Genomic DNA, 57,294 nt, shown 5'->3' on the forward strand with positions numbered 1-57,294 from the left:
TCAAAGTTTCCCTTGTAACTTCAACCACTTGCGCTTTCGATCTCTCGTTAGCGGGAGGCGAATTCTACAGCGTTACACGCTGCTGTCAACACCTCATTTCCTGCTTCGATGATTTGAAGCTAGCATCGCCGAAAACCGTCCAACTCATTGATACTCAAGGAGTTTTCCGTTTCGTCAACGCCGGAAGTGGGGCGAATTATAGGCCGCTGGAATCCTGCGTCAAGCACTGATTTCATATTTTTGTCATATCGTCATATAAGTGCCGAAATGCAGAGGCCAGCCTTACGGCTGGCCTCTCGTCATCAGCGCACTGACCTGCGCCTTACAGGCTCGGGAAAGCGAACTGCGATGCTTCATGACTGGCGCGTTGCGGCCAGCGCTGAGTAATTGCTTTACGACGCGTATAAAAACGTACCCCGTCCGGCCCATATGCATGCAGGTCACCAAACAAGGAGCGCTTCCAGCCACCAAAGCTGTGATAGGCCACCGGCACAGGTAACGGCACGTTAACCCCCACCATCCCCACTTCGATCTCATCACAAAATAGACGAGCCGCCTCGCCATCACGGGTAAAGATGCAAGTTCCGTTACCGTACTCGTGATCATTGATCAACTGCATCGCAGCCTCCAGGCTATTCACCCGAACGATGCACAAGACCGGTCCAAAAATCTCCTCTTTATAGATACTCATTTCTGGCGTCACACGATCAAACAGGCAGCCGCCCAAAAAGAAGCCTTCCTCGTGATCCTTAACACTCAGTCCGCGCCCATCAACCACCAGCTCTGCACCAGCCGCTACACCCTGCGCCACATAGCCGCTGACCTTGTCACGCGCCGGGCCAGATACCAATGGCCCCATGTCCAAACCGCATGAAGTTCCCGCGCCAATTTTGAGCGCCTTGATCTGCGGAACCAGCTTGGCCACCAACGCATCCGCAACCTGATCGCCCACACACACAGCAACAGAAATCGCCATGCAGCGCTCGCCACACGAACCATAAGCCGCACCCATCAACGCACTCACCGCATTGTCCAGGTCAGCATCCGGCATCAGCACCGCATGGTTCTTCGCACCTCCCAGCGCTTGCACACGTTTGCCGCGCTTGGTCCCTTCGGCATAGATGTACTCAGCAATCGGCGTCGATCCTACAAAACTCAGGGCTTTGACTTCCGGCGCCTCGATCAGTGCATCCACAGCGGCCTTATCGCCATGAACCACGCTCAAGACCCCCTTGGGCAGCCCCGCCTCTTGCAGCAACTGTGCTATCAGCAGTGTTGAACTTGGATCACGTTCCGAGGGTTTCAAGATGAAACAGTTACCGCACACAATCGCCAACGGGTACATCCACAGCGGAACCATGGCTGGAAAGTTGAAAGGCGTAATCCCGGCAACCACACCTATCGGTTGAAAGTCTGACCACGCATCAATGTTCGGCCCTACGTTACGACTGTACTCACCCTTCAAGATTTCCGGAGCCGAGCACGCGTACTCAACGTTCTCAATCCCACGTTTCAACTCGCCCGCAGCATCCTCTAGCGTTTTGCCATGCTCTTCACTGATCAGCTGCGAAATGCGTGCTTCGTTCTGCTCCAGCAACTGCTTGAACCGGAACATCACTTGAGCGCGCTTGGCTGGAGGCGTATTACGCCAGGCCGGAAACGCCGCCTTGGCCGTGTCTATGGCTTTTTGAATGGTCTCGCGGTTGGCCAAAGGCACCTGGTGAATCACTTTGCCGGTCGAGGGGTTAAACACATCCGCCGTACGACCGGCATCACTCACCATCTCACCATTGATCAAATGTTGAATCGTGCTCATTGCAACTCCAAAAACATGCTTGCAGGCGTGAACGGTACACGCCTGTCCAAAAACGAAAATGTCTCTTCTATATAGAAGGGATCAGTCGACCTGATTCAACGCCTCACCCACTGCATCGAACAATCGATCCAATTCTTGGGGTTTGCTGTTAAACGTTGGCCCAAATTGAAGCGTGTCACCGCCAAAGCGCACGTAGAAACCCGCCTTCCACAGTTTCATTGCCGCATCGAAAGGCCGCACGATCGCATCGCCATCTCGCGGGGCAATCTGAATCGCACCGGCCAAACCATAATTGCGAATATCGATTACGTTTTTAACGCCTTTCAAACCATGCAACGCATTCTCAAAATACGGCGCTATTTCAGCCACGCTTTGTACCAGGCTTTCTTTTTGCAGCAGGTCCAGCGCGGCAATCCCCGCAGCGCACGCCACGGGGTGCGCCGAATAGGTATAACCGTGTGGGAACTCAACCGCATACTCAGGCGTAGGTTGATTCATGAATGTCTGATAAATCTCGGTTGTCGCAATAACGGCGCCCATCGGAATCGCACCGTTGGTGACCTGTTTGGCGATGCACATCAAGTCCGGTGTGACGCCGAAGCTGTCAGCGCCGAACATCGAGCCGGTACGACCAAATCCGGTAATCACCTCATCGAACACCAGCAAGATGTTGTGCTGATCGCAGATTTCACGCAGACGTTTCAGATAACCCTGCGGCGGCACCAGGACACCGGCCGAACCCGCCATCGGCTCGACAAACACAGCGGCGATGTTCGACGCGTCATGCAACTCGATCAACTTGAGCAGTTCATCAGCCAACGCAATTCCGCCCAACTGCGGCATACCGCGCGAGAATGCGTTGCTGGCCAATAGCGTGTGCGGTAAATGATCGACGTCCGCCATGGCCTGACCAAACATCTTACGGTTGCCGTTCACACCGCCCAGGCTCGTGCCGCCAATATTCACGCCGTGATAACCACGGGCACGGCCAATCATTTTGGTCTTGGTCGACTGGCCTTTCAGGCGCCAATAAGCACGCACCATTTTCACTGCGGTATCCGCACACTCGGAGCCCGAGTCCGTATAGAACACATGATTGAGCGTACCTGGCGTCAGCTCGGTGATTTTCTCGGCCAACTGAAACGACAGCGGGTGTCCATACTGAAAGGCCGGCGAGTAATCCAGCGTGCCCAATTGTTTGGCGACCGCTTCTTGGATCTCGGTGCGGGTATGTCCAGCCCCGCATGTCCACAGACCTGACAATGAATCGTAAATTTGCCGACCTTTGTCATCCGTCAGATAACTGCCTTTTGCGCCGATGATAAAACGCGGGTCGCGATGGAAGTTACGGTTTGCCGTGTAAGGCATCCAGTGAGCATCCAGCTTGAGCTGGCTAGCCACGTTTAACTCGGCGTTTTCAGGCATGTTCATCAGCAAAACCTCGCAAGACAGAAAGCAGCGTGGGATCGAAATCGTTGTTGCAGCTAAATTGCCACGCCTATAAAGTCGGTGAAATTCAACTTTTCTAACCTTTAGTTAGGCGTTTACTAAACTATGAGCAGCCGCCGCTCCGATGCTTTAGCGCAAGTCAGTGACTTTGATATACGCCTGCTACGCATCTTTCGCAGCGTTGTGGAGTGCGGCGGTTTTTCAGCGGCCGAAACCGTTCTTGGCATAGGCCGCTCAGCCATCAGCCAACAAATGAGCGACCTGGAGCAGCGCCTGGGTTTGCGCTTGTGCCAACGTGGGCGAGCAGGGTTTTCCCTGACAGAAGAAGGTCGCGAGGTGTATCAGTCGTCGCTGCAATTGCTCGGAGCCCTTGAAAGCTTTCGTACAGAGGTCAACGGCCTGCATCAACACCTGCGCGGCGAGTTGACGATCGGCCTGACTGACAACCTCGTTACCCTCCCCCACATGCGCATCACCCACGCACTGGCCCAACTCAAAGAGCGTGGCCCGGACGTACAAATCCAGATCCGCATGATTTCGCCGAATGAAGTCGAGCAAGGCGTGCTCGATGGACGCCTCCATGTAGGGGTGGTGCCTCAGGCCAGCGCACTCTCCGGGCTGGAATATCAGCCGCTCTACAGCGAGCGTTCGCTGCTTTATTGCGCCGTTGGCCATCCGTTGTTCTATGTGGATGACCATCAGCTACCCGATCAAAGGCTCAATGAACAAGACGCCATTGCGCCAACCTTTCGCCTACCGTCCGATATTCAAGCGCACTACCAGGCACTCAACTGCACCGCCAGCGCCTCGGACCGTGAAGGCATGGCGTTTCTGATTCTTACCGGGCGCTACATCGGCTACCTGCCAGACCACTACGCCAGTTTGTGGGTTCAACAAGGCCGCCTGCGCGCACTTAAACCCGCAGCACGCTTTTATGACTTGAGTCTGGCCTCGGTCACCCGCAAGGGTCGGCGCTCGCACCTGGTACTCGAAAGTTTCCTTGAGAGCCTTGAAGCGACACGCTAACGTTCGCCCACCTTGTGCCCCATCGCGATGGTCCTAAACCTGCCTCCAGCCCGGAACTGATATGCCCTCAACCCTGACCGGCCTTTGCGAGTATCGCGAAGAAATCCGTAAAAGCCGCTTTATCACCCTCGCCGCACCGATCACCAGCACCCAACAGGCACATACGTTTATTGATCAACACAGCGACCTCAACGCCTCCCACAACTGCTGGGCGTGGAAACTGGGCGATCAATACCGCAGCAGCGATGACGGAGAACCCGGCGGCACTGCCGGACGTCCGATTTTGTCCGCGATAGAGGCCCAGGACTGCGATCAAGTGGTGGTATTGGTGATTCGTTGGTACGGCGGTATCCAATTGGGGACTGGCGGGCTGGCCCGGGCCTACGGCGGCGGGGCAAACAAATGCCTGCAAAATGCCGACAAGTTTCCCTTGGTCACGCGGGTGGCACTGCGGTGCGCATGCAGCTTCAGCGAATGGGTGTTAGTCAAACTGCGTATCAGCGAGCTAAATGGCGTACTCAGCGAAGAAACCTTTACCGCTAACGGCGTTGATTTGCAGCTGGCCATAGCCGAAGAACACATTCAGCCACTGCAACAACAACTTGCCGACCTCAGTCGCGGCAGGATTGTGCTTGAACGTTATTCACTCAAAGCGAATGACTGATCGCCCTTATTCCCACACAAACAGTTGCCCACAGCCACTGTGCACCCGACTGTGGATAACCTGAGCACACACGTCTGAAAGCCACGGCCTGCGGGGCTTACAGAAATTTGTACGTTTTATGACCAATTCCACCCACCCCACTTAAAACTGTCCTACAAACAGTGCGTTAAGCGTGTTTATTGCCCTAAGACACTTATCCCGCAGCGCTTATAACCCTGCGCACGAGTTGCACACAGTTCCTGTGGAGCAACCTGTGGATAACCCGTGCAAACCCAACGCGAATGCGCTGCCTGTAAAGTCCGCCTCAGTCTGTACGTTTTTTAACCAACCCGTATGGGTGTGCATCCGCCCCGTGAAGGAGTAAAACCTTCAGCGGTGATCCCTTCCTTCCCCTATAAGGACGCAACTTATGACTGTAAAAAAAGCACTCATCATCGGCGCATCACGTGGGCTGGGCTTGGGCCTGGTGAAAGAACTTTTGAACGATGGCTGGCACGTCACGGCCACGGTTCGCAACCCGGACAATGCACAGCCCCTTAAAGCGCTCGGCGCGGTGCGTGTCGAAGAACTGGACATTGACGAGCAACAGGCCATCAAGGCGCTGAGCCAGAAACTGGACGATGAGGTTTTTGATCTGGTCTTTATAAACGCCGGTATCAAAGGCCCGGACGATCAACTCTCGGGGGACGCCAGCCTTGCCGACATCGGCCAACTGTTTCTGACTAACAGCGTGGCACCGATCAACGTGGCACAGGCTTTTGTCAGCAAAATCCAAAAATGCAGTGGCGTTCTGGCCTTTATGAGTTCCGGCATTGGCAGCATCAAGTCACCCGACGCACCAGAAATGGCGCTTTACAAAGCCAGCAAAGCCGCACTTAACTCGATGACCAACACATTTATCGGCCAACTGGGTGAAGACCGCCCTACCGTGCTGAACCTGCACCCTGGCTGGGTGAAAACTGATATGGGCGGTGAAGACGCAGAAATTGATGTGCCCACCAGCACCCGTGGCCTGGTCGAACAGGTAAACGCGTACGCGGGCAAAGGTGGCCATCACTTCATCGACTACAAAGGTCAAACCATTCCCTGGTAAGCAGGCTGGGCGGTAGGCGTCTACCGCCCTTCCGTTAAAGGCCCAACAACGACAGCATGATGAACGTCGCAAACAGCACAAAATGCGTCATGCCTTCAATTGCATTGGTCTCGCCGTCATTCAAGTTGATGGCACTGACCACCAGCGTGATCAACACCATCACCGTTTGCACCGGCGTCATCGCCATCTGAAATGGCTGACCGGTGTACAACGCCATCGCCTCCATCACTGGCACGGTCAAAATAACCGTCGACAAAGAAGCACCCAACGCCACGTTAACCACCGACTGCATCCGATTGGCCAATGCTGCGCGCAAAGCCGTCAGAATTTCCGGGGCCGCAGAGATCGCCGCCACCAGTATCGCCGTGATGACCGGCGGTGCCCCCGTCCCTTCCAAACCAAGGTCGAGGGTCTTGGACATCACTTCAGCCAGTGCGCCGATCACAATGATGCCGAACACCAACACCCCGACCGACAACGTCAAATGGGCGGGCGAGCCTTCAGGTGCGCGCTTGCGGCCTTTTTTCTCCGGGTAGCTGTAGCTGAAAAAGTAGCTGTGCGGCCCGACTTGCATGCGCAGGAACAAGGTGTAAAGCAGCACCATCGCGCCAATGGTGAACGCCGAGTAAATTTTCCAGTCTGCTTCGGGGATAAATTCGGGCACCACCATCGACACGCCCATGGCGGTCAAAATCATCACACTGTAGGTCCGCGCAGAGTCGTCGTTGTAGGACTGCTCACCGTGTTTGATGCCGCCCATCAACGCAGCCAAGCCGAGGATGCCGTTGATATCGAGCATCACAGCCGAATAGATCGTGTCCCGTACCAACGTCGGTGATGCTTCATTGCTCATCATGATCGCGAGGATTACGACCTCAACCAGTACGGCTGACAGCGTCAGAATCATCGTCCCATAGGGGTCACCAAACTTTTCGGCCAAGACTTCGGCGTGATGGGCCACGCGCATGGAGGCACAGACGATGGCCGCGATCAGCACAAAGCCTGCGATCAATGCCGTCATCTGCCCGCTGCTGAGCAACCAATGCTCCAGCGGGAAGGCCACACACGCCATAACAATCGCCAGCAGCAGGAGTTTTTCATCTTTTAATAAAGTCAGCATCGCGAGCCTTTTACCTGAGAACCAATACACGTCGTTGGGTTACAGACTGCCGCAGCCCGCTAACGTTTCGTTACATATTAGTTCACGACCCGTGTCACTCGATGGATTCAAACCTGTGCAGTCACCGCGCTGTGGCAAATAGCTTGGTCGGGTTTTACCAAATATGTCGCAGCTGACCTGTAGAATGCCGCCATCTGCACCTGATTTGATGAGAAAACCTGTTATGTACGACTGGCTCAACGCCCTGCCAAAAGCTGAACTGCATTTGCACCTTGAAGGCTCTCTGGAACCTGAACTGCTGTTCGCCCTGGCGGAACGCAACAAGATCGCCCTGCCGTGGAACGATGTTGAAACGTTGCGCAAAGCGTACGCGTTCAACAACCTGCAAGAATTCCTCGACCTGTATTACCGGGGCGCTGACGTCTTGCGTACCTCGCAAGACTTCTATGACCTGACGTGGGCGTACCTGTTGCGCTGCAAAGAGCAGAACGTGATTCATACCGAACCGTTCTTTGACCCCCAGACCCACACCGACCGTGGCGTGCCGTTCGAAGTCGTACTCAACGGCATCGCCGCAGCACTCAAAGACGGTGAGCAGCAACTGGGCATCAGCAGCGGTTTGATCCTCAGTTTCTTGCGCCACTTGAGCGAAGAAGAAGCCGAAAAAACCCTCACCCAAGCCCTGCCTTTTCGCGATGCTTTTATTGCGGTCGGCCTGGACAGCTCGGAAATGGGCCACCCGCCCAGCAAGTTTGTGCGCGTGTTTGACCGTGCCCGTGACGAAGGCTTCCTGACCGTTGCCCACGCGGGTGAAGAAGGCCCGCCCGAATACATCTGGCAAGCCCTCGATCTGTTGAAAATCGAGCGTATCGACCACGGCGTGCGAGCGATTGAAGACGAGCGCTTGATGGCGCGCATCATCGAGGAGCAAATCCCGTTGACCGTGTGCCCGTTGTCCAACACCAAGCTCTGCGTGTTTGATCACATGTCGCAACACAACATCCTCGAGATGCTGGAACGCGGTGTAAAGGTGACCGTGAACTCGGATGACCCGGCGTACTTCGGCGGTTACATGACCGAGAACTTCCACGCGCTGCACACCCATTTGGGCATGACCCAGGATCAGGCCAAGCGCCTGGCGCAAAACGGTCTGGATGCCCGTTTGGTCAAGCCGTAAACACGAGCGCCACGAACGCTGCGATCGTTTGAGCGAGCACCGCAAAACGATCGCAGCCTTGGGCCGTTGCTACAGGTCACGCGCCAACATTGCACAACGCTCACTGAGCATGTCACGCAACAATTTCACCGGTTTACTCAACTGCGCGCGGTGTGCACATAGCATATTTAACGGCGCCCGCTCGCCCTCAAGCTCTGGCATCAGCACCTTGAGCCTTCCCGCCCGCACATCTGCCGCCACGTCCAGCCAGGACTTATAAGCAATGCCCGCCCCGGCCAACGCCCATAAACGCACCACATCAGCATCATCGCTGAACCTGTCGCCGCTCACTGTCAGCCCCACCTCTCGCTTGCCATCATGAAACTGCCAATGGTCGTGCACCCGTGTGCCGAGCATGTACAACAGGCAATTGTGTTGCAGCAATTGTTCAAGCTGGCGCGGTTCGCCAGCGCGCGCGATATAGGCGGGCGAGGCACATAACACCCGGCGATTGTCCGGCGCGACCGGCAACGCAACCAAACTGGAGTCCTCAGGTTCGCCATAGCGCAAGACGATGTCCACCGGTTGGCGAAACAGATCAACAATCCGATCCCCAAGCAGCAGCCGCACCGTCAGCTTCGGATGCTCACGCTGAAACTCATCCAGCCACGCCAGCAATACATTGCGCCCGAAGTCCGACGGTGCTGACAGCTGCAACACGCCACTCACTTGATCCTGCCCGCGCGCCAAAAGCCGTCGCCCTTCATCCAGACTGCTTAGCGCCTTACGTGCATAGTCGAGAAAGCCCTGGCCTTCTGCGGTCAAACGCAAGCTACGCGTGGAGCGCGCCAGCAAGCGCGCGCCCAGCTGAGTTTCGATCCGTTTGAGTGCCGCACTCGCCACCGCAGGCGACATGTCCATTACTCGCGCAGCCGCAGACAAGCTGCCCAGGTCAGCAGCGCGCACAAACAATTGCAGATCGTCAAAACGCAGCATGGTGAATAAAACCGTCGATTATCAAAAAAATATTGAAAGAGCCTGCTGTTTTAGCCGGTTTTACTGCGCGGTGAAATAGCGAATCATCGCCTTCTCCAGTTTCCCTTCACAGGATGCGCCCCATGAAAGCTGTCGCTTACTACCATTCGCTGCCGATTCAAGACCCGCTGGCCCTGCAAGACATCGAGCTTCCCGAGCCGGTTGCTGGGCCACGCGACCTTTTAGTGGAGGTCAAAGCGATCTCGGTCAACCCTGTGGACACAAAGGTGCGTGAAAACGTACAGCCCGACGCTGGCACGGCCAAAGTCCTGGGCTGGGACGTGGCAGGCGTGGTCAAGGCCGTCGGCAGTGACGTGAGCCTGTTCAAGGTGGGTGACAAGGTGTTTTACGCAGGTTCCATAGCCCGTGCGGGGGCCAACAGTGAGCGTCATGTGGTCGACGAGCGCATTGTCGGGCATATGCCAAAGAGCCTCGGTTTCGCTGAAGCCGCGGCACTGCCACTGACCGCCATCACCGCATGGGAGTTATTGTTTGAGCGCCTCGCCATCTCCCAAGGCCAAACGGATCTGCAACAAAGTTTGTTGATTGTCGGCGCAGCAGGCGGCGTCGGCTCCATCCTGACGCAACTGGCCAGCCAGCTCACGGCGCTTAAGGTCATTGGCAGCGCCTCGCGCCCTGACACTCAAGCCTGGGTACGCGAGCTGGGCGCCGACGTTATCGTCGACCACAGCCAGCCGTTAAGCGCAGAGCTGAAACGCCAAGGCATCGACGCCGTCACCCACGTGGCCAGTCTGACCCAAACCGATCAGCATCTGGACCAACTGGTCGAAGCGCTGGCCCCACAAGGCAAGCTGGCGTTGATTGATGACCCCAAGGCCCTCGACATCACCAAGCTCAAACGCAAAAGCCTGTCGCTGCACTGGGAGTTCATGTACACCCGTTCGCTGTTCCAAACCCAGGACATGATCGAGCAGCACCACCTGCTGAACCGCGTCGCCGAGCTGATTGATGCTGGCACCCTGCGCACCACGGTCGGCGAGCACTTTGGCGCCATCAACGCGAGCAACCTGCGACGTGCCCATGCACTGCTGGAAAGCGGTAAAGCCAAGGGCAAAATCGTGCTCGAAGGGTTCTGATCAAACACGAGAAGGGACGAATGCGGCCATTTTTCAACCGTCAGTCAGAGACTTGATGCCCGTCATATTTCATCGCGTTTTCGGGCATACACTGGCCTCCTTTGCGAACCTGAGGAGGCCAGAAATGAAAATCCTGATAAAAGCGTTAGCAAGATCCCGCGACTGCCAATGGCAGGTACAAATCGACCAGCAAGCCGTTAACTTTCGCAGTGAATCCGAGGCCAGAGCCTTTGTGGATACACTGCGAACACGCCTGCAAGCCCCGCACAGATTGCCTGAGCGCATGGCGGGGTAGATCAGATCGACGTTTGAGCGGCAATCCGCGCGGTGTACAACCGCCGGGTTGCCACCGCAATCGACACCGCCAGCACACCGCACAAGCTGATGACCATCGCCATCGGCATGGCACTGCCATCATGCAGCAACCCCACCAACCAGGCGGCCGCTGCGGCCACGCTGAACTGCAAGCAACCCAGCATGGCCGAAGCACTGCCAGCACGTGCGCCCTGCCCGCTCATTGCACACGCCGAGGCATTAGGGATGATGCAGCCAAGGCTGGCGATGCAGATAAACAGCGGGATCAATAGCGGCCACAGCTGTTCGGTGTGCAAAGAACTGATCGCCAACAGCGTCAAGCCCGCCGCCAGATACACCCACACCATGCGCGACAGCAAAAAGGCCGGGCCGCGCTTGGCCAGCAAACGGGCGTTGATTTGCGCCACCAAAATAAAGCCTGCGGCGTTACTGCCAAACAGCCAGCCGTAGTGCTCGGCGGGCACGCCATACAACTTGATGAAAACAAACGGCGAGCCCGCGATATAAGCAAACATCCCGGCCATTGCGATCCCGCCGGTCAATGCATGCCCCAGAAACTCGCGATCTTTGAGCAACCGACCGTATTGACGCAGCGCACCCGACAGGGGTTGACGCGGCACGTTGGCCGGCAAGCTTTCCGGCAGGCCCAATGCCACCGCCAAGGCCGCCAGGGCGCTGAAGCCCGTCAATACGATGAAAATCGCTTGCCAGCCATACAGATTGACCAGCAAACCACCGAGCATCGGCGCCAGAATCGGTGCCAGTCCCATGACCAGCATCAGTTGCGAAAACACTTTCGCCGACCCCACCGCATCGCACTTGTCGCTGACAATCGCCCGCGACAGCACCATGCCCGCACACCCCCCAAGGGCTTGCACAAAGCGCGCCCCGATCAGCCATTCCAGCGATGGCGCAAACGCGCAGGCAAAGGAGGCCGCAGTGAACAGCCCCACCCCGACCAATAAAGGCAGGCGCCGACCGAAACGGTCCGCGATGGGGCCGTATACCAACTGGCCAATGGACAAACCCAGAAAATAAACGGCCAGCGTGAGCTGGATGTGTTTTTCATCGGTTGCGAATGCTTGCGCCATCGCCGGGAAGCCCGGCAAGTAAAAATCGATGGCCAAGGGGCCGAAGGCGCTCAAGGCGCCCAGAATCAGGATGGTTCTAAAATTCATCAGGTGTCCAGGTCAGGCTGCTGTCTGCGCGGCCCGATAGTCTAGCCGTGCCTGAACACCTTGAACATAAAGATAGCGAGCTAGCTAATAAAAACCTGACGCGCCAGCGGCAAAAGTTTATTCACGCATGGGTGCTACGCGCTTCAAACCCGGCCGTGGTGATGACGTCGATGATTTGCACGGCGGGCAGATGGCTATCAACTTTGACCGTATGGCTCGCCAGATCCACGTCCACTTTGGCGTCTTTGTCTAAGCTCTGCACCGCACGGGTCACTGCACCCACACAGCCGCCACAGGTCATACCGTCAACTTTAAATGTTTGCATGATGATTGCTCCTTGGTGAGAGGCTTTGAGTGTTGACCTTGCCATCGTGGCAAGGTCAAGCGTGTTGTTGCCAACCGATGCTGGCAATCTGTTTCGCGGTCGGCCAAGCTGCAAACCTTATGATTTAAAAACAGGATACGTAGCCATGCGCTGGTCCGCTTTGAGCCTAGTCAGCCTTTTGGGCCTTGCCAGCTTGCCGTTGTGGGCAAATGCGAGTGAGGACTACGGGGTGTTAATCATTTCCCGCGAACGTCTTGAGGTGCCCACCAACTGTGAGATTGGTCTCTATGTAAATGACCAATTGGCCGGACGCTTGTTCCAGGAACAAGCCACCTCTTTCAATTTCCCACCGGGCCAAATCAGCTTGCGGCTCAAGCTTTTGCCTGGGCAAGCCCCCGGCTGCTTGCCCGGCATGCTCGCGCCACCCTCACAAGCCATCACCTTGAAGGCAGGCGATGTCCGTAAATATCGCATTGCCCAGAAAGAACACGGGATGTACCTGCTACCCGCCAAGCTGGAGTATTAAGCGCGACTCAAAGGTCGGCCGTAACGATCAACAAGGGGCCTTGACCTTGCCACGGGGTCAAGGTCGATTCTATGGAGAGATAACTTCTTGAGGAGGATTGCTCGTGCCCACCCAATACGACCTGCCTATCGCTGGCATGACCTGCGCCAGTTGTGCTGGACGCGTGGAAAAAGCCCTGACCAAAGTGCCCGGCGTTACAGCGGTCAGCGTTAATTTGGCCACTGAACAAGCCCGCGTCGAAGCGCCCGCCGACAGCCTGCCCGCACTGGTTGAAGCCGTCACCCACGCCGGTTATAGCGTGCCCAGCCATAGCCTGGAACTGAGTATTGGCGGCATGACCTGCGCCAGTTGTGCGGGTCGTGTTGAAAAAGCACTGGCCAAGGTCGCCGGCGTCAAAAGCGTCAGCGTCAATCTGGCCAGTGAGCGGGCACATGTCGACCTGCTGGGCCACGTCGATCCCACCGTACTGATTGAGGCTGTTGGCCAAGCCGGCTACACCGCTCAATTGACCGAAAATGTGCAAGCCGTTGAAGACGATCAACACACACGTCTGCGCCGTGAGCGATGGTCCTTGGTGGCCGCCATTGTGTTGGCGTTGCCGCTCGTGTTGCCGATGCTGGTCGAGCCCTTTGGCCTGCACTGGATGCTGCCTGCGTGGGTGCAATTTTTGCTCGCCACCCCGGTGCAATTCATTCTGGGTACGCGCTTTTATGTCGCCGCCTGGAAAGCCGTCAAAGCCGGTGCGGGCAATATGGACCTGCTGGTCGCGCTGGGCACCAGTGCCGGTTATGGGTTGAGCCTGTACGAATGGGCCATCGCAGCGCCCGGCAGCATGCCGCACCTGTATTTCGAAGCGTCTGCAGTGGTCATCGCCTTGGTGCTATTGGGCAAATACCTCGAAAGTCGCGCCAAACGCCAAACCGCCAGCGCAATCCGCGCGCTTGAAGCGTTGCGCCCCGAACGCGCCCTGCGAGTGGTCGATGGTCAGGAACAGGACGTAGCCATCAGTGACTTGCGCCTCAACGATCTGGTGCTGGTCAAACCCGGCGAACGTTTCCCGGTAGACGGCGAAGTGGTCGAAGGTCAAAGCCACGCCGACGAAGCCCTGATCAGCGGTGAAAGCCTGCCCGTGCCCAAGCAGCCTGGGGATAACGTCACCGGCGGCGCCATCAACGGCGAAGGTCGCCTCGTGATCAAAACCCTGGCCCTGGGCACCGAAACCGTTCTGGCCCGCATCATTCGCCTGGTTGAAGACGCACAAGCCGGTAAAGCCCCGATCCAGAAGCTGGTGGATAAAGTCAGCCAGATTTTCGTCCCGGTGGTGTTGCTGATTGCCTTGGCCACCTTACTCGGCTGGTGGTTCTATGGCGCGCCGATTGAAACCGCGCTGATCAACGCCGTGGCCGTACTGGTGATCGCCTGCCCTTGCGCACTGGGCTTGGCCACACCGACAGCAATCATGGCCGGCACCGGCGTCGCGGCCCGCTACGGCATTTTGATTAAAGATGCCGAAGCGCTGGAGCGCGCCCACGAAGTCAGCGCCGTGGTGTTCGACAAAACCGGCACCCTGACCTCCGGCACCCCGCAAATCGCTCACTTCAGCGCGCTGGATGGTGATGAAGCACGGTTACTGCAAGCAGCAGGCGCCTTACAACGTGGTAGCGAACACCCCTTGGCCAAGGCCGTGCTGGACGCTTGCGCTGCGCGAAACCTGAGCGTGCCCGACGTCACCGACAGCCAGTCACTGACCGGGCGCGGCATTGCTGGCACGCTGCTGGATCGGCGGCTGGCGCTGGGCAATCGGCGCCTGCTGGAAGAAACCGGCCTCAACCCCGGCACCCTTGCCGACGCGGCCACCGCCTGGGAGGCCGAAGGCCGCACCTTGTCGTGGCTGATCGAGCAAAGCCCGCAGCCCCAAGTGCTGGGCCTGTTTGCCTTTGGTGACACGCTCAAAACCGGCGCGCTGAGCGCGGTGCAACAACTCACCGAACGCCACATCAGCAGCCACCTGCTGACGGGCGACAACAAAGGCAGTGCCCGGGTCGTGGCCGAGGCGCTGGGCATTAAAGACGTGCACGCCGAAGTGCTGCCCGCCGACAAAGCCGCAACCGTGGTCGAGCTGAAAAAGACCGGCGTGGTGGCGATGGTCGGCGACGGCATCAACGACGCCCCGGCGCTCGCCGCAGCCGATATCGGGATTGCAATGGGCGGCGGCACTGACGTGGCCATGCACGCAGCGGGCATCACGTTGATGCGCGGTGACCCGCGACTGGTGCCCGCCGCCCTGGAGATCAGCCGCAAAACCTACGCCAAAATCCGCCAAAACCTGTTTTGGGCGTTTATTTACAACGTGATCGGTATCCCGTTGGCCGCCTTTGGCTTCTTGAACCCAGTGTTGGCGGGCGCCGCAATGGCCTTCTCCAGCGTCAGCGTGGTCAGTAACGCACTGTTACTGAAGTTCTGGAAACCCAAGGACATTGAGTGAGGAGACAGTCGTCATGAATATCGGCCAAGCCGCCAAGCACAGTGGGTTGAGCGCCAAGATGATTCGTTATTACGAAGCCACCGGCCTGCTCAAGCCTGCCCACCGCAGTGACAGCGGCTACCGCCTGTACAGTGACGAGGACTTGCACACCCTGGCGTTTATCAAACGCTCGCGGGACCTGGGGTTTTCATTGGAAGAAGTCGGCAAACTGCTGGCCCTGTGGCAGGACCGCCAGCGGGCCAGTAGCGATGTAAAAGCCCTGGCGCGTCAGCACATCGACGAACTGAACCAAAAGATTGTCGAATTGAGCAGCTTGCGCGACACCCTGCAAGACCTGGTTGACACCTGCCAGGGAGATCACCGGCCCGACTGCCCGATCCTCAAAGGGTTGGAGTCGGGGAGTTGCTGCGCCTGAGTCGGCTGTTTCGTCAAAGGCTCATCATGAGCACTTTGGCGAACATCAGCACACTGACCGCCGCACATAGCACCGCAAAACCTTGTTGCAGCACCTGAGCTGACACCTTGGGTGCAATCATTCGCCCCGCGATCATCCCGACGAGTGTTGCCGCAATAAACAACACACCGTCGCCCGACAGGCTCACGCCCTGACGCATCAAGTTGCCCAACGTACCCAGCGACACCAGCGCCACCACCATCAGCGAAGTGGACACCACCGCGTGGATACGCACGTCACTGAACTTGCGAAAAGCCGGCACGATCAGAAAGCCGCCACCCACACTCAACAACCCGGTCAGCAAACCCGACGTAGCGCCGATCGACACCAGTGTCATGCTGCACCGCGCATTCCAGGTCAAACGCCCGGTGCTCGGGTTGAGCATGCAGTTTTTCTCCAGCACGCTTTCGCTCGCGTCCTCGTGCGCATCGGCTCGCGCCTGCCAAAACATGCGCCCCGACACAAACACCATCACCCCGCCAAACAGCAGTACCAGCACCTTGGCCGGTAACAGCTTGGCCAGATACAACCCCAGCGGCGAAGTGATTGAGCCGATCGTCGCCATCAACGCAGCCGCCTTGTAACGCACCAGGCCTTTGCGCAGCCCGTCCAGCGCACCCAACGCCGCTGCCGTGCCCACCGCCAACAAGGCAACAGGCGTCGCTTGCGCCAGGGTCCAGCCCAAACCCAGGGTCAACGCCGGAATCGCCAGAATGCCGCCCCCGGCACCGGTCAACCCCAGCACCACGCCCACCAACATACCTAACAGAATGATCAACATGGCCGGCTCAGTTATCCGCGCAGTCGGTGAACCACTCGCGCCCTTTGAGCATGCCTTGCCAATAAAACCACGGCAGGAAGGACGCCTTGAGGAACCACGCCGACGAGCGTGCCACGGTCGGGTCCAGCGCAAAGGTGGGCAGCAGTTTCCCGCCATAACCGAATTCGGCCAGAATCACTTTGCCTTTTTCGACCGTCAGCGGGCAGGATCCATAGCCGTCATAACGCTTGGGCAATGCCGCGCCTTTGCGCAAAGCGATCAGGTTTTCAGCCACCACCACGACCTGCTTACGTACTGCTGCGGCGGTTTTGGCATTGGGCGTACCGCACACATCCCCCAGCGCAAATATGTCGGCATGACGCGGGTGTTGCAGCGTGGCCGGGTCGGCCTCAAACCAGCCGCCACTGTCGGCCAACGGGCTGCGGCGAATCACATCCGGTGCTTGTTGCGGCGGGACGACATGCAGCATGTCGAAGGTTTTGGCATGACGCGTGACGTGGCCGTCAGCATCGGTCACCTCAAACCACGCGGTTTTGTTCGGGCCGTCGACCTTCACCAAGGTGGACTGGAAGGCCAGCTTGGCCTTGTAGGCTTCAACGTATTTCATCAGCGGCGGCACAAAGGTGGGCACACCAAACAGCACGGCGCCCGCCAGGTTGAACTCCACGTTCATGGCATCCAGCACCCCCTGCTTGCGCCAATGGTCACAGGCCAGGTACATCGCTTTTTGTGGCGCACCTGCACACTTGATCGGCATGGGCGGTTGGGTAAACAGCGCAGTTCCGCCGCGCAGGGTGCGCACCAGCTCCCAGGTATAAGGTGCCAGGTCGTAGCGATAGTTGGACGTCACACCGTGCTTGCCCAACGTGTCTTCCAGTCCTTCGATTTTTTCCCAGGCCAGCTCCAGCCCCGGGCAGACGATCAATTGTTGATACGCCAGTTCAGAGCCATCACTCAACAGCACCACCTTGCGCTCTGGGGCGAAAGCCGACAGCGACGCCTTGATCCATGTCGCGCCTTTGGGCATCACTTCGGCGGTGGCCCGCACGGTGTTTTTAACGTCATAGGCGCCACCGCCCACCAGCGTCCAGGCGGGCTGATAGTAATGCTCGGCACAGGGTTCGACCACCGCAATGCGCAGCGCTGAATCACGTTTGAGCAAACTGGCACTCACCGAGATACCCGCCGAGCCACCGCCAATCACTACCACGTCATACGCTGCGGCTTCGCGAGGCGGTTGGGTGGCCGCCTCATACAGTTTGGAAGACCGGTTGCCCGTGCGGCAGAAGGCCAGAATCGGTGTGGGCAGTTGCGCCAGCAATGCGCGCATCTGCTCGACATCCTGCGCGGTGGCGCCACGGGTGCTTATCGGCAGGTACACAAATCTTAAGCCCAGAGCTTGCGCCGCCTGCTGCAAGGCTGCGTGCTCAGGTTGTTGGGACCCACCTTCATGATCGGGCCGGTTGCACATCACACTGGCGAATCCCAGCGCGACTAATGAGTGGAGATCAGACTGACCGATTTGACCCGCCACCGAAAAGGACGCGTCGATTCGCTTGATGTTTTGCTCCATTGAGCACTCCAGGCACCGTAAAAATGAAAAGTTCAGGTCTCGCAGCGCATCACTTTTTCAGCGCTTGGCCGCAGTACAAACCCGACAGGGTTTGCATCACAGAGACCACTTCGAAACTGGCGAGCGAGTAAAAAATAAACTTGCCCATGCGCCGGGTATTGACCAACCCCTCATCACGCAAAACGCCCAGTTGTTGAGAAAGCGTAGGCTGTCGGATACCTGTCAGCGCTTCAAGCTCGCCCACGTTGCGCTCACCCTGGGTCAATTGGCACAGCAATAACAGGCGATCTTCGTTGGCCAGCACCTTGAGCAGCGTGCACGCTTTGGACGCAGAGTCGCGCAGTAGACCGATTTCTTCACCCGTAAGTTGAGCAGTCATGTGAGCCTCCGTGACATGATGCTCGACAGTTTACGACTCGATAATATATGTTTCAATATATTGATAACTGTATCAATTGATGTGAGGCCGCCATGCTCCCCGAAATCAAGGGCTTTTACGATCCCGCGACGTCCACCGTCAGCTACGTGGTGTACGAAACCAACGGTTGCGCCTGCGCGATCATCGACCCCGTACTCGATTACGACGCTAGCGCCGCACGTATCAGCACCCACAGCGCAGACCTGATCGCTGAGTTTGTGCAGGCACAGGGCCTGACCGTGCAATGGTTGCTGGAAACCCACGCCCACGCCGATCACCTGTCCGCCAGTGCCTACCTCAAGCAAAAACTGGGGGGCCAAATCGGCATCGGCGCGCCCATCACTCACGTACAACGGGTGTTCCGCGACATTTATAACCTTGAGCCTGAGTTCAGACAGGACGGTTCGCAATTCGACAAATTATTTAAAGCCGATGACGTGTTTTACATCGGCACCCTCGAAGTACGCGCGCTGCATGTGCCGGGGCACACACCGGCCGACATGGCCTACCAGATTGAAGGCAACTGCATTTTCGTCGGCGACACCTTGTTCATGCCCGATGTCGGCACCGCGCGTTGCGACTTTCCCGGTGGCGATGCGCGCCAGCTGTATCAATCCATCAAACGCCTGCTGGCGCTACCGACCGACACCCGCTTGTTCATGTGCCATGACTACCCGCCCGAAGGCCGTGACGTCGCGTGGTCAACCACGGTTGGCGAGCAACGCGCGAGCAATATCCATGTGAATGACAGCATCGACCTTGAAGGTTTTGTGACGATGCGCACCACCCGTGACGCCACGCTCTCAGTGCCGCAGCTGCTGATCCCGGCGATTCAGATCAACATCCGCGCGGGCAACCTGCCACCGGCCGATAACAGTGGCTTGTGCAGTTTGAAAGTGCCGCTGAACCGGTTTTGAACGGGCACAAAAAATCCGGCCTAAGCCGGATTCTTTATTCCGCGAATCACTGCATCCAGGGCGGAGGCGGCTCTTCGGTTTTGCCAGGGGGCGCATCATCGGCAGCACGTACCGCCTGACGACGTTCTTCGTCCAGACGTGCTGCTTCAATCTCACGAATAACGCCGCCGACATCTGCCAGCTCGTCCGGCTCGTCAAACTCGCCTGTCAACACGCTGCCAGGGTGCAAGGTGCCCGCTTCGTAAAGCGCCCACATTTCCTTGGCATATTTGGTGCTCTTCAATTCAGGCGCAAAACGCCCGAAGTAAGACGCCATGTTGCCCACATCACGTTCCAGCATGCTGAACGCGTGGTTGTTACCCGCTGCATCAACCGCTTGCGGCAGGTCAATAATGACCGGGCCCGTCGGTGTGAGCAGTACGTTGAACTCGGACAAATCACCGTGAACCAGACCGGTGCACAGCATCAGCACAATCTGCTGAATCAGAAACGCGTGGTATTCACGGGCCTGATCCGGCTCTAGCACCACGTCGTTCAGACGCGGCGCAGCGTCGCCGTATTCATCGGCCACCAGCTCCATCAACAGCACGCCCTCAAGGAAGTCGAACGGTTTGGGAACCCGCACACCCGCGCCCGCCAGACGGAACAGGGCGGCAACCTCGGCGTTCTGCCAGGCGTCTTCGGTTTCTTTGCGACCAAACTTCGAGCCTTTGGCCATCGCTCGGGCCTGACGGCTATTGCGAACCTTGCGACCCTCCTGATATTCGGCGGCCTGACGAAAACTTCGTTTATTAGCCTCCTTGTAAACCTTGGCGCATCGCAGCTCATTGCCGCAACGGACTACGTACACAGCTGCTTCTTTACCACTCATGAGTGGGCGCAGCACCTCGTCGACCAGACCGTCTTCGATCAGGGGTTCTAAGCGTTTTGGAGTCTTCATCAGCTTTTATTGAGGGTCCTTTATTACCAAACACGCGAATGTCACTCGTTATACGGCAATCCGCGCATCTCGGGGAGAGGGGCACCGTGTTCCAAGTCGCTTGCAAGCACTCCCTGTGCGCATAAATCTCGTCTGTCGCCTCGTGCGTCAAACGCTCTGGATGATAGACGAGCGCCAGATTTTGAACAGCGTCTAATCCTTGCGGCCTCAACCTTGGCGAAACAGCTCCCCCGGTGTAAAGCCAAACATTTTTTTGAACGCCGCGATAAACGCCGAAGTGGACTCATACCCGCAGGACAGAGCGGCACGAGTGACATGCCCACCCTCCTCCAACACCCGCAATGAGGCCAATAAGCGCGCCCGCTGACGCCAGCCGCGAAAGCTCAAACCTGTCTCACGCTGAAACAATCGCATCAGGGTTTTGTCTGACATGCCCAAACGGGCCGACCACAGCCCCACGCTGACTTCGGCATCGGGTGTTGCAATTAATTCATTGCACAACACCAGCAATCGCGCATGACGCGGTAACGGCAACGAAAAACCGACCTCAGGCAAGTTCGCCAACTGGTCCAGCAGCACCTGCACCAGCCGCTGCTCGGGGCTACCGCCTTCGGGGTAGTTCACCGGCAATGCACAAAAGCTTTTAATCAACTCGCGGGCCAGTGGCGTGACCTCCAGCACCCGGCACTGTTCGGGCGCCCAAAGACAATCCTCGCGGCGCACATACACGCTGCGCATTTCCGCGCGCATCGAGGTGAGCACCTCGTGCTCCAGCCCCGCCGGAATCCAGATGCCCCACTGCGGTGGCGCAAAGAAGCTGCCTTCGTCGGTATGCACGCCCAGCACGCCGCTAATGGCGTAGGAAAACTGCACCCAATCGTGCTGATGGCGTGGCGTCCACGAACCCGCCCCCAAACTCTCGGCACGCGCATAGAGCGGGCGCGGCAGCACAGCAAGCTCAGGTATCGCCCGCTGGGGGCCACGTTGTCCGTTTGGCGGCATGGATTGGCCTTATATCGCAAGACGACTATTAAGGCCGACGTTAGGCTATGTCATCAATTCTTACAATGTCCCGGTACCTGCCATGTCCGTGCTCAAACACTTAAAACGCGTATTCACCGACTGGTTTCTGTGCGGCATGTTGCTGGCGACATTGCTGGCGTATGTGTTTCCGCGTTTCGGCAGCACGGGTGGCGCCATGCACGCCGAATGGGTGATCAACATCGGTGTGTTTCTGGTGTTTTTCCTGCACGGGGTCAACCTGTCCAGCGAGCAAATCAGTCACGGCCTGAAAAACATGCGCCTGCACCTGATGGTGCAAGGCTTCACCTTCATCGTCTTCCCGCTGCTGTGGCTGCTGGCCGACACACTGCTGGGCACACGCATTGCGCCGTTGCTGATGCTCGGTTTCTTCTACTTGTGCGCCTTGCCATCGACCATTTCTTCTTCCGTGGCGCTCACCGGCAGTGCAGGCGGCAACGTCCCTGCGGCGATTCTGAATGCCAGCCTGTCGAGTGTGCTGGGGATATTTTTGACCCCGTTACTGGTGAGTTTCGTGGTGGGCAGCGGCTCGGGCGGGATTGATCTGGGTGCCACCCTGCTCGACCTGTGCGCCATGTTGCTGCTGCCCCTGGTGCTTGGCCAACTGGTGCGCCCGCTGTTGGGGGGCTTCTTCGCCCGTCACAAGCGATACACCAACATCGTCGACAAAGTGGTGATTCTGCTGCTGGTGTACGCCGCGTTCTGCAACTCGATGGTCTCGGGGATGTGGCAACAACAAGGGGCTGCGGTCATCCTTGGCGCCTTCATCGGCAGCGCGTTGTTGCTCGCAGCCATCCTGTGGATGACCACCCGTACCGCCCGCGCCCTGAAATTCAGCACGGCGGATGAAATTGCCGCGGTGTTCTGCGCCAGCAAAAAATCACTCGCCGCCGGTGCGCCGATGGCCGCGCTGATCTTCGGGGCCAACCCGGGGTTGGGGCTGATTTTGCTGCCGATCATGATCTACCACCCATTGCAGTTGATCGTGTGCTCGGTGATGGCAGAGAACTACGCAACGCGCACTCAACAAGAGGCACAACACCTCGTTCGCGCGGCGGCCCCCGCTCCGTTGTAGGCGCTGGCGAAGGGGGCGAGTGTTTGAACCTCTAAAGGCTCGCAGCCTTCGGGCCTGGGTTAACGTTCGATGATGGCGGTTACACCCTGCCCGCCCGCCGCACAGATCGAGATCAACCCGCGGCCACGGCCTGCGGCGTCGAGTAACTTGGCCAAGTTGGCCACGATGCGCCCGCCCGTCGCGGCAAACGGGTGCCCCGCCGCCAGCGAGCTGCCTTTGACGTTGAGCTTGCTGCGCTCAATGGCACCCAGCGGTGCGTCCAGGCCCAGCCGGGTTTTGCAATACTGGGGGTCTTCCCACGCCTTCAACGTGCACAGCACCTGCGCGGCAAACGCTTCGTGAATCTCGTAGTAGTCAAAGTCCTGCAAGCTCAAGCCATTACGCGCCAGCAGCCGTGGGACGGCATACACGGGGGCCATCAGCAAACCTTCGCCACCCTGCACGAAATCCACCGCTGCCGTTTCGCCGTCCCGCAGATAAGCCAAAATGGGCAACCCTTGGGCCTTGGCCCACGCTTCACTGCCCAGCAACACGACCGAGGCGCCGTCGGTCAGCGGCGTGGAGTTGCCCGCCGTCAGCGTGCCTTTGGCACTGCGCTCAAATACCGGCTTAAGGGCAGCCAATTTTTCCAGGGTCAAATCCGGGCGCAGGTTGTTGTCACGGGTCAGCCCCAGAAACGGCGTGACCAAATCATCTTCCCAGCCCTCGTGATACGCCGCCGCCAGCGCCTGATGACTGTGCAAGGCCAAGGCATCCTGCTCGGCGCGCGGGATGGCCCAGGTTTGCGCCATCAGCTCACAATGCTGGCCCATCGACAACCCGGTGCGCGGCTCGCCATTACGCGGGAACGCAGGCTTGAGAAACTGCGGGCGCAATTGCAACACCGTCTTGAGCTTGTCCAGCGGTGCCTGGGTGCGATTGAACTGCAACAGCCATTTGCGCAGGCCGTCATTCAACCCGATCGGCACATCGGACGTGGTGTCGACACCGCCTGCAACCCCGCACTCGATCTGCCCCAGCGCAATTTTGTTGGCCACCAGCAAGGCCGCCTCCAAGCCGGTGCCACACGCCTGTTGCAGGTCGTAGGCCGGGGTTTGCGCGCACAGCCGCGAGCCGAGCACGCACTCACGCGTGAGGCCCAAATCCCGCGAGTCCTTCAGCACGGCCCCGGCCACCACTTCGCCCAACCGTTGGCCGTGCAAGTTAAACCGTTCGATCAGCCCTTCCAGCGCGGCCGTCAACATCGCCTGATTACTGGCGTTCGCATACGGCCCGTTGGCGCGGGCAAACGGAATTCGATTACCGCCAATAATCGCCACACGGCGCAGAGTCATACGTTTTCCCCTTTGATTGAGTCGCCACTTGTCGTTACAAGCGTAGGCGTTATCACCCTTAACGAACGACCCTTGTCTTTTAGTGGTCAACCCTTTGAACCCCATGTGTCGGAGAGTGTTCCATGTCAGACCGTTATATCGACTTCGCCAACTCATTCCTCGGCCAGCGGCTGGTCAGTGCGGTAGGGCTTGCGTCACCGGTGCGACTGGAACGCTGGCAGGCTGGCCGCTTGCGTCCGGTCGAAGGCCCGTTACTGCTTGGCGGCGGACCGTTGGTCGGGCAAATCAATCACTTTGCCAGCAAGCTCACCGACGCGGTTTTCAGTTATGGCCCCGAACCGCTGGTGGCCACCCCGTGGATTCCAGGCCAGGGGCCCACCCTCAAGGCCGTGGTGTTTGATGCCAGCCACCTGCTGCACACCGATCAACTCAAGCAACTGCGCGAGTTTTTTCAGCCATTGCTGCGCAGCCTGCAACACAGCGCCCATCTCGTGATACTGGGCCGCGCGCCCGAAACCCTGAGCGACCCGTTTGCCGCCAGCGCCCAGCGCGCGCTCGAAGGCTTCAGCCGTTCATTGGCCAAGGAGTTGCGCAACGGCAGCACCCTGCAACTGGTGTATGTGGCCGAGGGCGCCGAGGACCAGCTCGAAGGTGCGCTGAGGTTCTTTCTGTCACCCAAAAGCGCGTTCATCAGTGGCCAAGTGTTACGCCTGACCCCGTGTGCAACCCACGTCACCGATTGGACGCGGCCGCTGGCCGGGCGCAAGGCATTGGTCACCGGGGCGGCGCGCGGCATCGGTGCCGCCATCGCCGAAACCCTGGCCCGCGATGGTGCCGAGGTCACGTTGCTCGACGTACCGCAGGCCAAAAATGACCTTGAAGCGCTGGCTGCGCGTTTGGGCGGGCGCAGCATCACGCTGGACATTTGCGCGCAAGACGCCGCCACACAGCTCATCGGGCAATTGCCGGAGGGTGTCGACATCGTGGTGCATAACGCCGGTATCACGCGGGACAAAACCTTGGCCAACATGACCCCCGAGTTTTGGGACGCGGTGTTGGCGGTCAACCTCAACGCCCCGCAAGTGCTGACCAAAGCCCTGCTGGACAGCGGCACCCTGCACGATGACGGCCGGGTGATTGTGCTGGCGTCCATCAGCGGCATTGCCGGTAATCGCGGGCAGACCAACTACGCCGCCAGCAAAGCCGGGCTGATCGGTTTGGCCCAAGCCTGGGCACCGTTGCTGAGCGAGCGCGGCATCAACATCAATGCGGTGGCACCGGGGTTTATCGAAACCCAAATGACCGCGCATATTCCGTTTGTGCTGCGTGAAGCAGGCCGACGCATGAGTTCACTGGGCCAGGGCGGCTTGGCGCAAGATGTCGCCGAAGCCGTGGCGTGGCTCAGCCAACCGGGGTCAGGCGCGATCAGCGGGCAGGCGCTGCGCGTGTGTGGCCAAAGCCTGTTGGGGGCATGAGCCATGAACGTTAAGTGGCTCGACCTCGACACTGCGCCGCACTTGCCCGCGCTCTATGCCCATGCCGCGACCAAACGCAGTATCACCGGTGACACGTTGCCCGAAACAGGATTGCGCTGCTGGGTGGCGGTTCAAGCCAAACCGCTGCAAGCGTTTCGCGCTGTCTGCGACGTGCCCGATAGCCCGCTTTTACCGCCAACGTACCCCCATGTGCTGGCCTTCGGGCTGCAAATGCAGTTGCTGAGCGACCCGCACTTTCCTTTCCCGCTGCTGGGGCTGATTCACCTGAGCAATCAGATTCGGGTGTTACGGCCTATGGGCGGCGTCACCCAATTGCGCATTGGCGTCTACGCCCACAACCTGCAAAAGCATGCCAAAGGCGCGACGTTCGACGTGGTCACACAGGTGGATGACCTGCTCGGCCCACTGTGGGAAGCGCAAAGCACCTTGCTGTGCAAAGGCGTGGAAATGCCGGGCGAGGTACCCGAGCATGCCGCCAGCGTGGCCAGTGGCATGAGCGAACTGACGCGCTGGTACGCGGCAAACGACATTGGGCGCCGCTACGCGAAAGTGTCCGGTGACTACAACCCGATTCACCTGAGCACTGCCAGCGCCAAGCTGTTCGGTTTGCCGAGTGCCATCGCCCACGGCTTGTGGCTCAAAGCCCGCACGCTGGCGGCACTGGGTTCGCACCTGCCCGCAGCGAATATTGAGATCACCGCCGACTTCAAAAAACCGGTGCGCTTGCCCAGCGAGGTGATTTTGCTGACCAGCGCGGCAGGGTCCAGTGGCGACTTCCAGCTCAATGGCCACGGGAACCTGGTGCACATGACAGGCCGCTGGCGACCGTTGGGATAACGCGTAATCGCGGCGGTAAACCCCGTAGGCTGCGACAGCGACTACTTGCACACACGCGCATTCAGTCGCAAGCTTTGCGCCTTCTGGAGAGCACACCTGCAATGAACCTCGACGAACTGACCCAACGCCTGCACCGTATCCGCGATAACAACGACTGGAAACCCTTTCACAGCCCGAAAAACCTGGCCATGGCGGCCAGCGTCGAAATGGCCGAGCTGGTGGAAATTTTTCAATGGCTGAGTGAAGACCAGTCGCGCCAGCTCCCGGCTGAAAAACTGGCGCACGCCGGTCAGGAAGTAGGCGATATCGTGTTGTATCTGTTGTTGCTGTGCAGCGAACTGGGCCTGGACATGAACGAAGTGGTGCGCAGTAAATTAGCCGACAGCGAAAGGCGTTTCAGCAAATGAGTGACCGTCACTTCGATCAACTGGCCACCCGCTTCGCCGAAAAAATCTACGGCGGCGCCAAAGGAGCCATTCGCCTGGCCGTGTTACAGGCCGACCTTGAAGAGTCGCTGCCAAAACGCCCGTTGCGCGTGCTGGATATTGGCGCGGGGCTTGGGCATATGTCGCTGTGGCTGGCCCAGCAAGGCCACGACGTGACCCTGGCCGAACCGGCCGCGCCCATGCTCGACGGCGCACGTGAGCGCTTCGCCGAAGCAGGCCAAAGCGCTACGTTCATTCAAGCCTCATGGCAAGAACTGCTGGGCCAACTGACTGAGCCTTACGACCTGGTGCTGTGCCATGCGGTCCTTGAATGGCTGGCCGAACCCCACGCGATCTTGCCCGTGCTGCATCAACTGACCGCCAAAGACGGCTGGCTGTCACTGGCGTTTTATAACCGCGATGCGCTGATCTATCGCAACTTGCTCAAGGGTCACTTTCGCAAGATGCGCAAGAACGACATGGCCGGCGAAAAACAAAGCCTCACCCCACAGCAGCCGCTCGACCCACGGAAGCTGGCGACGGCGATGCAAAGCTTATGGCAGGTCGAAACACACAGTGGCGTGCGCGTGTTTCACGACTACATGCCGGTCGAGTTCCAGGCGCGCGCCGAACTTGACGCGTTGGTTGAAATGGAACTGGCGCACCGTCGCCATCCCGCCTTCGCAGGTTTGGGCCGCTACCTGCATTGGGTGTGCCGCCCGGTTTAATCGCTCACGTTTGAGGGGAGCCTCATGTATCGCTGCGTTGGGTTAATTGTGTTGAGCCTGGGGCTGGGCGCCTGCCAAAGCCCCAACCCTTATACCGCCACCTCGCTGCCGATGCCGGCTGCACCGGCGCATGCCGCCAATGCAGTGGACTTAAGCGCCTACCCGCCACCGCCCCGCGATTACGGCCGCTACCAAAGCTGGGGCTGGCTCAAGGGTCGCCTGCCCGCAGGGACGGCGTGGGCCGACTCGGCACAGATCGCTGACGCGGTGAACAACGCGCTCGATCAACGCGGCTTGCGCCCGGCGCGGCCCAACCAGGCGCCTGACCTGTGGGTGAGCGCAGATTTACACACAGAAAAACGCTTGCGTCAGGTTCAGGACGACTATGGTTATGGGGCTGGATACGGCGGGGTCTATGGAGACCGTTATGGGCGCTATGGCAACCAATACGGTATGTACAACACCGTGCCCATCGTGCGGACCTACGAAGTGGAAGTCATGGTAGTGCAGCTCAGCCTGTATGACGGTAAAACCGGCGAACCCGTGTGGAGTTCCAGCGCTGAAACCAGCAGTAAGGGCAGCCTGAGCGAACGCGAAAAAGCGTTGCGCGAATCGTTGAACACAGCAACACAGGCCTATCCTCCTCATTAAGACTTGTTGAAGTGGAGAGTCATCATGCTACGTCGTATCGCGCTCGTGGGGCTGGCGCTGTTACTCAGCGCTTGCGAATCCATGCACGTCACACACGATTACAACCCTTCAGTCGACTTTGCCAACTACCAGACGTGGGCCTGGAAAGAACCCGCCCTGCAATTTGTGCCCAATAACCCGATGCTTAAAAGCGACCTGACCCTGCAACGCATCACGCAGGCGGTGGCGTATCAGCTGGACCAGCGCGGGTTGCGCCAGGTGACGCCGGCTACCAAGGCAGACCTGTGGGTGCAGACCTACCTGATCGTCGCCGAGCGCCAGGAGCAAGTGGTCACGAACTACGGTTATGGCTACGGCGGCCCTTGGGGTGGCCCGTGGGGCGGTTATTGGGGCGGCCCATGGGAAGGTTACTGGGGCCGCCCGGCTTACGATGAGGTGCGCAACATCAACTACCAGGTGGGCACATTGCAGATCGATCTGATAGATGCCAAAACCGACAAGCTGGTGTGGCGCGGCAGTGCTGAAAAGGTGGTCGATACCAGCCCGACGCCACAAGAGCGCAGCGCAGCCATCCATGAAGCCGTGAGCAAAATCCTCAGCGACTACCCGCCTAAGCCGAAATAGGGCCACGGGTGCGCATCGTTAATCGCTGACGATTAGTGCGCGGCTGCGTAGCGCTCGTAAACCCTGGAATGCGGTGCATCAAGCACAGCGCCTTCATCAGGTTAACGATCGCTTCGCACTCGCACGTTGCCTTCGGCCACTGCGACGGTGGGCATTAGTTGCCCGCTCAGTCACCAAAGCTGGCAACTCGCCAGCGCACGGCGCACACCTTGACTACACTCCTTTTCACCCTTGGAGAGTTGCGCTCGGCAGCAAGCCGGCAAAGGAGTGCTCGATGTCTCCCCAATTGCGTGGCGTGTGCTTAAGCAGCCCCCGGCAACAACGGGGTGCAATCGGTTTGATCGCAGCACTGACCCTGGGCTTGGTGCTGTTGTTCATGTTGCTGGTGGTGGACAGCGGCCGCTTGTATCTGGAACAACGCAAGTTGCAACGGGTCGCCGATGTGGCCGTGCTCGAAGCCGTCAGCCGGGGCGGTAATTGTGTAGCCGCCGCCGGTTCGAACACCGCCACGGTCTACTCCGTCGCCAGCGCCACACGCAACAGCTTCACGCCCTCCACCACACAAACGGTGAGCGCCACCTGCGGCACGCTGATTACCGGCAGCGACAAACTGCGCACGTTCAGTGCCGATGCGAGCAAGTCCGACGCCATCCGCGTGATCACCACCACGGTGGTCCCGACCAGCGTCGCGGGTGGGTTATGGGACCTGTTTTCCAAAGGCACCTTTGGCTTTAACACCCGGCTAACGGCCAGTGCGGTGGGGGCATCACCCAACGCCACACTGGCGCAAATCAGCATTCGCAGTACGTTGGCGAGTGTCACCACAAATTCACAGGCCGCCGTGCTCAACGCAGTGATCGGCGGGCTGGCAGGGGGGAGTCTCAACCTGACCGTGGGGGGCTGGGATGGACTGATCAAGAGTGATATCAACTTGCTCAGCTATATGAACCAGTTAGCCATTGACCTGAAATTAAGCGCAGGGGATTACACCAGTCTGCTTGCAGCCAAAACCAACCTGACGCAACTTATCCAAACCGCCGCCACCGTAATGAACATTAACGGCGCCACAGCAGAGGTGAAAGCCGCCTTACTGGGCTTAGAGACCGCCGTGAAACTGAACCCGGCCGTGGTCACATTAGGGGACTTGCTCAAGCTGCAAACTGCAAGTTCCACCGCCGGGCTAGACGCCAATCTACAACTGATGCAGTTGCTTCAAGCATTCCTTCAGGTGGCGAATGCCAACAATGCCGTAGCCCTGACGTTGCCGGTCAATATCCCGGGCGTTCTGAGCGTCACCGTGCGTTTGAAAGTGATAGAACCACCGCAATTTTCAGTGGTGGGCGACCCAAGCAAGCAAAACCTCTTCGTACGTACAGCGCAAGTTCGGGCACTGATTTCGTTGAACGTTCCGTTATTGAGCAACATCGCCGGTTTAACTAATGCCATCACCGACCTCGTCGGCGGTCTGACGCCGGTCCTCAACAGTCTGCTAAGCCTCAATCTGGTCACCACACTGGGTAATGCGCTTTGCCTGCTGGGTGCTGGTTGCCAACAGCTCGACGTTCTTCTGCTACCCACCCCGCAAATTGATATCAGTGTTGATGCCGCCTCTGCCACTGCGCAGGTCACAGGGTATACCTGCCCGACAGGCAGCAGCGGCACCAAGAGTTTGACGGTTGCAACGACCAAGTCGTTGGCAACCATCCGGGTAGGTAAAATTGATCCTGTCACGGCATTCGCTTCCAGCGCCCCGCCTACGCCTCTGGCGGTGCCGATTGTGGATGTGGGGATAAAAACGTGTCACCGCATTCTGGGCCTGATCGGCACCTGCGGCGATCGCACCCCATTCGCAGGGGGCGGAATCGGCCTGACGGTGAACGCACAGGTTGCTCCGTCGCCCTCTTCGCAGACGCTGATCTTCTCTAAAAACAGCGTCCCGGATTCCACCCCTACAAATCTCAAGCTGCCACCGACCATTCAAAGCACACCGGCCACCCAAGACGTTATCAACAGCCTGGGTACGACCCTGGCGGGTGTGAAAATTCAGGCGTATACCCCGTCGAACAATAATCCGTTAAGCACCGTTGTCCAAACTGCGACAAACGCCATCAGTGGAGTTGTGACGCTGCTTTTACCTTCGCTGACCAGTTTGCTGGGTTCTCTGCTGGACCCCATTGTTAACAGTCTGCTAAAGACCCTCGGCATCAGCCTGGTCGATGTACAAATCGGCGCGAACCTCACCTGCGGGCAAGGCGGGCGTGCTCAGTTGGTGCTTTAAGCGGTTGCAACCGCGCCCGGCAACGTCACGCAAAACCGTGCCCCGTGTTCGGTGTTGCTGACGCTCAGACGCCCGCCCATGTTGTCGATGATCCCGTAGCTCACCGACAGCCCCAGCCCGGTGCCAACGCCAATCGGTTTGGTGGTGAAGAAAGGCTCAAAAATGCGTTCCAGCAACCGCGGATCAATCCCGCCCGCGTTGTCTTGGACCCATAGCTTTACAGCGTCGTGATCCGGTTGCAGGCCAAGGGCGATCCAGGGCTGGAAGTCGCGATCAGTCTCACGTTTGCTCAGCAGCGCATCACGGGCATTGACCACCAGGTTGATCAGCACTTGCTCCAGTTGATCGACGTGACCGCGCACTTGCGTCAGGCTGTCCAGCCCTTCACAACGCACCTCAACCCCTTTGCCCCGCAACCCTTCACTGAGCAACGACAAGGTGCCTTCGACGGCAACGGCAGGGTTGAACAGGTGTTGCTCTATTTCCGAACGCCGCCCAAATACCCGCATGTGATCCACCACCCGCGCAGCGCGTTGCACTTGGGCGTCGATGCGGTTGAGCTTGTCTTGCAAGTAATCAATTTGCACGTCCCCGTTGCTCAGGCGTTTGAGCACGTTGACGATGGCCATGCGCATCACGTTCAACGGCTGGTTGATCTCGTGCGCCAGCCCGGTCGCCATCTCGCCCAAGGTGGCCATTTTCGCGCTTTGGGTGAGTTGCTGTTGCGCACGGCGCACCTCGGTGTTGTCGCGCCCCACGGCCTGCACTTCGATCAATTGCCCCTGCGCATCAAATACGCCACGGTCCGACCACACCCACCATGCGTGTTCACGCCCCGGCAGTTGCAGGCTGATTTCGGCGGTGCTGACCGGGAACTCGGGGGTCAACGTGGCCAGGCGCTGTACAAACGCCTGATGCTGCTGCGCCGATAACCAACGGCTCAAATTGATCCCCGGCAGTTGTTGCGGCGCGCACTCCAGATAAGTCGCCAAGGGGCGGTTGCCAAAGCTCAGGGTCAAGTCGGGGCTGTAGCGACAAATCATTGCCGGGGAGTCTTCGACCAGCATGCGGTAGCGCTCTTCGCTGTGCCTGACCCGCTCAGCGGCCTCGCTCGCTTCGGTGATGTCCAGCCACAAGCCCACCGCTTCGACAGGCAAGCCCAAATCGTCGCGCAGCAGCCTGGCCTCATCGAGCAGCCAGTGATAAGCGCCGCCTCGATCACGCAGTCGATAGCGGCTGCTCACGCTGCCTTCACGCAGCAATTGGCGGGTGCGTGCGAAGTACTGTTCGCGGTCGTCGGGGTGCACCCACTCAATTAATTCGCCTGCCGCGCATTCTTCCAGCGTCCAGCCCAGCAAGGGCTGCAAACTGGCGCTGAAGAAGACGGGCAGTAACGCGCCCTCGGCATAACGTTGTACATAAATCACTGCGGGCGAACTGGCGATCAGGTTGTCGAGCCGGGCATGCGCCGCAGCCGCCTGTTGCTGCTGGTTTTTAATGTCGCTGACATCGAGCATATAACCCACGATGCGTCGCGCGTCGCCTGCCCCCAGCACTTGCCCCTGAAGGCGATACCACATCGCAGGTTGTGTGCTGTCAGCCTGATGCAACCGGGCGCACAGCAAGCAGGCCTTGTCATGCACCAGCAGCTCATTGAAACGGCTGGCCACTTCATCGCGATCGGCCGGGTGAAACAGTCCCAGCCATTGCTCGCGAGACAAATAAGCGCTCTGCCCCGGCACCACACTGGCCGCCAATGGCGGCGCCAGCTGGAGTTGCTCAAGGGCGGGCGACCACTCCCACCAGCCGCTGCCCAGTAACCCTTGCAACGCCTCCATGCGCTCCATCTGCCGGGCATGCTGAACCTCACGCAAGCGCCCCAGCAACGGCCCTGCCAACGCCGCGCAGACTTGCAACCAATCGTTATCGCCCATCGCGGGCGGATGCGCAGAGGCCGGGTACATCCCCAACAACAACCACGCGCACACGCCCTGATGATCGCTGTAAGGCACCAAAAAACCGTCGGCATTGCCGAACAACCCGTTGAGCCTTGAATGTTCGCGGTTGCCGTGAAGGGGTTCAAAGCGCTGGGGAGCCTGGCCGTAAAGGCTGTCGAGGGCGCTGCCGGCGGGTTGATCGACCTCCCAGAGCGCCGGGGCGTCATGGCGATGAAACGCGCTGTAGATCGTCCATCCCGTTTGCGCGTTATCCGCTAAGGCCAAGGCGACGCACGGCACATGCCAGAGCTGCGCCACCTGTTGCAGCATGTCGCTCACCACCGCCTGTAAACGTGAAGGGATGCATTGGCGCACTTGCTCGCTCATGTGCGTGGTGAGCAGTTGGCAACGTTCACGACTGCGGGCCTGTTGATTGCCCAGCAAGAGGTCGCTGATGTCCAACAGTTGCAGCAGCCAGCCGTCAGCCTGCGGTTGCACCCAGCCCCGGGTGTGCACAACGTGGCTGCCTGCCCCTTGAAACGTGAGATCCAGGCTTTGGCCCTGCCAGTCCACTGGCGTGCCTTCGAGTGCCTGCGTGCTGCCGGGCACCAGATAATCAATCAACAAACGCGCAGGGCCATTGCCCATGACCACACCGTGATGCTGCGCGCCGTGTATTTCCAGAACATGGCCCTGGGGGTCGAGCCGCACTTCAATCCCCGCCTCCAGGCGCGGCGCCGAACGGGCGGGCACAGGTAAACCCTCATGAGTGCGACCCAGCAGGCGCCCGAACAAACGCTCGCCGGTGATCAAAATTGCAGGCTCGACTGGGCCGTCAACGTCGTCGGCAGACTGGGCACCCTGATGTTACCCGGCAGCACCAGCACTGGCAGGACCGCACTCAGCGCCGACGACGGCAGGCTGACTGTGACCGTCAAAACACCCGCGCTGTAAACCGCCGTTTTCTGCACGCTGCCCTTCAGGCCCGCAGGGACCCATGACAGTTGTTCGCCCAGCACGGTCAGCGCGCGCGCCTGCACATCCGCGGTGTACGTACTGGGTGACACGGTGGGGTCCAGCGCCACACTGCGGCGCACCGCCTCAGCTGTCGAGTGATGGAATGATTGCATCAGCAACAGCGGCAAGCTGTAGCTGACAACCGCGTAAAAAACTGCAAAAAACACCACAAACACCAGCGCAAACTCGATGGCAGCCGCGCCTTTTTGTTTTGTGCGAAGGCCTGTTTTCATGACTGCGTCTACCCTGACAACTACACGTCATATCAGCATAGAATCATTCGCCAAAAAGGGACGCCGAATACGTGACGCAATTAATCGTTCTGTTCATGTGGTTATCGGCGTGTGCCATTCAAGACCTGTATCAGCGCCAGATCGCCAACACCTTAACGTTGGGTGGCACAGGGCTGGCGTTGTTGTACCTGCTCTGGAACGGCCATACCTGGCTCGGCGCACCGGCCAGCGAGGGCGGCTTGGCCCTGCTGATTGTGCTGCTGTTGACCCTGCCCGGTTACGCGCTCCATAAATTCGGCGCCGGTGACGTGAAGCTGCTGATCGCACTTGCTCTGGCAACCGATCGTCTGACGGTACTGGGCACGTTTATCGGTGCCGGTGTGTGCTTGCTGTCGTGGACTCTTTTCGCGTCAAAAATATTCCCGCTGATCTATCAACGGGTTACACCCTCTGAGACCCCGCCCCTGGATGCTGCGCCAAAAAAAGTCCCCTTCGCGCCCTTCCTGCTAGCAGGTTTTAGCCTGACGACACTGTGCCTGGCGTAGTTCAAACGTAGGATTAGCTCCATGTACAGCGTGGGAAAGTAGGTCTACTTTTAAACAAGCTTCCTCAAGAAGAGGACAGCTGGACGCCCTTAATTGGCTTGCCAGGCATGGAGTAACGCGTGAACACGCCCAGTCCTCTAATAAAAGTAATGGTGGTCGATGATCAACCGTTGATTGTCGAAGAACTCTGCGAGTTTCTGGAGAGCAGCGGTTACCGTTGCGTGCCATGTGAATCGGGCCGTGAGGCGCTCGAAAGCTTCAAGGACGACCCTGAGATTGGTCTGGTGCTGTGTGATTTGCACATGCCCGACATGAATGGCATCGAACTGACGCAACACCTGCAAAAATTCGCGGGCAAAAAAAGGCTGTTTGAAAGCATCCTCCTCACCGGTCGCGCAGACAAACAAGACGTGATCAAAGCGTTGCGTTGCGGGGTCGCCGACTACTATCAAAAACCGGTCGACCTCAACGAATTACTCGAAGGCATTCAGCGTCAGGAAGCACTGTTGCGCGAACGAATGAAGAATGAACAACTCGGGCATTTGAACCAGAAGCTACAGTTCCTGGCCGACTCCATTGACGACCTCTACCAAGACATGGAAGCCGTGCGCCGCCCGCCTCGTGCCACCTCCAGCGACACGGGCTCCAGCGAGGACAGCAACGCCTTGATGCCTGCCATCTTCCAGCAACTGTCGCCGCGCCAATTGGACGTGGCCCGGTTGGTGGGCAAAGGCCAGACCAACTATCAAATTGCCTGTGATCTGGGCATCACTGAAAACACCGTCAAGTTGTACGTCTCGCAGGTACTGCGCCTGACCCACATGAACAACCGTACTCAGTTGGCACTGGCCTTGTCCCCCAACGCCAACGCGCAGCAGCACCGGTTGACGGCGCACTGACCCTTCCCGCGCTGTAGGCGCACCGCCAGCCGGAGCGCCGGGGTTGAAGCCGCCGCACGCAACCTGCGCTAGCGGCTACGCACTGCCTCCAGGCCGTCATCCGATACCTGGGCCGTGACAGCCCCCATCAATTGGACGTGCCGCTCCCGCCACTCGATTCCTGTTTGTAATACTCGGGAATCTCATGCTCATAACTTTTCAACAAGCGTTGCAGGCTTTGTTCGCGCTCTTGCGGGGTGACCGTCTGCGGCACGGCTGACTGCGCCTTACCACTGACCTGTAACTGCAACCAGTTTTCGGTTTCTTGCTGATAGGAGGACGACGGCCCAGGCTCGATGGCCCACACGCTCATCGGCATGACGGCCAATAACAACCCCATACGCACGGTTAACGGCATGGCACACCTCCAATTATTTTATGGCTGCAACCTGATCACTGGCCGCTTTGGCTGGCGCCTTGAGCGCTTGAGCGCGCGCTTGGGCATCGCTCACGTGTTGCGGGGTCAAACCGGCACGCGTGACCAGCTCCGCTGCCTGCTGCCAGTTGTCTTGATAGATCAACAACGTCACCAAATTCAACGCCGCCAACCCGTCATCTTCCTTGCTCAGTTCCAATGCCGTCAGAAACTCAAAACGCGCATCGTCAACACGCAACAAATTCAGATACACCACGCCCAAGTCATTGCGGATGTTGGCATCGGTGGGCGCCAGCCGGGCGGCATTTTGCAGATAAGTCAGCGCCTGTGCGTTGTCCCCACGCCCCACCGCCAACTGGCCCAGGCCATGTTCACCGTCAGCCGCCAAACAGGTGCCCAGCAACCCGCGATACAGCGGCTCAGCGTCGCTGCGCCCCAACTGGCGATAGATGCGCGCCTTACGCAACTGCACTTGCCCGTAGCGCTCGGGCAGGCTTTGCAGGTTGGCCAGGCTGGCGTGCAGCTTGCCTTGCTTGGCCATGTCATCCGCCAGGTTCATGGACAGCTCCTGATCGCCACTCAATTTGGCGCAACTGCTGTTCAGGGCCAGCCACGGCGGGTTACTGGCCCCAGGGGTCGCGCAGCCGCCTAACATCAGCAGCCCAAACGCAGCGATCACAGCTTTCATGCACACACTCCTGATCATGAGCCAAAGGCCCGTGAGATCGCGATAATGCTCGGCCCGCCCAATACCATCAGCAAGGCCGGGAACAGAAACAACATCATGACCACCGACATCTTGGCCGACATTTTTGAGATGTATTCCTGCATACGTGTGAGGCGTCGGTCATCCAGCAGGCTTTTCAGTGCCTGCAATGACTTCATCGCGCCGCCCCCCTGTTGAATCAACTGCTGAAGAATCACACACGTGTCATCAAACTCGTCCACGGCCAGCAAGCTCGCGGCTTTTTGCAGTTCCTGGCTCAGCTCCAGCCCCGAATCCACCCGGGCCAGCACCAGTCGCAACTCTGCGGTCAGCACCGGCAACAACTGTCGCGCTTCTTGGCTCAGCACCCGCAAAGCCTGCTCAACCGCCATGCCGGACTCAAACAGGATGCGCAGCAACGGGATAAACGTTGAAACTTCAGTGGCCACCTGCCGCTGACGCCGGGCAGCCGCGAAAGCCAATAACCGCTTGGGCAGCAGATAGCCGACAGCCATGCCTAAAAGCAACACGGCCCACACGTTGCCCGAGCGTGGATACAGCACTTCATGGCCCACAAACGTCAGCCCGGCCACCACCAACGGGGTGCCAATCTGAAACGCAGCAAACAGCGAGCGCTGACCCGCTGTGCGCCAGCCCACGCGGTTGAGCAGTGTCTGCGTTTCGGTGTCGAGGGTGATCGAGCGCTGGCCGATTTTGCTATTGCCCATCGCCCGCAGCCACACATTGAGCTTGCCGGCCCTGGTGGTCTCACCTTGTAATCGCTGGACCACACGCTGCTGACGCAGACGTTGCCGGATCACAGCATTGATCACCAGCGCCAAAGCGCACAGCAGTAAAACGGCACTGATCAGCAACGCCATGTCATACGCTCCTTACCATCCGCCACAGCGCTAAACTGCCCATCACCTGCATAGCCAGTGCCGCCAACAGTAAATGCTGCCCCGCTGAGTCGTTCCATAACTTGGGCAAATAGCCCGGGTTGGTCAGTGAGAAATACGCCAATAAGAGAATCGGCAGCACGCCAAGCACGATGGCCGTGATGCGCGTTTCACCGGTCATGGCCTTGAGTTGACGAGCGCCCTGGTCACGCTCGCGAATCAGCACAATCAGGTTTTCCAGCAATTCGCTGGCGTTGCCGCCATAGCGATGGTTGACCCTCAAGCCGAGCGCAAACAGACGAAACTCTTCACGTTCATACAACTGGGCAAAGTCTTGCACCGCGTCGGGCAAGCTCACACCCAGCTGTACGTTGCGCGACACACGGCTGATGCCCGTTTTAAGCGGATCACTCGACGCCTCAATGGCCAGGAGCACGGCGTCAGCCAACGTGCGACCGGCCTTCAAGCTGCGCACGCAGTGATCAAGTAACTGCGGCAGTTGCTCAACCATGCGCCGCACCCGTCGGTGATAGCGCCAACTGATGAACACCCTCAACAGCAACGGCGGCAGCAACACACTGGCGATGAAAAATGACCACCCGCCCAGCAAACCAGCCACCGTGATCACACCCGCCCACAGGCCAATCCACAGCCCCAGGCGTTCAGAGGGGCGCCCTAACCCGGCTTGCAAAAAGGCCCGGTCCAACCAGGCCACGCCCACCGCCTTTGCGCCCGATTGAGGCTGCCCTTCGGCCAGGCGATCAAGCACCCGGCTGGTGGCAGGATCGCGCATCACATGAAAAACAATAAACAGTCCCAAGCCGAACATCAGCACAGCGAGCAAGAGCAATATCAGGGCCGGGATCATGGGCAGCGCCTCAGCCGTGGAGATTCACAATCGGTTCACGACGCAATTTGTCGCCCGCCGGGTTGAGTGCTTCGCGCATAAAGCCAAAACCGGTGCGCCGGTCCAGTCGAAACAGGGTGTTGGTCACGTAGACGTCATCGCGCACGCCGACCACTTCCAGCACCTCGCTGACACAGCGGCGTCCATCGGGCATGCGCGTCAGTTGAATAATCACATCCAGGGCGGCGCAGATCATTTGGCGCAAGGTTTTCTCTGCCACCGTACGCCCGGTCAGGCCCACCAGGGTTTCCAGGCGCAGCAGGGCATCCTGCGCGGTGTTGGCGTGCACGGTGCTCATCGAGCCGTCGTGGCCGGTGTTCATCGCCGTCAGCACATCGAGCACTTCGACGCCGCGAATCTCCCCCAGAATGATGCGGTCGGGGCGCATGCGCAGGGCGTTGCGAATCAAGTCGCTGGCTTTGACTTCGCCGTGGCCTTCGGCATTCGGCGGGCGGGTTTCCAGACGCACGACGTGCGGGTGCCCCAACTGCAATTCGGCGACGTCTTCAATGGTCACCAGGCGCTCGTACGGGTTGATCAACTGGCTGAGGATGTTGAGCAGCGTGGTCTTGCCGGTGCCCGTACCGCCGCTGATCAAAATGTTGCAGCGCTGGCCAACCGCCTCTTGAATAAACGCGTAAATCGCCTGGTCGATGGTTTGCATCGCCATCAGGTCAGTGCTTTTAAGCATGTCTTTACGAAACTTTCGAATCGACAGGCACGGGCCGTCCAGCGCAATCGGCGGGATGATCGCGTTCACTCGGCTGCCGTCCGGCATGCGCGCATCCACCATCGGCGAGGACTCATCGAGCCTGCGCCCCAGCGGCGCCAAAATACGCTGCATCACCCGTTCAACGTGGTGATCGTCAATAAAGCGCAGCTCGCTCTGGTGCAGGATGCCGTCGCGTTCAACAAACACCCGGTGCGGCCCGTTGACCAGAATTTCGGTAACGGCCGGGTCGCGCAGCAGCACTTCCAGCGGGCCGAAACCGGTCAGTTCGTCGACGATTTCTTCCGCCAAACGCTCCATTTCATAGCGCGAGATCGCCAGGTGCAGGCGGGATACGTACTCGGCAACTTTGTCCGTCACAAATTGCGACAACGCCTGACGGGAGTCTTCAAGCAGGTTTTTGCCGGACTCTTCGATCGCATCGATGATGTAGCGATGCAGCACCAGTTTCAGGCTGTCGTGATCGGCATGCCCATTCTTGGTATGCAGGCCCGCGCCGAATAATTTTTCGCCGCTCATTTAACCCCCCACAGACGGTTCAACCATTTGGCAGACGGTTTTTCCAGCCCCTCGGAACGTTTGGCAAAGCGCTCGCCCAAGGTTTTGAGGCCCTGACTCAGCGCTTCTCGCGGGGCCAACTCGAACAGGGTGGTGGCCTGGTTTTTGGCGTTCATGCGCAGTTCGTCGCTGGGGGGCAACGTGGCCAGTACTTCAAGGCCAAAACTTTTGGCCAGTGCATCGGCGTCCGGCGCGACGCCGCGCAGGTAACGGTCCACCAACAGTCGCGCATGTTCGAGCTTCATGCCCTTGGCGCGCCACAGGTTGAGAATGGCCAGGTTGCGGCGGCAATCGAGTACGTTTTGATCGGTGTACCACAGCAACTTGTCGCAATGGCTGACAAAGGTGCGCAAGGCTTCACTGTCAGGCTGGCCCGTGAGGTTCACCACAATGTGCTGAAAGTGCTGACGCAAGGCGCTGAGCAACATGTACAACTCGGCGGCGCTGGTGTGCTCCAGCGGTTCGTCGCTGTCACTGTAGGCCAAAATCCGCAGCCCGCCGGGGGCGGTGGTAAACGCACTGTCGATCAGCGTGCTGTCCAGGCGGCGCAAATGCCGCAAGGCGTCGCCAAAGTAGAACGTGCTTTCAAGGCCCAACATCGCGATGCTGTCGCCACGCGGCAAACCCAAATCCAGCAACAGCGTGTGTTGACCGCTCTTTTGCACCACCAGCCCCAGATGACTGGCCAGCAACGCGCCGTCCGCATTGCACTGCGCGCTGTACATCACGGTCAGGCCACCCAGTTGCGCGTTCGGCGTGACCGCTGGCAGACGCTTGCTCAGGCGCCGCACCAGCCCTGCGACCTCGCTGGAACGCGAGCCATAGGCGACAAAGTCGCGCGCTCCGGCGCGCATGGCGTTGAGCACCAGTTGGTTGTCCATGCCATCGCCCAACGCAACAATCGCCAGCATCGGCTTGGCTTCCAGCGCGCCTTCAATCAACGCGCACTGGGCCACAACTTTTTCGCGGTCCAGCCCCACAAACACCAGCCCGGCGAAGGTCACATCCACCAGTGCCAGCAGCTCGTCCAGGCTGCTGGTGCCCGCCCCCACCACTTGCCCCAGCGGCGCCAGCGCCCCCTGTAACCATTCAAGATCGGTGTTGTTGCGCGTCAGTGCGAGAAACGTCTGGCTCAGGCTTTCGCTCATTTGGATAACCCGCTACGGCGATTGAAATTGCCGTTTTCAAGGAAATACAGGCGATACCAATTGGGGTCGTAGTTGCGCAGTTTTTCGCCAGGCAACGACGGCAGTTGCGCGTTGGCCGCCAAGGGTTGAATCAAATGCGGGGTGACAATCATCAGCAACTCGCGTTCTTCGCGGCTGATGTTGGAGGAGCGGAAAAACGCCCCCAGAATCGGGATATCGCCCAGGCCGGGGAATTTATCCACTTGGGAGCTGTTGCGCGAGCTGATCAACCCACTGATGACAAAACTCTCGCCGTCGGCCAGGGAGATGCTGGTGTCGGTGCGGCGCACCGTCAGGCCGGGCACCAGCGTACCGGCGATGTTCACCGCATTGGTGTAATCCAGCTCGCTGACTTCGGGGGCGACTTTGAGCAGGATGCGATCACGGCTGACCACCGTCGGGGTCAAGGTCAGGCGGATACCGAACTCCTTGTACTCAATCGACACGTTATCGCTGCCGCTACTGGGCACCGGGATCGGCACCTCGCCTCCCGCCAGAAACGTCGCACTTTGACCGCTCAACGCGACCAGGCTTGGACGCGCCAGGGTGTAGGCAAAACCGCTGCCTTCCAGAGCATTGATCATCGCCCTTACCCGCCCGCCGCCAAAACCGATGTTGAAGTACTTGTTATTGGCGGGAGGGCCGCCCGTGATGATGTTTTCGGCCGTGGTAATCAGCGCGCCCGGCGAGCCGAGCAGAAAGTTGCTGCCCATGCCAAAAATCGAAGTACTGGCTTCCTGAAGCTTGGTGCGGCTGACTTCGACAAAACGAATGTCGGTCTGTACCTGACTGGGCAAGGTCGGGTCTTCAGAGGGTGCAAGGGACGCCGTGGTGAAGCCGCTGCTGGCCTTGCCTTTGACGAACACCATGCTCTGGCGTGGCGATTTGGAGCACGCGGTCCAGACCATCAAGCTGGTGGTGCCGGGGGCGACGCCCGTGAGCACAAAGGCACTGTCGCCATTGGCCTGCACATCGGCAATGGTCGGGTCGCCCACTGCAATGCGGGTAATGCTGACCGGAGAATCCAGTGCTTGCTGGGTGCCTTGCGCCACTTCCAATACGGAGGGCAATGCCCCCAATGACGCGCAACTGGCCGAGGCCGCCGAGGCCATTTGCACACACACACCAGTTAACACCAGCGTCCAGACAGCGCATTTGAACAGCGGCACACAACGTTGACTCATGCTGGACTTCCTTGCAGATCAGGAATTTTTATTGGGCAGGCTGTTGGGCGGTTTGAGCGCCCCGAATAATCTCGATACCGCGCACCCGAGGGGCGCCAGCAGGGCGAGTGGCCGGGGCTTTGGCCGGGCTTGCCATGGCTAATTGATTGAACTGATAAAGCCCGCGCCTGGCCGCTTGCACATTGCTGGAGGCGTCTTCATCGCCCGACCAGTACTTGCTCAAACGCTGCTCTTGCGCGCTGCGCACCGCCAGACGCAACGTCCCGGCCTGCGTCGCGAGCATTAATTGATTGACCAACGGTTCGGGAATGGCGAGCACCACCGTGCGTGCACTGACCCGGCGCGCCGCTTGCTGTTGAGCCTGCTCGGGCGTGGGTGCCGCACTGGCGGGCTGGCCGTCACTGGTCAGCCCCAGTTCATCGCCCAGACTCAACACCCGCACCGCCGGCAGCACCAGTTGCGCCGAGGGTTCAGGGTTGGCGGTGTCCTGGCGCAGAAACAACAAAATATCAACGTAATCACCGGGGCCAAACTGCCCGGCAGCACCGCTCACCTCGTCAATTGCCACGGCCAGCGCACGCTCATCCGGGCGAATCATGCGCGCCAGCGGCCCGCCCACTTCGAAGCTTTGTTCGGTCAGCCAAGTGCCTGCATTGAGAGCGCGCCACGGCGTTCGCCCCACCGCCTGTTCGATAGAGGTCAAGCTGCCAATGGGCGCTGTGCGCAATTTTTCCAGCGTCAAATCTTCGGCAGTCAGGGCCACATGCGGGGCTACATCACGGCTCAACACCACCACCGATTGCTTGGTCTGATCCTCAAGATTAGCGGCGCCCTGCTCCACCACTTGGGCCACAGGAACGGGGGCAACAGGCTGATTGCGGGTCAACATCAACCCCCAAAAACCGGCAGCAATGGCGCCTAAAAAAAGGACGCCGGCCAGTACCAGACTGCGACGATTGTTCATATTGGCACTCCCTTCCCACTGCGTATGGCAGACGAAAAATCATTCGCAATCAGGTAGCTATGAACGTCAAGACGGCTTGCAACCATTTCGCTATTTGAAGGTAGCGCAGCTAGGACAAAACGCCATTACTGAGCGGATTATTTCTAGCTGATAAATCAGACACTTTGATTTGTTTACCTTTTTTGGATCCGCTTCGCCTGACCTGGATGGATTAATACTTTGTGATTAATCCTTTCTTACAGTTGTGAGCTTGAGCTTTGTTGACAATGCTGTGGTGGCAAATAGGAATTATGTCGCACCACCGTTACACAGTGCCCGCCTCGGCGCACTAACACTAAGGAGAAGTCTGATGCTTTTAGATACTGTTCTTAAAGTGTATGCGCCAGCTCAGGCGTTCTGTGTCTATCACACCCAACAACTGATTAAGCGCAAGGACGGGGCGGCGGGTATTGAATACGTGGTGATTGTGGGGATCGTTGCACTGGCAATTATTCTTTTTGCAACCCCCTTTACAGATGCTATTAAAAGTACTTTAAACAAAGTCGTGACTGCCTTGGGCGGCACGACGGTGACGTAAGAGCACAGAGGGGAAACATATTTGACCGTTCCATTTTTACAGGACAGCAAGATGACAACCTCTTCGTCACGCCAACAACTGCTTCTCGTGGATGACGAAGAGGACGCACTTCTGGAGCTGGCCGAGCTGCTGGAGGGCGAGGGTTTTTGTTGCTTTACCGCGGTGTCAGTCAAGATCGCGCTGCAACAGCTGACCAAACACCCCGACATTGCGCTGGTCATCACCGACCTGCGCATGCCTGAAGAAAGTGGTATTTCGCTGATCAAGCGCCTGCGCGAACACACCGCCCGCCAACATCTGCCGGTGATTGTCATGTCGGGCCATGCCGACATGGACGACGTCAGTGATTTGCTGCGCTTGCAGGTGTTGGACCTGTTCCGCAAACCCATTTACCACGCACGCCTGCTCGACACCCTCAACAACCTCTTCCCATTGCCCACCCTAAGTCTGGCTGAGCACTGATCCTCCCGTTATTACGAGCGCTGCACCCCGCGTAGGAACTGCCGCTGGCTGCGATGTTTAACGTGGCAGGTCCAACATCGCAGCCTTGGTCAGCCACCCCAAGTACGTCTTACAACTGGTAACTGAAGCTCAAGGTGTAGCGCGGGCGACGGTTGAAGCTGTCCAGCGCCATGTCGGACATGGGTTTGGCCACTTCGAGGGCGATGTTGTAATAACGCTTGTCGCCAAAACGCAGACCCACGGCCGCCGATGACATGTCCGAACCTTTGAACGGTAAATCGTTGAACCAGGTTTTGGCCTTGTCCAGCACCCCATACGGTTGCAGCAATTTCACCCACTCACCGTCCCGGTTGAAGCTGTAGTTGACCTCATATGCCACCCCCCAGCCTTTGTCGCCGGAGGCTTGGTCATCGGGGTAGCCACGGCCAAAGTTCTGCCCACCAAACACCGCGCGCTCACTGTCGGGCAGGCTGTCGCTGCTCCAATACAACGCGCCGGACATCACGCCCTGCCAGTTTTCAAAGAAGGTGTCACTCTGTACGCCCGACAGGCGCAGGCGGAAAAAATCGAGGTCGTATTGGTTACCGGTCAGACTGGTTTCGCTCTTGGCACCCAAGCCATTCATGCCCTGGTACAAACCGGCGCTGACGATGCGCAATTGCTTGGCATTGGATTTGCGCCAATCCCCCTCAAACGCCAAGGCACGCACATCGGTTTTTTCACTGATGCTGACCGGAAAACCGACCACATCGTAATCCGTCCTGTCGTTCACGCCATACAGACGCGCGCCGACGCTGAGCCACTGGTTCGGCGCGGCAATCAGCGGATGGCTGACGCCAATCGAGAAGCGATCATTCTCGCGATGCGGTTTGAGTTCAAAGCCGTCGCTGGTGGCAATGCTGCTGCCGGGGTCGCTGCGATAGCGCGCACCGTACAGGCTCAACTGGGTGCCTTCGGCATTCAGGTATTGGCTGTAGTCGATGCGGTAGTAATGTTCTTTGTCGTTACCCGGCGGGAACAGCCCGCTCAACGTCAGTTGCTCAGCCATCGCCGTTTGCGAGTTGCTGCTCACACCCAACAACGCCTGCGTGCTGTCACGGCTGCCTTGGGTGAGGCTCATGCTGGTGGTGAACGGCTTGCGGCTGGCGTTGATGGTCAAGGTTGAGGCGCCATCGGTGGTGCCCGGTGGCGGCACTTGCGCTTGCAGGGTGACGCCCGGAATGCGGCCCATCAGCGTCGCGTAGCGGTCGAAGGTTTTACGCGTCAAAGGGCGCTCGCCCTTGAGCTTGTCCACCAACTCATCAATAAAGCCTTTCACCCGACCGACATCGCCTTGCACGGTGTAGTCACGAATGTAGCCTTCCACCAGCACCACCCGGACCAGTCCTTGCGCAAAGTCCTGCGGCGGGAGATAGGCGTAAGACAGCAGATAACCATCGGTTTGATAGCGCGTGGTGAGGGTGCGCGTGGCATCGATCAGTTGTGCCAGGCTGATTTCATGCCCAAGCAGCGGTTGATACGCCGCGCCCAACTCCTTGAGCGGGTACACCGTGCCCCCTTCAATCTGCAATTTACGAATGGTCAGCTTCGTGCCCATGACCAGCGGCGGTGGTTCGACGGCCCCAGGCTTAGGGAGTTGCAACGCAGGCTTTTGCGGGCGATAAGCATCGACCGGCAGGTTGGGCGTGGGCAGGGTTTGCATCGTGTCGTTGCTGTTGAGAAAACGCGGCAGCGGCTCAGCCAACGCATACGGGGTCAAAGCCAGACACAGAAGAGGAACGCAAGTACGCATATGACACTCCTTGGTCAACAACCGCGACATGACGAGGTGGACGCGTCGTCTGACTGCAACGCTACCCGGTGCAATTCCTACATTCCTCGCATGAAAAAAGACGAGAGATTCATCTGAACCTCTCGTCTCAACCAACTGTAGGCGCTGTAGGTAAGGCCGTCGAACCGGCCAGGTGCAATTCGTTAGTTTTTCTTGCCCAGATTGCCCAGGCCACCGAGTACGCCACCCAGACCACCGGTTGCAGCCCCGCCCTGAGCGGGTGTGCCACCGTTCAACAGCCCCCCGACAGCCCCCACTGTAGCGCCCACGGTATTGACCGTTTGACCGACCGCGCTCACCACTTGATTGTTGCTGCCCGCATCCACTTTGACCCCGACACTGCTGACGGCACCGCCCACTTGATTGAGCAGGCCACTGACCGGTGCGCCCACGCCCGTCGCCGCCCCGACGTTTTGCGTGACCGTCGTCACCGCACTGGTGACCGGGTTAAGCGCTGTGCCGACCGTGGTGGTGACTGCGGCCAAAGGCGCTCCGGCTGCGTTATTTGCGACACCTGTGCCGCCCAACGCCCCACCGATGGACGCCACGGTATTGCCGATGGCATTGCCATTAGCCCCCGCCGCATCCACCACACCACTGGTGCTGCCACCTGCCAGACCGGTGCTGACACCGTTGACCACGCCACCGACGGTTTCCAGCAAGCCGGCGCCAGCGATGCCCGGCAAACCACCTGAACCACCCCCCGCGCCACCCCCCGCGCCACCACCGGTGGCCGGAGCAGGATTGACATAGCCCCCGGCTTTATCGGTTGCACCCGCGACGCCGCCCAGCACACCCCCTACCAGGCTGGTGACCGGGTTGCCATTACCCGTGCCCGCCACCTTGTCACCGAGGCCACCGACCACCGTGCCTACTTTGTTCAGCAAACCGTCCACGGGAGCGCCAACGCCTGTCGTTGTGCCCACTTTGCCGGTGACGTTTTCCACCAGTGAGATCACCGGCACCAGCACCTTGTCATTCACCCCACCCGTCACCTTACCCAACGGTCCGGTCGTGACAGAGCCGGTCAAGGTATTGCCAAGCATCGTGACGGTATTGCCCAAATTGCCCACTACACCGCCAGTTGCGTCCGTGACTTTATTCACGACACCGCCCACCACCGGTATCTGGTTGATCGGCGTGTTGTCGATCAGGGTGCTGACACCCGTGCCCAGCGATGTGACGCCTTTACCCAGGTCGCTCACCGCAGTCGTCGCGCCTGCCACAGTGATGCCCAGCGAGTCTTTGTCAGTGCCCAGGGTGCCGATGCCCTTGTTGATACCGTCTGTGACCGAGGTCACCGCATTACCGGTATTGACCACCAGACCGCCGGCTGCGCCTACCACGGGTACGCCGGTCAAGGTGTTGCCCAGGCCACTGACCGTTGTGCCCACACCGCCGAGCGCCGTGCCAATCTGGCTGACAACCTGACCGGTGACTAACGGCGTGGTCCCTGCGCCTGTGCCGCCGCCAGTTCCGCCGCCAGTTCCGCCACCCGTGCCACCGCCCGTGCCGCCGCCAGTTCCGCCACCGGTGCCACCGCCCGTGCCGCCGCCAGTTCCGCCACCGTTGCCGCCGCCTGTGCCACCACCAGTTCCGCCACCGGTGCCGCCTGTGCCACCACCAGTTCCACCACCAGTTCCGCCACCAGTTCCGCCACCGGTGCCGCCGCCTGTGCCACCGCCCGTTCCGCCACCGGTGCCGCCGCCTGTGCCACCACCAGTTCCGCCACCGGTGCCGCCGCCATCGCCACCTCCGGTGCCACCGCCCGTTCCGCCATCGCCACCGCCAGTTCCACCATCGGTTCCGCCGCCCGTACCGCCATCGCCTGCGCCTGTGCTGCTGTCGGGAGTACTGGCCGCTACATGACTTTTAGAACCGCCACCGCCGCTGCTGCAACCCGACAGGCTGACAGTCATGACCAACAGTAAGGCAGTACTTGTTTTTAACCACAGTTGAGTATTCATGATCGATTCCCTTGCACCTGCTTGCCTGAGTTCGAAGGTTCTCTGCTCTGTCGTCAGAGATACGTTCATCCGTTACAGACATAACAACCCCAAGGGCCTGTTTGAACAATTCACAACTTGGTATTAACCCCTTCTATAACGAGGCGTTTAATGCTCTTTGGGATTAATACCTAGGGAGGGATCGGGGTTAAAAAAACCCTGAAATATCACGGAATTCTCACGCTTTAAAAAAACTTCGTCAGCCGACTATAACGAACGCTATAACCGCAATTGACACCGTGGCTGTAGTCGCTGCCGCAGGCTGCGATGGACTGCCTGGCAGGCCCGTTTCCTCGACAACCCCACGGGCTTAATCGCAGTCTGCGCCAGCCACTACAGCGAGTTACTCCACCACGCTGAACCCGACTCGCGCAGTTTGCCCGCCTTCGTCGAGTACGCTCAGCTCATAACGCCCGCGTTGCTCCAGCGTAGTGCTGAGTGAGTCCTGGTGAGCGCTGTCGCCCAATGGCGCACCATTGAGAAACCACCAACGGCGCCCGTCCCCACCCAACGCCGACACCGTGAGCCGTAGCGCTTGCACACTGGCGGCAGGCTGGCGCAAACGGTCACCGTCGCGCACGCCCACAATCGACAGCGGCGTGACCGAATGCAGCGCAGGCGGCGGGCACTGCGTGGAGGCTTTGGGCAAGCGCGCTTCACGTCGCTCAACCCTGGGCAGCCACGGCTCCAGCGGCGCAGGCCACAGGGCGACGTCTTGCTCCTGCGCGCCGGGGCACTGCGCCCCCACACGTAAACCTTGTGCATTGACCCATATCGTTTCGCGCAAGCCCACGCCCAAAGGTTGGTCCGCCGCCAGCAAGGTGGGCGGCGTGGTGTGATCCAGCGTCCAGGCAAAGCGCTGGCGTCGGCAGTTAGGATCTGCCTTGTTCAGCGGCTGCCCCAACGGCCAACAAATGGCCGCCACCCCGACATTGCCCGGCACCGCTTGCACCGGCGCGACAATACCGCGCTGGCTGTCGCGGTTACTCAAGACATCGTGCACTTGCAGCATCAGCGGTGCTGCCGACGCCAGGCCGAACTGGCCGGGCACCGGCGTGCCGTCCGGGCGCCCGATCCACACGCCAATCAAATAACGCGGCCCTACGCCTATCGCCAGTGCATCGCGAAAGCCATAACTGGTGCCAGTTTTCCACGCCAGCAACGGCCGCTGTACCAGTTCGGCACGAGGATCACGATCAGGGCGTGCCTGACCACTGAGGATGCGCCGGATAACCCAGGCTGAACCCGGCGATAACAAACGACGCTCATGAAGTTCATCGCTGGGTTGCAAGCGCACATTGGCGCTTTTACCGTCGCGCGCCAATGCACTGTAACCACTGACCAGGTCTTCCAGTCGGCTGCCTGCGCCGCCCAGAATCAATGCCAGGTTGGGCTCCGCCAGCGCAGGCAAACTCAAGGGCACGCCGCCATTGCGCATGTCCGCGGCGAACCGTTTCGGCCCGTAGGCTTCGAGCAATTGCACCGCAGGCAGGTTAAGCGACATGGCCAACGCCGCACTGGCCGACACCGGGCCACTGAAGCCCATCGAGAAATTCCCCGGCCGGTAATCGCCGTAGCGCCGTGGCACGTCTTGCAACAGCGACTCGGAATGAATCAGCCCTGCGTCCATCGCCATGCCGTACAAAAACGGCTTGAGCGTGGAACCCGGCGAACGCAGCGCGCTGATCATGTCCACATGGCCAAAGCGCCGCGTGTCGTTGATGTCCACCGACCCCAAGTACGCACGCACCGCCATGTTCTCGGTCTCGACCACCACAATGGCCGCCGAGGTGTGGTCGGGCAACCGGGCGCGCCAGCCCAGCAGCAGGTCTTCAAGGCGACGCTGCAAGTTGGCATCCAGTGTGGTGCGGATCAGCGGCGGGCTGTGGGGGCGATTCAAGCGCCGCGCCAGCAACGGCGCCAGGCTTGGCTCCAGACGTGGAGCCAGCAACAACGGCTCTTGCAGTGCTTCGTCCACCGCCGTTTGTGGCCACACCCGGTACTCGGCCACGCGCCGCAGCACTTTGTCGCGCGCCACCTGCGCCCGCGCCGGGTGCCGGTCAGGGCGCAACCGGCTCGGGGCTTGTGGCAGCACGGCCAACAGCGCCGCTTCGGAATGCGTGAGGTGCTGCGGCGACTTGCCCAAGTAGGCCCAACTGGCCGCCGCAACACCTTGCAAGGTGCCGCCAAACGGCGCGCGATTGAGGTACAGGTTGAGGATCTGGTCCTTGGACAAATGCCATTCCAGCTGGGCCGTGCGCCACAGTTGGCGCACCTTGCCGGTCAGTGTGCGCTCGTGCGGATCGAGCAGGCGCGCAACCTGCATCGACAAGGTGCTGCCGCCCGACAACACGCGCCCGCCCGTGAGGTTCTGCCACGCCGCACGCCCCAGCGCCAACGGGTTCACGCCGGGGTGACGGAAAAACCAGCGGTCTTCATAGGTCAGCAACGCGTCGAGGTAATACGCCGACACCTCGTCCGTGCTCACCGGGTAGCGCCACACGCCGTTGGCATCGGCGAAGCGCCACAGCGGTGTGCCGTCTTCGGCCAGCACCACGCGGGCCAAGTCATCCTTGGGCAACGGCAGCGGCCACAACCGGTCGGCCAGCCACAGCAAGGCGCACGCCAGCAGCACGCTGGCGAGGCTGCAGCACAGGATCTTTTTAAGCCGGGTCGACACTAACATTCGCCGGTTACGCAACTTTGCATCCTGACTGGTTGCCCAATGGGTATCTCTGGCACAGTGGCCGTCTTATTAATCGGAACATCCCCCATGCACGTCGAAAGTTTTGTTGGAAATCTGGGCCTATGGTTGGGCACGTTGGTGCGCTGGATCGTCGAAAGCCTGAGTGGTCTGTTCAACGCGATCACCCAGGCGGGCGGTAATTTCATCGATGGCATGGCCCGTGCGCTGGGCATGGACACCTCGATCGTGAGCATCGCCGTGCTGGTCATCGGGTTGCTGTTTTTGTACAACGCGGTACGCGCCTTCATGCGGGCGTCCATCATCGGCGGCGTCATCTGGCTGCTATTGGGGCTGTGGGTGTTGAGTTGGGTCATTAGCTGAAACACCGTGCAACAGGAGCGAGCGGGCCTCACTCCTGCTGTAGGGGGTTAGCGGCCCTTGATCACCATGTCACCCGGTGTTTCGCCTACGGCTTGCCAGTTGGGGCGGTACATCGACTCCACTTGCGGTGGCGGCACACGGTAGGTGCCAGGCGTCACGGCCCGCGCCAGGTACAACAAGTGCGCGGTGCCATAACCGTTCAGGTTGAGGGCGGCCACATAACGGTCGTCGCGATACTCCTGATGCTGCACGCTGGCGTTCTGCATCGACTCGCGCCATTGCTTGACCTGGCTGCTGGCGTTTTCAAGGCTGGCAGCGCTTTGGCCCAGGTTCTGGTTTTCCAGTTCAAGCCCCGCTGGCAGCAAGTCCACCACCAAGGCATCCGGTACGCGCTGCTTGGCCGTTACGGCCAGGTGCACCAATACCAGATCGCCGCTTTGCAAGTTTTTCAGGTTCAACGGTTCGCCGTTCATGCCCAGATAGTCACGGCGGATGCTCATGTTTTCCCCCCCCGCGGCGGGTGCCTGCTGTGGATAACCCGAAATCGTCAGCTGTTGGTACACCGGCACGCTGCCTTGGTTGCGCAGGGTCAGCGGTGATGCCAACAGCGGCCCCTCCAGTTTGAGCCCCGGCTGGGCGTTGTTCAGCTCACGGGTTTGGCCGGCGCTGGTGAGTTGCGCCGACCAGTCCTGTTCAGGTTTGCTCAACAAATCACGACCGGCGAGGAACAACGAGTTGCGCTCCTGGGTCGACAACCACGGGTTTGCAGCCAGTTGGTCAGACAGCGCGAACATACGGGCTTCGCGCTGGCCGCTCATCAGGTTGTTTTCTTCGAGCAGGGCCAGAATCAGCGCCTGATCACGCAGTGGGCTGCCGTAATCACCCAGCCACTCATTGGCTTTGCGGGTCACGGCCAAACCCGCCACCAAGGCTTGATCGGCGCGAGGCTGGTCACCCATCTTTTGCAAGGCAATCGACAGCTGCACCAGCGGCAGACCTGAACGGGCATCACTGCGACGCTCAAAAATACTGCGCAGCGCCCCCAACGGTGCTTGCTGACTGCGCGCCAATACCAGGGCGGCGTACGCTTGCACGGCAAAGCGGGTGTGATCGAGGTTGTCGCTGTAATCGGCTTCGATCAGGTTGCGCTCCTGCACGTAACGCAGCAGGCGCTCGCTGGCCTTTTTCAGCGCGTCAGGCGGCACCGCGTAACCTTGGTCGCGGGCGCGCAACAGGAAGTCGGTGACATACGCCGTCAGCCAATACTCTTCCTGACCGTCTGCGCCCCACAGGCCAAAGCTGCCGTTGTAACGCTGCATGCCCAACAGGCGTTCAATGCCCATCTCGATTTTGCGTTTACGCTCGGCATCTGGCTCGCCTTCAAGGCCCAGCCGTTTAAGCAAGGCTGCATCGGCATACAACGCCGGGTACAAACCACTGGCGGTTTGTTCGGAGCAACCGTACGGGTACGCCTTGAGCGCACGGATCTGTTCGCCCAGGTTCAACGGCGGACGGCTCGACAGGCTGAGCAAGGCTTCACGCCCCGCTGGCTCGAACGCGTGCAACTCGCCTTCAGGCAGGCTCCAAGGCTGATCGTTAAGCACGGTGCGGTAATGCTTGAGCAGCGCCGGGTACGCCGGGCGTACGCCCAAGGTCCATTGGCGGGTGAACGGTGCCAGTGTTTCACCCGGCAGGTTCAGCCCGTTGACCGTGACGTTCACCTGCCCGGTGCCGTAGCCACCCAAGGCTTTGACCGGGATCTGCAAGGTGCTGCGCTGACCGGGGCTGAGCGTCACTTTTTGCGTGTCCAGGCCCAGCAGGCTGAGTTGACCTTCGGTGTTCAAACGCACATCGAGGGTTTGCGGGGTGTCGGTGAGGTTGGACAGGTCCAGCGCCAGCCGAGTCTCGTCGCCGCCCGCCATGAAACGCGGCGCAGCCAGCTCGGCCACCAGCGGTGCGGCGACCACGGTGGTGGCTTGCGCCATGCCGTAGCGGTCGTCGGTCCACGCTTGCGCCATCACGCGCAGCTCGCCGTTGAAGTCGGGAATATTGACGCTGACTTCGCCTTCGCCCTGCTCGTTCAGGGTCACGGGGGCGCTTTGCAGCGCGACGATGGTCACGCTGGTGGCCGGGCGCTTGCCGCCTTTGGCCAGCGCCGCGTCACCGCCGAACGCCATGCTGGCCAAACGGCCCTGCCCGGCTTCGATCAGTTGCCCGTAAATATCCAGTTGGTCAGCACCATAGGCCTTGCGCCCAAACAGGCTGACGTACGGGTCGGGTGTCGGGTAGTCGGTGATATTGAGTACGCCCACGTCCACCGCCGCCAGCAACACATGGGCTTGTTTGGGGATACTGCCGTCTGCGTTTTTGGCGCGGATCTTGACCGTCAGCGGTTGCTTGGGGCGCATCTTTTGCGGGGCATCCAGCGTCAGCGCCAGCTTACGCTGTGAACGATCCAGCGGCAGGTGCAGCACGCCCACGGCGCGTTTCGGGGTGATGTTGGTTTTGCGCTCGCCGGGACGAATCACCAGCGCGCTGACATACAAATCGTGACGCGCCCAGCGCGGATCCAGTTTGACGTCGAAGGTTTTGCCCTCGGCTGGCACGTCGATTTCTTCCCACCACAGCGGGCCATCGCTGCCTTCAACCAGCAAGTAGCCTTTGCCTGCGGCGGGCGGTGTGACGGTGACGTTGGCCGTGTCGCCATCGGCATACGCGGCTTTGTCCAAGGCCAGCTTGACCTGATCGGGACGCACAGCACCGCCTTCGGCGTTGTCTTGTGCCTGATACCCGGCCCAGAATCGCAGGCTGCTGATCAGCCCGGTTTTCGGGTCTTGCACTTCAACCCGGTACGGGCCCCATTCCACCGGGAAACTGACTTTAGCCGTGCCGCCTGCTTTGAGGCTCACGGTTTCTTCGCCCAGATTCAAAAACTTCTCGTTGTAGTGATAGCTCCAGCCATCGTTGTCCGAGTAGTTCCAGTAGTAGTCACGGCGCTCACGAATCAGGCGCACGTTGACGTTATCGGCCGCCAGTTTGTTGCCCGCGTTGTCCGCAATCAGCACCTCGAATTCAGCCGGGCCGTCGCCGTTGGTTTCCGTGCCCTCAAACAGGCCGCGCACCCCCGGCAGGCGTTCGGCAGGCCACACCGGTTGCACCAGTCGGCGGGTAATGGGGCGCCCGCCCGACTCTTGCAAACTGGCTTGCACGATCAATTGCAGCGGCGATTTGGCGTCACTCCACTTGCTTTCAAGGCTGATGGTTTCTTCGCCTTGCGCGTTGAGCACGCTTTCATCGAGCTCAAAGTCCTGGGTCAATTCCTGTTCGGTCACCGAACCAAATTGATAGCCGGGCAAGGCTTTAACCGCTTCACGCAAAGGACGCACATAGACCTGACCACTCAGGCGATTTCCGGCCGCCGGGGCGCCGTACAAATAGCGGCCATTGACCTGAATCTCGGCGGTTTGATCGGGACGCAGCGGCGTATCGCTGCCCTTGAGTTCCAGCGCCAGGCGTTCGGGCAGGAAGTCTTCAACCAAAAACTCATAGAGCTGCGGTTTGCCGTCACCCAGGTCAAACACCAGTTGCCAGCGCCCGGTCGGGGCTTCGCTGGCCAGTTGCAGCGGGTATTGGTAGAAACCCGATGCATCCGGCTCCCAGACAAACTTGCGGCTGACCTGCTCGTCCGGGCGACGCACTTCAACACTCACCGGCTGTGGCTTGACCGGGTTGCCATCACGGTCGCGCAGCAAGGCGTTGAGCAACACGGTTTCGCCGGGGCGATACAAATCACGCGGGCCAAACACAAAAAATTGCAGCGGGTGTGCCTGCGGGCCGCCGATGTCGAACTCGGCCAGGTCCAGCGCGGCGGTGTTCAAACGCAGCAGGCTGGTTTGATCGCCCTGACGCGCCAACAGCACCTCGGCCTTGGGCGGCAATGCCAGCTCGGCATGGCCGTCCTTGCCGGTCTTGCCTTGGGCGAGCATTTTGCCTTTGCCGTCGAGCAGTTCCAGCGCCACGTCGCCTAGCGCACTGCCGCCTTCCAGCGCCTGCGTGAAGACATCCAGACGCTTCTGATAACGGTGTACCGAAAGGCCAATATCACTGAGCGTGAACAGGGTGGCGGGGGTTGAATAGTTGTAAGTGCCGCTGGCTTTCATCACCGCCAGGTACACCCCCGGCTGCTGCAACGGTTTGATGCCCGAGGTGGGCAGGATCACGGTTTCGCGGGTATTGCGTGCCGGATTCAGGTCAAAGCGCGCGCCGTACACCAGGTCGGCCATGCCCAGCAGGTCCTTGGCCTCATAGCTTTGCAGGCTGCTGTTGCGGCCCCATTGGCTGAGAAACGCCGGCAAGGATTCGGGCTTGACCCGAAAGAACTCCACATCGACTTTATCGACGTTCAGCGCAATGACGGGCAAGCCTTCGGCCAGACGGGTCGGTAGCAGCGTGCCGCGGCTGGCGAAGCCGACAGTGGGTTGCAGGTCGCGGGTTTCGAGACGGCTGACATACTCACCAGCCAGTTTGGCGTCGTTGACTGCCCGCAAGCCGGGGTCAACCGTGAGGATCAATTTGCGCTGCGGCTCAAGGTGGCGCAGACGCAATTCCATCAAGTTGTCGGAGAGTTCCCAGGCACCGTCGACCTTGCCGGTCTTGGCATCCACCAGATGCAATTTATCGCCAAAATGTTGCTGCGGGTCCAACGGCACCGAGAAACTCACAGACAAGGTGCTGGCACCATCCAGTTGCACTTCGGAAACATCCACCACGCTTAACTCGCGCCCGGCGTAGCGCTGGGCGAGGGTTTTGACATCCTGCACCGGTTTGGCGGCTTGCGCTGCAACTGACGCCGAGGGCGCCGCAGGCTTGCCGGAAGACGAAGAGTCGCAAGCGCTCAGCAGCGCCAGCGCGCAGGCCAGGAACAGTCCTTTGTTAAGCATGGTGTACTCGTTGGCTAGGCATTTAAGGGAGGGACTATATAACAGCGCGCCCCGTGTAGTCGCGGTCGAGGCACGACGGCTGCGATCGATGGTCGCCTCTCGACGCCTTCGTGCCTCAACAGCGACTACGCCAGCCATCCTCCGGTTACAATGCCGCCCCCTTAAGGAGCCTGCATGTCGTCTTCCCTGCTTGCCGACTGGCGCGACCGCCTCACCCATCGCCGGGTTTGGGCGCTGGCGGCGCCGATGATTTTGTCCAATATTTCTGTGCCGCTGGTGGCGCTGGTCGACAGCACGGTCATCGGCCACTTGCCCCACGCCCATCAATTGGGCGCCGTCGCCGTGGGCGCCAGCCTGTATGTGTTCCTAGCCTGGATGATGGGCTTTTTGCGCATGGGCACCACCGGTTTCGCCGCCCAGGCCGCCGGGCGCGGAGACGGTACGGCGTTGCGGCAAATTTTGTTGCAAGGCTTGTCTCTTAGCGTGTTGCTCTCCCTGTTTCTGGGGGCCATTGCGATTCCGTTCAGCGGGGTCGCGCTGAGCGTGATGCAGCCCTCAGCCGAGCTGCACGCGTTGACGCTGGATTTCTTCCACACACACCTGTTTGGCTTGCCCGGTGCGTTGGCCACGTATGCGTTGGTCGGCTGGTTTTTGGGCACGCAAAACGCGCGGGCACCGCTGGCGATTTTGCTCACCACCAACCTGGTGAACATCGCCCTGAACCTGTGGTTTGTCCTGGGGCTGGACTGGGGCGTGGTCGGTTCGGCGCGCGCCTCGGTGATTGCCGAGTGGAGCGGCGCCCTGCTCGGCCTGTGGCTGACTCGCGGCGCACTGCGCCGGTTTCCGGGCACGGTGGTGTGGGCCGCGCTGCGGGTGTGGCACAACTGGAAACCGCTGCTGGGGGTCAACCGCGACATTTTCATCCGCAGCCTGATGCTGCAATCGGTGTTCTTCCTCATCACCTTGCAAGGTGCGCGACTGGGCGATGCCACGGTGGCGGCCAATGCGCTGCTGCTCAACGGTTTGCTGTTGGCGGCGCATGCGCTGGACGGTTTGGCGCATGCCGTAGAAGCCCTGTGCGGCCACGCCATCGGCGCCCGCGATCGCACCGCCTTGCGCCGCTCGATGGTGGTGGCCAGCGGTTGGTCGCTGATTGCCAGCGCAGGGTTTGCGGTGCTGTTTTTGTTCGGCGGGCATTTGTTTATCGCCATGCAGACCGACATCCCGAGCGTGCGCGACACGGCCTTCCAGTACGTGCCGTACCTGGCGCTGTTGCCGCTGATCGCGGTGTGGAGTTACTTGCTGGACGGGTTGTTTATTGGCGCCACCCGTGCCCGTGAAATGCGTAACGCGATGGTGATCAGCGTGATCAT

The 57,294-nt window shown here is 59.7% G+C and carries 50 protein-coding genes (1 of these 50 only partly in view); 24 read left to right on the plus strand and 26 right to left on the minus strand.

Going from position 1 to position 57,294, the window contains the following annotated elements; all coding sequences use genetic code 11:
* Positions 1-322 precede the first annotated feature (322 nt).
* Entirely contained in the window at positions 323-1,816 is a 1,494-nt protein-coding gene (locus TU86_RS10775) for a CoA-acylating methylmalonate-semialdehyde dehydrogenase (RefSeq protein ID WP_048364309.1), read from the minus strand.
* An 81-nt stretch (positions 1,817-1,897) separates the two neighbouring features.
* Entirely contained in the window at positions 1,898-3,247 is a 1,350-nt protein-coding gene (aptA, locus tag TU86_RS10780) for an omega-aminotransferase AptA (RefSeq protein WP_048364310.1), read from the minus strand.
* Between the two features lie 123 nt (positions 3,248-3,370).
* Between aptA and TU86_RS10785 the strand changes: the two genes are divergently transcribed.
* The 3 genes from TU86_RS10785 (at position 3,371) to TU86_RS10795 (ending at position 6,048) form a co-directional block, all read left to right on the plus strand.
* Positions 3,371-4,291: a LysR family transcriptional regulator gene (locus tag TU86_RS10785; protein WP_048364311.1), complete on the plus strand. Its 921-nt coding sequence runs from the start codon at positions 3,371-3,373 to the stop codon at positions 4,289-4,291.
* Between the two features lie 61 nt (positions 4,292-4,352).
* On the plus strand, positions 4,353-4,955 hold the full coding sequence (locus tag TU86_RS10790) for an IMPACT family protein (RefSeq protein ID WP_048364312.1): 603 nt from the start codon (positions 4,353-4,355) through the stop codon (positions 4,953-4,955).
* Positions 4,956-5,364: 409 nt separating this feature from the next.
* The gene (locus TU86_RS10795) at positions 5,365-6,048 is read left to right on the plus strand and encodes an SDR family oxidoreductase (protein ID WP_048364313.1); all 684 of its coding nucleotides are present in this window, start codon (positions 5,365-5,367) and stop codon (positions 6,046-6,048) included.
* Between the two features lie 34 nt (positions 6,049-6,082).
* On the opposite strand, the gene TU86_RS10800 is transcribed toward TU86_RS10795, so the two are convergent.
* Positions 6,083-7,168: a calcium:cation antiporter gene (locus tag TU86_RS10800; RefSeq protein WP_048364314.1), complete on the minus strand. Its 1,086-nt coding sequence runs from the start codon at positions 7,166-7,168 to the stop codon at positions 6,083-6,085.
* A 223-nt stretch (positions 7,169-7,391) separates the two neighbouring features.
* Here TU86_RS10800 and TU86_RS10805 point away from each other — a divergent pair, with 223 nt between their 5' ends.
* Positions 7,392-8,345, plus strand: a complete 954-nt coding sequence (locus tag TU86_RS10805; RefSeq protein WP_048364315.1) for an adenosine deaminase — start codon at positions 7,392-7,394, stop codon at positions 8,343-8,345.
* A 69-nt stretch (positions 8,346-8,414) separates the two neighbouring features.
* Here TU86_RS10805 and TU86_RS10810 read toward each other — a convergent pair whose 3' ends face one another.
* Positions 8,415-9,320 (minus strand): LysR family transcriptional regulator, encoded by a 906-nt coding sequence (locus TU86_RS10810; protein WP_048364316.1) that lies wholly within the window; start codon positions 9,318-9,320, stop codon positions 8,415-8,417.
* 122 nt (positions 9,321-9,442) lie between these two features.
* On the opposite strand from TU86_RS10810, the gene TU86_RS10815 reads away from it, so the two are divergent.
* Together TU86_RS10815 and TU86_RS23670 are read left to right on the plus strand one after the other, a co-directional pair.
* Positions 9,443-10,456 carry a zinc-binding alcohol dehydrogenase family protein gene (locus TU86_RS10815; RefSeq protein WP_048364317.1) on the plus strand — a complete coding sequence of 338 codons (1,014 nt, stop codon included), beginning with the start codon at positions 9,443-9,445 and terminating at the stop codon, positions 10,454-10,456.
* Positions 10,457-10,580: 124 nt separating this feature from the next.
* Positions 10,581-10,751, plus strand: a complete 171-nt coding sequence (locus TU86_RS23670; RefSeq protein ID WP_371260596.1) for a hypothetical protein — start codon at positions 10,581-10,583, stop codon at positions 10,749-10,751.
* Position 10,752: 1 nt separating this feature from the next.
* Here the strand turns inward: TU86_RS23670 and TU86_RS10820 are convergent, their stop codons facing one another.
* Together TU86_RS10820 and TU86_RS10825 are read right to left on the minus strand one after the other, a co-directional pair.
* Positions 10,753-11,949, minus strand: coding sequence for a multidrug effflux MFS transporter (locus TU86_RS10820; protein WP_048364318.1), 1,197 nt, complete (start codon positions 11,947-11,949; stop codon positions 10,753-10,755).
* A 121-nt stretch (positions 11,950-12,070) separates the two neighbouring features.
* A complete protein-coding gene (locus TU86_RS10825) occupies positions 12,071-12,274 on the minus strand; it encodes a heavy-metal-associated domain-containing protein (protein WP_048364319.1) in 204 nt (67 codons plus the stop codon).
* Positions 12,275-12,419: 145 nt separating this feature from the next.
* Between TU86_RS10825 and TU86_RS10830 the strand changes: the two genes are divergently transcribed.
* From TU86_RS10830 to cueR, 3 genes are all read left to right on the plus strand, one after another.
* Positions 12,420-12,800 carry a hypothetical protein gene (locus TU86_RS10830; protein ID WP_048364320.1) on the plus strand — a complete coding sequence of 127 codons (381 nt, stop codon included), beginning with the start codon at positions 12,420-12,422 and terminating at the stop codon, positions 12,798-12,800.
* A gap of 97 nt (positions 12,801-12,897) precedes the next feature.
* Positions 12,898-15,285, plus strand: a complete 2,388-nt coding sequence (locus tag TU86_RS10835) for a heavy metal translocating P-type ATPase (protein ID WP_275575749.1) — start codon at positions 12,898-12,900, stop codon at positions 15,283-15,285.
* A 13-nt stretch (positions 15,286-15,298) separates the two neighbouring features.
* Positions 15,299-15,700, plus strand: coding sequence for a Cu(I)-responsive transcriptional regulator (cueR, locus tag TU86_RS10840; RefSeq protein WP_048364321.1), 402 nt, complete (start codon positions 15,299-15,301; stop codon positions 15,698-15,700).
* A gap of 13 nt (positions 15,701-15,713) precedes the next feature.
* Here the strand turns inward: cueR and TU86_RS10845 are convergent, their stop codons facing one another.
* From TU86_RS10845 to TU86_RS10855, 3 genes are read right to left on the minus strand one after another with little or no spacing between them, the layout of a single operon-like run.
* Entirely contained in the window at positions 15,714-16,520 is an 807-nt protein-coding gene (locus tag TU86_RS10845) for a sulfite exporter TauE/SafE family protein (RefSeq protein ID WP_048364322.1), read from the minus strand.
* A 7-nt stretch (positions 16,521-16,527) separates the two neighbouring features.
* Positions 16,528-18,093 (minus strand): bifunctional protein tyrosine phosphatase family protein/NAD(P)/FAD-dependent oxidoreductase, encoded by a 1,566-nt coding sequence (locus tag TU86_RS10850; RefSeq protein WP_082149351.1) that lies wholly within the window; start codon positions 18,091-18,093, stop codon positions 16,528-16,530.
* Positions 18,094-18,142: 49 nt separating this feature from the next.
* Positions 18,143-18,472 carry an ArsR/SmtB family transcription factor gene (locus TU86_RS10855; RefSeq protein ID WP_048364323.1) on the minus strand — a complete coding sequence of 110 codons (330 nt, stop codon included), beginning with the start codon at positions 18,470-18,472 and terminating at the stop codon, positions 18,143-18,145.
* 92 nt (positions 18,473-18,564) lie between these two features.
* Here TU86_RS10855 and TU86_RS10860 point away from each other — a divergent pair, with 92 nt between their 5' ends.
* The gene (locus TU86_RS10860) at positions 18,565-19,428 is read left to right on the plus strand and encodes an MBL fold metallo-hydrolase (RefSeq protein ID WP_048364324.1); all 864 of its coding nucleotides are present in this window, start codon (positions 18,565-18,567) and stop codon (positions 19,426-19,428) included.
* Positions 19,429-19,474: 46 nt separating this feature from the next.
* Here TU86_RS10860 and TU86_RS10865 read toward each other — a convergent pair whose 3' ends face one another.
* Complete coding sequence (locus TU86_RS10865) at positions 19,475-20,368, minus strand: PA4780 family RIO1-like protein kinase (RefSeq protein WP_048364325.1); 894 nt, start codon at positions 20,366-20,368, stop codon at positions 19,475-19,477.
* 207 nt (positions 20,369-20,575) lie between these two features.
* Positions 20,576-21,370, minus strand: a complete 795-nt coding sequence (locus TU86_RS10870; RefSeq protein WP_048364326.1) for an AraC family transcriptional regulator — start codon at positions 21,368-21,370, stop codon at positions 20,576-20,578.
* Positions 21,371-21,452: 82 nt separating this feature from the next.
* On the opposite strand from TU86_RS10870, the gene TU86_RS10875 reads away from it, so the two are divergent.
* A complete protein-coding gene (locus TU86_RS10875) occupies positions 21,453-22,484 on the plus strand; it encodes a bile acid:sodium symporter family protein (protein ID WP_048364327.1) in 1,032 nt (343 codons plus the stop codon).
* A 59-nt stretch (positions 22,485-22,543) separates the two neighbouring features.
* Here the strand turns inward: TU86_RS10875 and TU86_RS10880 are convergent, their stop codons facing one another.
* Positions 22,544-23,818 (minus strand): acetyl-CoA C-acetyltransferase, encoded by a 1,275-nt coding sequence (locus TU86_RS10880; protein ID WP_048364328.1) that lies wholly within the window; start codon positions 23,816-23,818, stop codon positions 22,544-22,546.
* A 122-nt stretch (positions 23,819-23,940) separates the two neighbouring features.
* Between TU86_RS10880 and TU86_RS10885 the strand changes: the two genes are divergently transcribed.
* The 7 genes from TU86_RS10885 (at position 23,941) to TU86_RS10915 (ending at position 30,857) form a co-directional block, all read left to right on the plus strand.
* Entirely contained in the window at positions 23,941-25,293 is a 1,353-nt protein-coding gene (locus TU86_RS10885) for a 3-oxoacyl-ACP reductase (protein WP_048364329.1), read from the plus strand.
* Between the two features lie 3 nt (positions 25,294-25,296).
* Entirely contained in the window at positions 25,297-26,151 is an 855-nt protein-coding gene (locus TU86_RS10890; RefSeq protein ID WP_048364330.1) for a MaoC family dehydratase, read from the plus strand.
* Positions 26,152-26,252: 101 nt separating this feature from the next.
* Positions 26,253-26,558 (plus strand): MazG-like family protein, encoded by a 306-nt coding sequence (locus TU86_RS10895; protein ID WP_048364331.1) that lies wholly within the window; start codon positions 26,253-26,255, stop codon positions 26,556-26,558.
* Entirely contained in the window at positions 26,555-27,304 is a 750-nt protein-coding gene (locus TU86_RS10900) for a methyltransferase domain-containing protein (RefSeq protein ID WP_048364332.1), read from the plus strand. Before TU86_RS10895 ends, TU86_RS10900 begins: the two co-directional genes overlap by 4 nt.
* Before the next feature lie 24 nt (positions 27,305-27,328).
* Positions 27,329-27,955 (plus strand): DUF4136 domain-containing protein, encoded by a 627-nt coding sequence (locus tag TU86_RS10905; protein WP_048364333.1) that lies wholly within the window; start codon positions 27,329-27,331, stop codon positions 27,953-27,955.
* Between the two features lie 24 nt (positions 27,956-27,979).
* Entirely contained in the window at positions 27,980-28,579 is a 600-nt protein-coding gene (locus tag TU86_RS10910; protein ID WP_048364334.1) for a DUF4136 domain-containing protein, read from the plus strand.
* Between the two features lie 274 nt (positions 28,580-28,853).
* Positions 28,854-30,857, plus strand: a complete 2,004-nt coding sequence (locus tag TU86_RS10915) for a pilus assembly protein TadG-related protein (RefSeq protein ID WP_048364335.1) — start codon at positions 28,854-28,856, stop codon at positions 30,855-30,857.
* Here the strand turns inward: TU86_RS10915 and TU86_RS10920 are convergent.
* Positions 30,854-33,607, minus strand: a complete 2,754-nt coding sequence (locus tag TU86_RS10920; protein ID WP_048364336.1) for a PAS domain-containing sensor histidine kinase — start codon at positions 33,605-33,607, stop codon at positions 30,854-30,856. The two genes, TU86_RS10915 and TU86_RS10920, sit on opposite strands and share 4 nt — an antisense overlap.
* Positions 33,604-34,044, minus strand: a complete 441-nt coding sequence (locus tag TU86_RS10925; protein ID WP_048364337.1) for a TadE/TadG family type IV pilus assembly protein — start codon at positions 34,042-34,044, stop codon at positions 33,604-33,606. Before TU86_RS10925 ends, TU86_RS10920 begins: the two co-directional genes overlap by 4 nt.
* A 95-nt stretch (positions 34,045-34,139) precedes the next feature.
* Between TU86_RS10925 and TU86_RS10930 the strand changes: the two genes are divergently transcribed.
* Both TU86_RS10930 and TU86_RS10935 read left to right on the plus strand, forming a co-directional pair.
* Entirely contained in the window at positions 34,140-34,589 is a 450-nt protein-coding gene (locus tag TU86_RS10930) for a prepilin peptidase (protein ID WP_048364744.1), read from the plus strand.
* A gap of 119 nt (positions 34,590-34,708) precedes the next feature.
* Positions 34,709-35,488: a response regulator transcription factor gene (locus tag TU86_RS10935; RefSeq protein WP_420876366.1), complete on the plus strand. Its 780-nt coding sequence runs from the start codon at positions 34,709-34,711 to the stop codon at positions 35,486-35,488.
* A 127-nt stretch (positions 35,489-35,615) separates the two neighbouring features.
* Here TU86_RS10935 and TU86_RS10940 read toward each other — a convergent pair whose 3' ends face one another.
* From TU86_RS10940 to cpaB, 8 genes are read right to left on the minus strand one after another with little or no spacing between them, the layout of a single operon-like run.
* Entirely contained in the window at positions 35,616-35,885 is a 270-nt protein-coding gene (locus TU86_RS10940) for a DUF3613 domain-containing protein (protein WP_048364339.1), read from the minus strand.
* A gap of 13 nt (positions 35,886-35,898) precedes the next feature.
* Positions 35,899-36,591 carry a tetratricopeptide repeat protein gene (locus tag TU86_RS10945; RefSeq protein WP_048364340.1) on the minus strand — a complete coding sequence of 231 codons (693 nt, stop codon included), beginning with the start codon at positions 36,589-36,591 and terminating at the stop codon, positions 35,899-35,901.
* A 14-nt stretch (positions 36,592-36,605) separates the two neighbouring features.
* A complete protein-coding gene (locus TU86_RS10950; RefSeq protein ID WP_048364341.1) occupies positions 36,606-37,490 on the minus strand; it encodes a type II secretion system F family protein in 885 nt (294 codons plus the stop codon).
* Position 37,491: 1 nt separating this feature from the next.
* Positions 37,492-38,376 (minus strand): type II secretion system F family protein, encoded by an 885-nt coding sequence (locus TU86_RS10955; protein ID WP_048364342.1) that lies wholly within the window; start codon positions 38,374-38,376, stop codon positions 37,492-37,494.
* Between the two features lie 10 nt (positions 38,377-38,386).
* The gene (locus tag TU86_RS10960; RefSeq protein WP_048364343.1) at positions 38,387-39,664 is read right to left on the minus strand and encodes a TadA family conjugal transfer-associated ATPase; all 1,278 of its coding nucleotides are present in this window, start codon (positions 39,662-39,664) and stop codon (positions 38,387-38,389) included.
* On the minus strand, positions 39,661-40,851 hold the full coding sequence (locus tag TU86_RS10965; RefSeq protein WP_048364344.1) for a CpaE/TadZ family protein: 1,191 nt from the start codon (positions 40,849-40,851) through the stop codon (positions 39,661-39,663). The genes TU86_RS10960 and TU86_RS10965 overlap by 4 nt, the downstream gene beginning before the upstream one ends.
* Positions 40,848-42,074 (minus strand): type II and III secretion system protein family protein, encoded by a 1,227-nt coding sequence (locus TU86_RS10970; RefSeq protein ID WP_048364345.1) that lies wholly within the window; start codon positions 42,072-42,074, stop codon positions 40,848-40,850. Before TU86_RS10970 ends, TU86_RS10965 begins: the two co-directional genes overlap by 4 nt.
* Before the next feature lie 28 nt (positions 42,075-42,102).
* Positions 42,103-43,038, minus strand: coding sequence for a Flp pilus assembly protein CpaB (gene cpaB / locus TU86_RS10975; RefSeq protein ID WP_048364346.1), 936 nt, complete (start codon positions 43,036-43,038; stop codon positions 42,103-42,105).
* A gap of 349 nt (positions 43,039-43,387) precedes the next feature.
* Here cpaB and TU86_RS10980 point away from each other — a divergent pair, with 349 nt between their 5' ends.
* Entirely contained in the window at positions 43,388-43,615 is a 228-nt protein-coding gene (locus TU86_RS10980) for a Flp family type IVb pilin (protein ID WP_048364347.1), read from the plus strand.
* A 51-nt stretch (positions 43,616-43,666) separates the two neighbouring features.
* Positions 43,667-44,077, plus strand: coding sequence for a response regulator (locus TU86_RS10985; protein ID WP_048364348.1), 411 nt, complete (start codon positions 43,667-43,669; stop codon positions 44,075-44,077).
* A gap of 109 nt (positions 44,078-44,186) precedes the next feature.
* Here the strand turns inward: TU86_RS10985 and TU86_RS10990 are convergent, their stop codons facing one another.
* The 3 genes from TU86_RS10990 to pbpC all read right to left on the minus strand — a co-directional run bounded on the left by TU86_RS10990 (position 44,187) and on the right by pbpC (position 50,600).
* Positions 44,187-45,869, minus strand: coding sequence for a ShlB/FhaC/HecB family hemolysin secretion/activation protein (locus TU86_RS10990; RefSeq protein WP_048364349.1), 1,683 nt, complete (start codon positions 45,867-45,869; stop codon positions 44,187-44,189).
* Positions 45,870-46,051: 182 nt separating this feature from the next.
* Entirely contained in the window at positions 46,052-47,875 is a 1,824-nt protein-coding gene (locus TU86_RS10995; RefSeq protein ID WP_082152881.1) for a collagen-like triple helix repeat-containing protein, read from the minus strand.
* A gap of 382 nt (positions 47,876-48,257) precedes the next feature.
* A complete protein-coding gene (gene pbpC, locus TU86_RS11005; RefSeq protein WP_082152882.1) occupies positions 48,258-50,600 on the minus strand; it encodes a peptidoglycan glycosyltransferase PbpC in 2,343 nt (780 codons plus the stop codon).
* Positions 50,601-50,687: 87 nt separating this feature from the next.
* Here pbpC and TU86_RS11010 point away from each other — a divergent pair, with 87 nt between their 5' ends.
* Positions 50,688-50,981, plus strand: coding sequence for a hypothetical protein (locus TU86_RS11010; protein ID WP_048364350.1), 294 nt, complete (start codon positions 50,688-50,690; stop codon positions 50,979-50,981).
* A 47-nt stretch (positions 50,982-51,028) separates the two neighbouring features.
* Here the strand turns inward: TU86_RS11010 and TU86_RS11015 are convergent, their stop codons facing one another.
* The gene (locus TU86_RS11015) at positions 51,029-55,921 is read right to left on the minus strand and encodes an alpha-2-macroglobulin family protein (protein WP_048364351.1); all 4,893 of its coding nucleotides are present in this window, start codon (positions 55,919-55,921) and stop codon (positions 51,029-51,031) included.
* A gap of 174 nt (positions 55,922-56,095) precedes the next feature.
* On the opposite strand from TU86_RS11015, the gene TU86_RS11020 reads away from it, so the two are divergent.
* Positions 56,096-57,294: the 5' portion of an MATE family efflux transporter gene (locus tag TU86_RS11020; protein WP_048364352.1), read on the plus strand. Its footprint extends 148 nt past the window's final position; the window shows 1,199 of its 1,347 coding nt (coding positions 1-1,199); the start codon lies at positions 56,096-56,098; its stop codon lies beyond the right edge, outside the window.

The organism is Pseudomonas weihenstephanensis, assembly GCF_001043055.1.
Lineage (GTDB): Bacteria > Pseudomonadota > Gammaproteobacteria > Pseudomonadales > Pseudomonadaceae > Aquipseudomonas > Aquipseudomonas weihenstephanensis.

What these genes read in the sequence shown, in the direction of transcription:
- TU86_RS10775 (WP_048364309.1), bottom strand. Translation starts at nt 1,816, where the DNA reads ATGAGCACGATTCAACATTTGATCAATGGTGAGATGGTGAGTGATGCC.
- aptA (WP_048364310.1), bottom strand. Translation starts at nt 3,247, where the DNA reads ATGAACATGCCTGAAAACGCCGAGTTAAACGTGGCTAGCCAGCTCAAG.
- TU86_RS10785 (WP_048364311.1), top strand. Translation starts at nt 3,371, where the DNA reads ATGAGCAGCCGCCGCTCCGATGCTTTAGCGCAAGTCAGTGACTTTGAT.
- TU86_RS10790 (WP_048364312.1), top strand. Translation starts at nt 4,353, where the DNA reads ATGCCCTCAACCCTGACCGGCCTTTGCGAGTATCGCGAAGAAATCCGT.
- TU86_RS10795 (WP_048364313.1), top strand. Translation starts at nt 5,365, where the DNA reads ATGACTGTAAAAAAAGCACTCATCATCGGCGCATCACGTGGGCTGGGC.
- TU86_RS10800 (WP_048364314.1), bottom strand. Translation starts at nt 7,168, where the DNA reads ATGCTGACTTTATTAAAAGATGAAAAACTCCTGCTGCTGGCGATTGTT.
- TU86_RS10805 (WP_048364315.1), top strand. Translation starts at nt 7,392, where the DNA reads ATGTACGACTGGCTCAACGCCCTGCCAAAAGCTGAACTGCATTTGCAC.
- TU86_RS10810 (WP_048364316.1), bottom strand. Translation starts at nt 9,320, where the DNA reads ATGCTGCGTTTTGACGATCTGCAATTGTTTGTGCGCGCTGCTGACCTG.
- TU86_RS10815 (WP_048364317.1), top strand. Translation starts at nt 9,443, where the DNA reads ATGAAAGCTGTCGCTTACTACCATTCGCTGCCGATTCAAGACCCGCTG.
- TU86_RS23670 (WP_371260596.1), top strand. Translation starts at nt 10,581, where the DNA reads ATGAAAATCCTGATAAAAGCGTTAGCAAGATCCCGCGACTGCCAATGG.
- TU86_RS10820 (WP_048364318.1), bottom strand. Translation starts at nt 11,949, where the DNA reads ATGAATTTTAGAACCATCCTGATTCTGGGCGCCTTGAGCGCCTTCGGC.
- TU86_RS10825 (WP_048364319.1), bottom strand. Translation starts at nt 12,274, where the DNA reads ATGCAAACATTTAAAGTTGACGGTATGACCTGTGGCGGCTGTGTGGGT.
- TU86_RS10830 (WP_048364320.1), top strand. Translation starts at nt 12,420, where the DNA reads ATGCGCTGGTCCGCTTTGAGCCTAGTCAGCCTTTTGGGCCTTGCCAGC.
- cueR (WP_048364321.1), top strand. Translation starts at nt 15,299, where the DNA reads ATGAATATCGGCCAAGCCGCCAAGCACAGTGGGTTGAGCGCCAAGATG.
- TU86_RS10845 (WP_048364322.1), bottom strand. Translation starts at nt 16,520, where the DNA reads ATGTTGATCATTCTGTTAGGTATGTTGGTGGGCGTGGTGCTGGGGTTG.
- TU86_RS10850 (WP_082149351.1), bottom strand. Translation starts at nt 18,093, where the DNA reads ATGGAGCAAAACATCAAGCGAATCGACGCGTCCTTTTCGGTGGCGGGT.
- TU86_RS10855 (WP_048364323.1), bottom strand. Translation starts at nt 18,472, where the DNA reads ATGACTGCTCAACTTACGGGTGAAGAAATCGGTCTACTGCGCGACTCT.
- TU86_RS10860 (WP_048364324.1), top strand. Translation starts at nt 18,565, where the DNA reads ATGCTCCCCGAAATCAAGGGCTTTTACGATCCCGCGACGTCCACCGTC.
- TU86_RS10865 (WP_048364325.1), bottom strand. Translation starts at nt 20,368, where the DNA reads ATGAAGACTCCAAAACGCTTAGAACCCCTGATCGAAGACGGTCTGGTC.
- TU86_RS10870 (WP_048364326.1), bottom strand. Translation starts at nt 21,370, where the DNA reads ATGCCGCCAAACGGACAACGTGGCCCCCAGCGGGCGATACCTGAGCTT.
- TU86_RS10875 (WP_048364327.1), top strand. Translation starts at nt 21,453, where the DNA reads ATGTCCGTGCTCAAACACTTAAAACGCGTATTCACCGACTGGTTTCTG.
- TU86_RS10880 (WP_048364328.1), bottom strand. Translation starts at nt 23,818, where the DNA reads ATGACTCTGCGCCGTGTGGCGATTATTGGCGGTAATCGAATTCCGTTT.
- TU86_RS10885 (WP_048364329.1), top strand. Translation starts at nt 23,941, where the DNA reads ATGTCAGACCGTTATATCGACTTCGCCAACTCATTCCTCGGCCAGCGG.
- TU86_RS10890 (WP_048364330.1), top strand. Translation starts at nt 25,297, where the DNA reads ATGAACGTTAAGTGGCTCGACCTCGACACTGCGCCGCACTTGCCCGCG.
- TU86_RS10895 (WP_048364331.1), top strand. Translation starts at nt 26,253, where the DNA reads ATGAACCTCGACGAACTGACCCAACGCCTGCACCGTATCCGCGATAAC.
- TU86_RS10900 (WP_048364332.1), top strand. Translation starts at nt 26,555, where the DNA reads ATGAGTGACCGTCACTTCGATCAACTGGCCACCCGCTTCGCCGAAAAA.
- TU86_RS10905 (WP_048364333.1), top strand. Translation starts at nt 27,329, where the DNA reads ATGTATCGCTGCGTTGGGTTAATTGTGTTGAGCCTGGGGCTGGGCGCC.
- TU86_RS10910 (WP_048364334.1), top strand. Translation starts at nt 27,980, where the DNA reads ATGCTACGTCGTATCGCGCTCGTGGGGCTGGCGCTGTTACTCAGCGCT.
- TU86_RS10915 (WP_048364335.1), top strand. Translation starts at nt 28,854, where the DNA reads ATGTCTCCCCAATTGCGTGGCGTGTGCTTAAGCAGCCCCCGGCAACAA.
- TU86_RS10925 (WP_048364337.1), bottom strand. Translation starts at nt 34,044, where the DNA reads ATGAAAACAGGCCTTCGCACAAAACAAAAAGGCGCGGCTGCCATCGAG.
- TU86_RS10930 (WP_048364744.1), top strand. Translation starts at nt 34,140, where the DNA reads ATGTGGTTATCGGCGTGTGCCATTCAAGACCTGTATCAGCGCCAGATC.
- TU86_RS10940 (WP_048364339.1), bottom strand. Translation starts at nt 35,885, where the DNA reads ATGCCGTTAACCGTGCGTATGGGGTTGTTATTGGCCGTCATGCCGATG.
- TU86_RS10945 (WP_048364340.1), bottom strand. Translation starts at nt 36,591, where the DNA reads ATGAAAGCTGTGATCGCTGCGTTTGGGCTGCTGATGTTAGGCGGCTGC.
- TU86_RS10950 (WP_048364341.1), bottom strand. Translation starts at nt 37,490, where the DNA reads ATGGCGTTGCTGATCAGTGCCGTTTTACTGCTGTGCGCTTTGGCGCTG.
- TU86_RS10955 (WP_048364342.1), bottom strand. Translation starts at nt 38,376, where the DNA reads ATGATCCCGGCCCTGATATTGCTCTTGCTCGCTGTGCTGATGTTCGGC.
- TU86_RS10960 (WP_048364343.1), bottom strand. Translation starts at nt 39,664, where the DNA reads ATGAGCGGCGAAAAATTATTCGGCGCGGGCCTGCATACCAAGAATGGG.
- TU86_RS10965 (WP_048364344.1), bottom strand. Translation starts at nt 40,851, where the DNA reads ATGAGCGAAAGCCTGAGCCAGACGTTTCTCGCACTGACGCGCAACAAC.
- TU86_RS10970 (WP_048364345.1), bottom strand. Translation starts at nt 42,074, where the DNA reads ATGAGTCAACGTTGTGTGCCGCTGTTCAAATGCGCTGTCTGGACGCTG.
- cpaB (WP_048364346.1), bottom strand. Translation starts at nt 43,038, where the DNA reads ATGAACAATCGTCGCAGTCTGGTACTGGCCGGCGTCCTTTTTTTAGGC.
- TU86_RS10980 (WP_048364347.1), top strand. Translation starts at nt 43,388, where the DNA reads ATGCTTTTAGATACTGTTCTTAAAGTGTATGCGCCAGCTCAGGCGTTC.
- TU86_RS10985 (WP_048364348.1), top strand. Translation starts at nt 43,667, where the DNA reads ATGACAACCTCTTCGTCACGCCAACAACTGCTTCTCGTGGATGACGAA.
- TU86_RS10990 (WP_048364349.1), bottom strand. Translation starts at nt 45,869, where the DNA reads ATGCGTACTTGCGTTCCTCTTCTGTGTCTGGCTTTGACCCCGTATGCG.
- TU86_RS10995 (WP_082152881.1), bottom strand. Translation starts at nt 47,875, where the DNA reads ATGAATACTCAACTGTGGTTAAAAACAAGTACTGCCTTACTGTTGGTC.
- pbpC (WP_082152882.1), bottom strand. Translation starts at nt 50,600, where the DNA reads ATGTTAGTGTCGACCCGGCTTAAAAAGATCCTGTGCTGCAGCCTCGCC.
- TU86_RS11010 (WP_048364350.1), top strand. Translation starts at nt 50,688, where the DNA reads ATGCACGTCGAAAGTTTTGTTGGAAATCTGGGCCTATGGTTGGGCACG.
- TU86_RS11015 (WP_048364351.1), bottom strand. Translation starts at nt 55,921, where the DNA reads ATGCTTAACAAAGGACTGTTCCTGGCCTGCGCGCTGGCGCTGCTGAGC.